At 74.7% G+C, this 56,133-nt stretch carries 57 protein-coding genes and 1 tRNA gene (1 of these 58 only partly in view); 40 read left to right on the top strand and 18 right to left on the bottom strand.

What is annotated here, in order from left to right; all coding sequences use genetic code 11:
- Positions 1–90: 90 nt before the first annotated feature.
- Positions 91–930 (bottom strand): pentapeptide repeat-containing protein, encoded by an 840-nt coding sequence (locus tag E9529_RS03905; RefSeq protein WP_236829792.1) that lies wholly within the window; start codon positions 928–930, stop codon positions 91–93.
- A gap of 82 nt (positions 931–1,012) precedes the next feature.
- Positions 1,013–1,924, bottom strand: coding sequence for an NADPH:quinone oxidoreductase family protein (locus E9529_RS03910; protein ID WP_236829793.1), 912 nt, complete (start codon positions 1,922–1,924; stop codon positions 1,013–1,015).
- A gap of 165 nt (positions 1,925–2,089) precedes the next feature.
- Between E9529_RS03910 and E9529_RS03915 the strand changes: the two genes are divergently transcribed.
- Positions 2,090–2,662: a class I SAM-dependent methyltransferase gene (locus E9529_RS03915; RefSeq protein ID WP_236829794.1), complete on the top strand. Its 573-nt coding sequence runs from the start codon at positions 2,090–2,092 to the stop codon at positions 2,660–2,662.
- On the opposite strand, the gene E9529_RS03920 is transcribed toward E9529_RS03915, so the two are convergent.
- The 3 genes from E9529_RS03920 to E9529_RS03930 are packed head-to-tail and all read right to left on the bottom strand — an operon-like array spanning position 2,663 to position 5,295.
- A complete protein-coding gene (locus tag E9529_RS03920) occupies positions 2,663–3,109 on the bottom strand; it encodes an SRPBCC domain-containing protein (RefSeq protein ID WP_236829795.1) in 447 nt (148 codons plus the stop codon).
- A 38-nt stretch (positions 3,110–3,147) separates the two neighbouring features.
- Positions 3,148–3,957 (bottom strand): SDR family oxidoreductase, encoded by an 810-nt coding sequence (locus tag E9529_RS03925; RefSeq protein WP_236829796.1) that lies wholly within the window; start codon positions 3,955–3,957, stop codon positions 3,148–3,150.
- 12 nt (positions 3,958–3,969) lie between these two features.
- Entirely contained in the window at positions 3,970–5,295 is a 1,326-nt protein-coding gene (locus E9529_RS03930; RefSeq protein ID WP_236829797.1) for a M20/M25/M40 family metallo-hydrolase, read from the bottom strand.
- 87 nt (positions 5,296–5,382) lie between these two features.
- Between E9529_RS03930 and E9529_RS03935 the strand changes: the two genes are divergently transcribed.
- The 3 genes from E9529_RS03935 (at position 5,383) to E9529_RS03945 (ending at position 7,672) form a co-directional block, all read left to right on the top strand.
- The gene (locus E9529_RS03935; protein WP_236829798.1) at positions 5,383–6,471 is read left to right on the top strand and encodes a GGDEF domain-containing protein; all 1,089 of its coding nucleotides are present in this window, start codon (positions 5,383–5,385) and stop codon (positions 6,469–6,471) included.
- A gap of 16 nt (positions 6,472–6,487) precedes the next feature.
- Positions 6,488–6,572, top strand: a tRNA-Leu gene (locus tag E9529_RS03940).
- A gap of 416 nt (positions 6,573–6,988) precedes the next feature.
- Positions 6,989–7,672 carry a hypothetical protein gene (locus E9529_RS03945; RefSeq protein WP_236829799.1) on the top strand — a complete coding sequence of 228 codons (684 nt, stop codon included), beginning with the start codon at positions 6,989–6,991 and terminating at the stop codon, positions 7,670–7,672.
- Between the two features lie 415 nt (positions 7,673–8,087).
- On the opposite strand, the gene E9529_RS03950 is transcribed toward E9529_RS03945, so the two are convergent.
- The 3 genes from E9529_RS03950 to E9529_RS03960 are packed head-to-tail and all read right to left on the bottom strand — an operon-like array spanning position 8,088 to position 10,707.
- Positions 8,088–8,888 carry an ABC transporter ATP-binding protein gene (locus tag E9529_RS03950; protein ID WP_236829800.1) on the bottom strand — a complete coding sequence of 267 codons (801 nt, stop codon included), beginning with the start codon at positions 8,886–8,888 and terminating at the stop codon, positions 8,088–8,090.
- Positions 8,885–9,715: an ABC transporter permease gene (locus tag E9529_RS03955; RefSeq protein ID WP_236829801.1), complete on the bottom strand. Its 831-nt coding sequence runs from the start codon at positions 9,713–9,715 to the stop codon at positions 8,885–8,887. Before E9529_RS03955 ends, E9529_RS03950 begins: the two co-directional genes overlap by 4 nt.
- On the bottom strand, positions 9,712–10,707 hold the full coding sequence (locus E9529_RS03960) for an ABC transporter substrate-binding protein (protein ID WP_236829802.1): 996 nt from the start codon (positions 10,705–10,707) through the stop codon (positions 9,712–9,714). The genes E9529_RS03955 and E9529_RS03960 overlap by 4 nt, the downstream gene beginning before the upstream one ends.
- 194 nt (positions 10,708–10,901) lie before the next feature.
- Between E9529_RS03960 and E9529_RS03965 the strand changes: the two genes are divergently transcribed.
- The 26 genes from E9529_RS03965 (at position 10,902) to E9529_RS04090 (ending at position 38,855) form a co-directional block, all read left to right on the top strand.
- Positions 10,902–11,972 carry an acetamidase/formamidase family protein gene (locus tag E9529_RS03965; RefSeq protein WP_236829803.1) on the top strand — a complete coding sequence of 357 codons (1,071 nt, stop codon included), beginning with the start codon at positions 10,902–10,904 and terminating at the stop codon, positions 11,970–11,972.
- Positions 11,969–13,489 (top strand): AtzH-like domain-containing protein, encoded by a 1,521-nt coding sequence (locus E9529_RS03970; RefSeq protein ID WP_236829804.1) that lies wholly within the window; start codon positions 11,969–11,971, stop codon positions 13,487–13,489. The genes E9529_RS03965 and E9529_RS03970 overlap by 4 nt, the downstream gene beginning before the upstream one ends.
- 45 nt (positions 13,490–13,534) lie before the next feature.
- Positions 13,535–14,032, top strand: a complete 498-nt coding sequence (gene uraD, locus E9529_RS03975) for a 2-oxo-4-hydroxy-4-carboxy-5-ureidoimidazoline decarboxylase (protein ID WP_236829805.1) — start codon at positions 13,535–13,537, stop codon at positions 14,030–14,032.
- Positions 14,029–14,343 carry a hydroxyisourate hydrolase gene (uraH, locus tag E9529_RS03980; protein WP_236829806.1) on the top strand — a complete coding sequence of 105 codons (315 nt, stop codon included), beginning with the start codon at positions 14,029–14,031 and terminating at the stop codon, positions 14,341–14,343. Before uraD ends, uraH begins: the two co-directional genes overlap by 4 nt.
- On the top strand, positions 14,343–15,239 hold the full coding sequence (pucL, locus tag E9529_RS03985) for a factor-independent urate hydroxylase (RefSeq protein ID WP_236829807.1): 897 nt from the start codon (positions 14,343–14,345) through the stop codon (positions 15,237–15,239). Before uraH ends, pucL begins: the two co-directional genes overlap by 1 nt.
- Complete coding sequence (gene allB / locus E9529_RS03990) at positions 15,236–16,576, top strand: allantoinase AllB (protein ID WP_236829808.1); 1,341 nt, start codon at positions 15,236–15,238, stop codon at positions 16,574–16,576. The genes pucL and allB overlap by 4 nt, the downstream gene beginning before the upstream one ends.
- On the top strand, positions 16,576–17,796 hold the full coding sequence (locus E9529_RS03995) for an alanine--glyoxylate aminotransferase family protein (protein ID WP_236829809.1): 1,221 nt from the start codon (positions 16,576–16,578) through the stop codon (positions 17,794–17,796). Before allB ends, E9529_RS03995 begins: the two co-directional genes overlap by 1 nt.
- On the top strand, positions 17,793–19,034 hold the full coding sequence (locus E9529_RS04000; protein WP_236829810.1) for an allantoate amidohydrolase: 1,242 nt from the start codon (positions 17,793–17,795) through the stop codon (positions 19,032–19,034). The genes E9529_RS03995 and E9529_RS04000 overlap by 4 nt, the downstream gene beginning before the upstream one ends.
- Positions 19,031–19,855 (top strand): MurR/RpiR family transcriptional regulator, encoded by an 825-nt coding sequence (locus tag E9529_RS04005; protein WP_236829811.1) that lies wholly within the window; start codon positions 19,031–19,033, stop codon positions 19,853–19,855. The genes E9529_RS04000 and E9529_RS04005 overlap by 4 nt, the downstream gene beginning before the upstream one ends.
- Positions 19,846–20,655, top strand: a complete 810-nt coding sequence (locus E9529_RS04010) for an FAD binding domain-containing protein (protein ID WP_236829812.1) — start codon at positions 19,846–19,848, stop codon at positions 20,653–20,655. Before E9529_RS04005 ends, E9529_RS04010 begins: the two co-directional genes overlap by 10 nt.
- Positions 20,652–23,294: a molybdopterin-dependent oxidoreductase gene (locus tag E9529_RS04015; protein ID WP_236829813.1), complete on the top strand. Its 2,643-nt coding sequence runs from the start codon at positions 20,652–20,654 to the stop codon at positions 23,292–23,294. The genes E9529_RS04010 and E9529_RS04015 overlap by 4 nt, the downstream gene beginning before the upstream one ends.
- Positions 23,291–23,767, top strand: coding sequence for a nucleoside deaminase (locus E9529_RS04020; RefSeq protein WP_236829814.1), 477 nt, complete (start codon positions 23,291–23,293; stop codon positions 23,765–23,767). Before E9529_RS04015 ends, E9529_RS04020 begins: the two co-directional genes overlap by 4 nt.
- Positions 23,768–23,938: 171 nt before the next feature.
- Positions 23,939–25,003, top strand: a complete 1,065-nt coding sequence (locus tag E9529_RS04025) for an ABC transporter substrate-binding protein (RefSeq protein WP_236829815.1) — start codon at positions 23,939–23,941, stop codon at positions 25,001–25,003.
- A gap of 29 nt (positions 25,004–25,032) precedes the next feature.
- Positions 25,033–25,860 (top strand): ABC transporter ATP-binding protein, encoded by an 828-nt coding sequence (locus E9529_RS04030; protein ID WP_236829816.1) that lies wholly within the window; start codon positions 25,033–25,035, stop codon positions 25,858–25,860.
- Positions 25,861–25,865: 5 nt separating this feature from the next.
- The gene (locus E9529_RS04035; protein WP_236829817.1) at positions 25,866–26,648 is read left to right on the top strand and encodes an ABC transporter permease; all 783 of its coding nucleotides are present in this window, start codon (positions 25,866–25,868) and stop codon (positions 26,646–26,648) included.
- The gene (locus E9529_RS04040; protein WP_236829818.1) at positions 26,645–27,490 is read left to right on the top strand and encodes an ABC transporter permease; all 846 of its coding nucleotides are present in this window, start codon (positions 26,645–26,647) and stop codon (positions 27,488–27,490) included. Before E9529_RS04035 ends, E9529_RS04040 begins: the two co-directional genes overlap by 4 nt.
- Entirely contained in the window at positions 27,487–28,608 is a 1,122-nt protein-coding gene (gene add / locus E9529_RS04045) for an adenosine deaminase (protein ID WP_236829819.1), read from the top strand. The genes E9529_RS04040 and add overlap by 4 nt, the downstream gene beginning before the upstream one ends.
- Positions 28,605–29,654, top strand: coding sequence for an isopenicillin N synthase family oxygenase (locus tag E9529_RS04050; protein ID WP_236829820.1), 1,050 nt, complete (start codon positions 28,605–28,607; stop codon positions 29,652–29,654). Before add ends, E9529_RS04050 begins: the two co-directional genes overlap by 4 nt.
- Positions 29,655–30,099: 445 nt before the next feature.
- Positions 30,100–31,383, top strand: coding sequence for a glutaminase (locus E9529_RS04055; RefSeq protein WP_236829821.1), 1,284 nt, complete (start codon positions 30,100–30,102; stop codon positions 31,381–31,383).
- Positions 31,384–31,527: 144 nt separating this feature from the next.
- Positions 31,528–32,124, top strand: coding sequence for a hypothetical protein (locus tag E9529_RS04060; protein WP_236829822.1), 597 nt, complete (start codon positions 31,528–31,530; stop codon positions 32,122–32,124).
- Between the two features lie 153 nt (positions 32,125–32,277).
- Positions 32,278–32,529 carry a hypothetical protein gene (locus E9529_RS04065; protein WP_236829823.1) on the top strand — a complete coding sequence of 84 codons (252 nt, stop codon included), beginning with the start codon at positions 32,278–32,280 and terminating at the stop codon, positions 32,527–32,529.
- 53 nt (positions 32,530–32,582) lie between these two features.
- Positions 32,583–33,356, top strand: coding sequence for a hypothetical protein (locus tag E9529_RS04070; protein ID WP_236829824.1), 774 nt, complete (start codon positions 32,583–32,585; stop codon positions 33,354–33,356).
- Positions 33,356–35,176, top strand: coding sequence for a fumarate reductase/succinate dehydrogenase flavoprotein subunit (locus E9529_RS04075; protein WP_236829825.1), 1,821 nt, complete (start codon positions 33,356–33,358; stop codon positions 35,174–35,176). The genes E9529_RS04070 and E9529_RS04075 overlap by 1 nt, the downstream gene beginning before the upstream one ends.
- A 34-nt stretch (positions 35,177–35,210) precedes the next feature.
- Positions 35,211–35,966 (top strand): succinate dehydrogenase/fumarate reductase iron-sulfur subunit, encoded by a 756-nt coding sequence (locus tag E9529_RS04080; protein ID WP_236829826.1) that lies wholly within the window; start codon positions 35,211–35,213, stop codon positions 35,964–35,966.
- A gap of 68 nt (positions 35,967–36,034) precedes the next feature.
- Positions 36,035–37,486: an NAD-dependent succinate-semialdehyde dehydrogenase gene (locus tag E9529_RS04085; RefSeq protein ID WP_236829827.1), complete on the top strand. Its 1,452-nt coding sequence runs from the start codon at positions 36,035–36,037 to the stop codon at positions 37,484–37,486.
- Positions 37,487–37,559: 73 nt separating this feature from the next.
- Positions 37,560–38,855 carry an acyl-CoA dehydrogenase family protein gene (locus tag E9529_RS04090; protein ID WP_236829828.1) on the top strand — a complete coding sequence of 432 codons (1,296 nt, stop codon included), beginning with the start codon at positions 37,560–37,562 and terminating at the stop codon, positions 38,853–38,855.
- Between the two features lie 44 nt (positions 38,856–38,899).
- Here E9529_RS04090 and E9529_RS04095 read toward each other — a convergent pair whose 3' ends face one another.
- On the bottom strand, positions 38,900–39,295 hold the full coding sequence (locus tag E9529_RS04095; RefSeq protein ID WP_236829829.1) for a VOC family protein: 396 nt from the start codon (positions 39,293–39,295) through the stop codon (positions 38,900–38,902).
- A 156-nt stretch (positions 39,296–39,451) separates the two neighbouring features.
- Here E9529_RS04095 and E9529_RS04100 point away from each other — a divergent pair, with 156 nt between their 5' ends.
- Entirely contained in the window at positions 39,452–40,483 is a 1,032-nt protein-coding gene (locus E9529_RS04100) for an NAD(P)H-dependent flavin oxidoreductase (RefSeq protein WP_374201308.1), read from the top strand.
- Positions 40,484–40,514: 31 nt separating this feature from the next.
- On the opposite strand, the gene E9529_RS04105 is transcribed toward E9529_RS04100, so the two are convergent.
- A complete protein-coding gene (locus tag E9529_RS04105) occupies positions 40,515–41,258 on the bottom strand; it encodes an alpha/beta fold hydrolase (RefSeq protein WP_236829831.1) in 744 nt (247 codons plus the stop codon).
- Between the two features lie 173 nt (positions 41,259–41,431).
- Between E9529_RS04105 and E9529_RS04110 the strand changes: the two genes are divergently transcribed.
- The gene (locus E9529_RS04110) at positions 41,432–42,079 is read left to right on the top strand and encodes a GntR family transcriptional regulator (RefSeq protein ID WP_236829832.1); all 648 of its coding nucleotides are present in this window, start codon (positions 41,432–41,434) and stop codon (positions 42,077–42,079) included.
- Positions 42,080–42,090: 11 nt separating this feature from the next.
- On the opposite strand, the gene E9529_RS04115 is transcribed toward E9529_RS04110, so the two are convergent.
- Positions 42,091–42,444 (bottom strand): nuclear transport factor 2 family protein, encoded by a 354-nt coding sequence (locus E9529_RS04115; RefSeq protein ID WP_236829833.1) that lies wholly within the window; start codon positions 42,442–42,444, stop codon positions 42,091–42,093.
- A gap of 78 nt (positions 42,445–42,522) precedes the next feature.
- On the opposite strand from E9529_RS04115, the gene E9529_RS04120 reads away from it, so the two are divergent.
- A complete protein-coding gene (locus tag E9529_RS04120) occupies positions 42,523–43,320 on the top strand; it encodes a MerR family transcriptional regulator (protein ID WP_236829834.1) in 798 nt (265 codons plus the stop codon).
- 35 nt (positions 43,321–43,355) lie between these two features.
- Here the strand turns inward: E9529_RS04120 and E9529_RS04125 are convergent, their stop codons facing one another.
- On the bottom strand, positions 43,356–43,616 hold the full coding sequence (locus E9529_RS04125) for a hypothetical protein (protein ID WP_236829835.1): 261 nt from the start codon (positions 43,614–43,616) through the stop codon (positions 43,356–43,358).
- A gap of 39 nt (positions 43,617–43,655) precedes the next feature.
- Positions 43,656–44,372 carry a CPBP family intramembrane glutamic endopeptidase gene (locus E9529_RS04130; protein ID WP_236829836.1) on the bottom strand — a complete coding sequence of 239 codons (717 nt, stop codon included), beginning with the start codon at positions 44,370–44,372 and terminating at the stop codon, positions 43,656–43,658.
- Positions 44,373–44,497: 125 nt separating this feature from the next.
- Between E9529_RS04130 and E9529_RS04135 the strand changes: the two genes are divergently transcribed.
- The gene (locus tag E9529_RS04135; protein ID WP_236829837.1) at positions 44,498–44,860 is read left to right on the top strand and encodes a DUF6578 domain-containing protein; all 363 of its coding nucleotides are present in this window, start codon (positions 44,498–44,500) and stop codon (positions 44,858–44,860) included.
- A 139-nt stretch (positions 44,861–44,999) separates the two neighbouring features.
- On the opposite strand, the gene E9529_RS22370 is transcribed toward E9529_RS04135, so the two are convergent.
- Positions 45,000–45,782, bottom strand: coding sequence for a type II CAAX endopeptidase family protein (locus E9529_RS22370; RefSeq protein ID WP_308195250.1), 783 nt, complete (start codon positions 45,780–45,782; stop codon positions 45,000–45,002).
- On the bottom strand, positions 45,779–46,720 hold the full coding sequence (locus E9529_RS04145) for an NAD(P)H-binding protein (RefSeq protein ID WP_236829838.1): 942 nt from the start codon (positions 46,718–46,720) through the stop codon (positions 45,779–45,781). The genes E9529_RS22370 and E9529_RS04145 overlap by 4 nt, the downstream gene beginning before the upstream one ends.
- A 278-nt stretch (positions 46,721–46,998) precedes the next feature.
- Here E9529_RS04145 and E9529_RS04150 point away from each other — a divergent pair, with 278 nt between their 5' ends.
- Positions 46,999–47,352 (top strand): hypothetical protein, encoded by a 354-nt coding sequence (locus E9529_RS04150; protein WP_236829839.1) that lies wholly within the window; start codon positions 46,999–47,001, stop codon positions 47,350–47,352.
- Positions 47,256–47,690, top strand: coding sequence for a hypothetical protein (locus E9529_RS04155; protein WP_236829840.1), 435 nt, complete (start codon positions 47,256–47,258; stop codon positions 47,688–47,690). Before E9529_RS04150 ends, E9529_RS04155 begins: the two co-directional genes overlap by 97 nt.
- Before the next feature lie 42 nt (positions 47,691–47,732).
- On the opposite strand, the gene E9529_RS04160 is transcribed toward E9529_RS04155, so the two are convergent.
- Entirely contained in the window at positions 47,733–49,265 is a 1,533-nt protein-coding gene (locus E9529_RS04160) for a cryptochrome/photolyase family protein (RefSeq protein WP_236829841.1), read from the bottom strand.
- Between the two features lie 101 nt (positions 49,266–49,366).
- Positions 49,367–50,014 carry a class I SAM-dependent methyltransferase gene (locus E9529_RS04165; RefSeq protein ID WP_236829842.1) on the bottom strand — a complete coding sequence of 216 codons (648 nt, stop codon included), beginning with the start codon at positions 50,012–50,014 and terminating at the stop codon, positions 49,367–49,369.
- A gap of 188 nt (positions 50,015–50,202) precedes the next feature.
- Here E9529_RS04165 and E9529_RS04170 point away from each other — a divergent pair, with 188 nt between their 5' ends.
- From E9529_RS04170 to glsA, 4 genes are read left to right on the top strand one after another with little or no spacing between them, the layout of a single operon-like run.
- Complete coding sequence (locus tag E9529_RS04170) at positions 50,203–51,228, top strand: 3-oxoacyl-ACP synthase III (RefSeq protein ID WP_236829843.1); 1,026 nt, start codon at positions 50,203–50,205, stop codon at positions 51,226–51,228.
- The gene (locus E9529_RS04175) at positions 51,225–53,819 is read left to right on the top strand and encodes an alpha/beta fold hydrolase (protein ID WP_236829844.1); all 2,595 of its coding nucleotides are present in this window, start codon (positions 51,225–51,227) and stop codon (positions 53,817–53,819) included. The genes E9529_RS04170 and E9529_RS04175 overlap by 4 nt, the downstream gene beginning before the upstream one ends.
- Positions 53,816–54,787: an NAD(P)-dependent oxidoreductase gene (locus E9529_RS04180; RefSeq protein WP_236829845.1), complete on the top strand. Its 972-nt coding sequence runs from the start codon at positions 53,816–53,818 to the stop codon at positions 54,785–54,787. Before E9529_RS04175 ends, E9529_RS04180 begins: the two co-directional genes overlap by 4 nt.
- A gap of 59 nt (positions 54,788–54,846) precedes the next feature.
- On the top strand, positions 54,847–55,794 hold the full coding sequence (gene glsA / locus E9529_RS04185) for a glutaminase A (protein WP_236829846.1): 948 nt from the start codon (positions 54,847–54,849) through the stop codon (positions 55,792–55,794).
- A gap of 10 nt (positions 55,795–55,804) precedes the next feature.
- On the opposite strand, the gene E9529_RS04190 is transcribed toward glsA, so the two are convergent.
- Positions 55,805–56,133: the final stretch of an NAD(P)-dependent oxidoreductase gene (locus E9529_RS04190; RefSeq protein WP_236829847.1), read on the bottom strand. It continues 580 nt past the right edge of the window; only the last 329 of its 909 coding nucleotides appear in the window; its start codon lies beyond the right edge, outside the window; it ends in the stop codon at positions 55,805–55,807.

Genomic DNA, 56,133 nt, shown 5'->3' on the forward strand with positions numbered 1-56,133 from the left:
AAGCACACCTCATGCGTTCCCGCGGGAATGCGGTCAAGGTCACCGGCTTGACGACGTTCCCGCGGGAACGTCACCAGCCCTTGGAATCGGTCATCTAGGCGGGACGCGTCCCGTCCAGTGCGCCGGGCGCCGCACGGCCGCGGGCAGCCGCGTACGGGCGTCGCCCCGCGCCGCGGAGACCTGCGGCTGGGTGAGGAACAGGCACCGGCTCAGGTCCGCGCCGCGCACGTCGGTGCCGCGCAGATCGGCGCCGAGCAGGTCCGCCGCCCCGAGGTCGACGCCGCGCAGGTCCGCCCCGATCAGGTAGGCGCCGCGCAGCCCGGCGCCGCGGAGATCGGTGCGCCGCAGGTCGCGGCCGACCAGGTCGGCCCCGCGGCGGTCCCGGGCGCGGCTGCCGGCGCGTGCCAGCTCGCTCACCCGGCCGAGCAGCTCCCCGACCCGCCCGCGCAGGGCGCCGAGGTCGAGGGCGGCGAGCTCAGCGGCGTCCCCCGTCGCGGCGCGCTCGACCTCCGCGCGCAGCCGGTCCGCCTCGGCGCTCAGCGGTGCCGCGGCCGGCAGCTCCCCGGCCTCGGTGAGGTGCCAGAGCATCTCGTGCAGCTGCCGCACCACGGGAAGGACGGCGAACTGGGCGCGGCCCAGCTCCGGCGCCTCGCGCCAGCTGCGCCCGCCGAAGGTCTCCTGGGTGATCCGCTGCCCGGCGCCGAAGCAGTCGAAGACGGTGCACCCGGGAAAGCCGTGCTCGCGCAGCCGGTCGTGGATGCCGCAGCGGAAGTCCCCGGCCAGGTGGACGCACGGCGTGCCGGCCGGCTTGTCGATCGCGAAGTCCGCGGAGGCCGCGAAGGCAGGGGCGACGCAGCACAGCCCTGCGCAGCGAGAGCAGTCCGCCCGCAGGTGCGCGCGGTCGTCGGCGAGCGGGAGGGGACTCGGCATGGCGCCGACGAGCGTAGAGCGTGTGCGCCCACGTGGGGTCCTCCCGACGAGAACCGGGCGTGGGCGCACACGCAGGGACCGCCTACGGGACGAGCACGACCTTGCCGACGGTGTCGCGGGAGGCGAGCTTCAGCAGCGCCTGCGGGGCCTGGTCCAGCGGGAGCACCTCGCCGACCAGCGGGTCGACCGCGCCCTCCTGCACCAGCCGGACGAGCTGCTCGTGGGTGTCGGTGAACACCGACGGGTCGTGCTTGCGGTACAGCCCCCAGTGCAGCCCGACGACGCTGTAGTTCTTGACCAGCAGGTGGTTGGCCGGGGCCTCGGGGATGCGGCCGCTGGTGAACCCGACGACGACGATGCGCCCCTCGAAGGCGATGCACTTGCGCGACTTGTCGAACACGTCGCCGCCGACCGGGTCGTAGACGACGTCGGCCCCCCGACCGCCGGTGACCTCCTTGACGATCGGGACGAAGTCCTCGGTCGTGTAGTCGATGACGTGGTCGGCGCCGAGCTGCTTGCAGACCTCGGTCTTGCGGGCCCCGCCGGCGGTGGCGATGACGGTGGCCCCGGCGGCCTTGCCGAGCTGGATCGCCGCGGTGCCCACACCACCCGCGCCGGCGTGGACCAGCAGCGTCTCCCCCGCCTGCAGGTGCGCCCGGCGGTGCAGCCCGACGTAGCCGGTCTGGTAGGTGAGGTAGAGCGAGGCGGCCTTCTCGTCGGTCATCCCGTCGGGCACCGGGAAGGCGGCCGCGGCGTCCATGAGCGCGTACTCGGCGAAGGCGCCCGGGCCCCCGGCGGGCGAGCCGATGACCCGCTGGCCGGTCTCCACGATCTCGCCGCACAGCTCGACGCCGGGCGTGTAGGGCAGCGGCGGCTTCTCCTGGTACATGCCCATGGCCATGAGGACGTCGGGGAAGTTGAGGGCCGCGGCCCGCACCTTGACCAGCACCTGGCCCTCGCCCGGTGTCGGCCGGTCCACCTCGTCGAGGCTCATGACCTTGGAGGGATCGCCGAGTTCGTGTACCCGCCATGCACGCATGGCCCGACCTTGCCAGATGCCCGGTGACCGCCGTCACGGGGGCGGCTTGGCCCGGGACGGTCCGCCGTGCCAGGGTGCGCAGCGGCGGCCGCCCTCCCGGTGGCCCAGGAGGGGGAACCGATGATCGAGCGCGTGACCGACCGGCTGCGCTTCCTGGGTGCGTTCCTGGCCCACCCGCGGCAGGTGGGCGCGGTCTTGCCGACCTCGCGCACGGCCGTCCGCGACATGCTGGACATGGCCGACGTGCCCGGCGCCGACCTGGTCGTCGAGCTGGGCGCCGGCACCGGGGCGCAGACGCAGGAGATCCTGGCCCGCCTGCGCCCGGGCGCCCGGCTGATCACGCTGGAGATCGACCCGCGGCTGGCGAAGCTGCTCGACGAGCGGTTCGACGATCCGCGGGTCCAGGTGGTCTGCGACTCGGCGGAGAACCTCGCCGACCACCTGGGGGACGCGCGGGCCGACGTCGTCGTCTCCGCGCTGCCCTACACCTCGCTGGAGCCGGGGCTGCGGCGGCGGATCCTCGACGTGCTGCCCGGGGCGGTGGCCCCCGGCGGGACCACCGTCGTCATCCAGTACTCGCCGCTGCTGCTGCCCGAGCTGCGGAAGCGGTTCGGCGCGGTGCGGTGGCGGGTCACCCCGTGGAACGTCCCGCCGGCGTTCCTGTTCGCCTGCGCCGACCCGGTCGAGGGCTGATCAGGGAGCCGGCTCGGTCGCTTCCGACCGGCGGGTCAGGGCGGCGTCCATCTCCCTGAAACCGGCGAGCGTGGCGCCGTCGAGGAAGCCCTTCAGCGGCCGCACCAGCAGGCCGCTGAAGGACTCGCTCTGCACCAGCCGGGTGCCCGAGGGCACGGCGGTCAGCTCGAAGCGGTGCCGCCCGTCGAACAGCCCGGGCACGCCCAGGTGCCCCAGCCACTCGAGCACCTCGCCCGGGACCACCTCGGTGACCTCCGGCCTGATCGGCAGGGCGCGGCCGCCGGGCGGCTGCAGCCGCAGCGACAGCCGCGCCCCCACCTCGGCGGTGCCGGCGGCGCTCGGGATGAACGGGTTCCACTCGGCGTAGGACGCCAGATCGGTCAGGTGCGCCCAGACCGTCCCGGGCGGCGCCGCGATGTCGATGCCGGTCTCGATCCGGTGCTGCATCGGATGCCTCCGGGATGTCGGTGGGTGCCCCCGACGTCCTACCGCATCGACGGCGGGCGCAGCGCCTCCGGGACGACGGCGGTCTCGCCGCTCGCCGTCTTCGCGCTGGGGACGCCCTTGAACTTGTAGGGCACCGTGCCCACCCCGGGCTGGATGACGTAGGCCGCGCCAGGCTCGGCCTGGCCCCACGCCATGACCATCGCGTCGGCGACCTCCTCGGCCGTGAGCACGGGGAAGCCGGCGGCGGTGAACTGGTCGCGGATGCGGTCGATGATCGCGGTGTCGGCGAAGCCGGGGCAGATCGCGGAGATCGTCGTCCCCTCCGCGGCCAGGCGCGGGGCCATGGAGCGGACGAAGGCGATCGCCCCGCCCTTGGCGACGCTGTAGCCCGGGTCGCCGGCCATCGGCGAGAGCCCGGCCAGCGAGGCGGTGACGACGATCGCCCCTCCCCCGGCGCGCTTGATCGCCGGGCGGGCCGCGGCGACGCCGTAGACGACGCCGAAGAGGTCGATGTCGACCACCCGCATGAACTCGTCGAGGTCGAGGACGTCGTCGCTCTTGGCCGCGGAGATGCCGGCGTTGAGGTACGCGGCGTCGAGGCGGCCGTGGTCGCCCTCGATCCGGGCGACCAGCGCCTCGTTGGCCGCGCGGTCGGTGACGTCGAGGACGGCGAACTCGCAGCCGAGGTCCGCGGCGACCTGCCGGTTGCGCTCGCTGTCGAGGTCGGCGAGGACGACGGTGACCTCGCGCTCGCGGAGCTTGGTGGCGAGGGCGCGGCCGAAGCCACCGGTCCCTCCGGTGATCAGGGCGACGGAACCGGGACGGGGGGCGGGAGTGGTGGAGGTCACCCCCGCATCACATCACGCGTTGCGGAGGAACCGGTCGAGCACCCGGACGCCGAAGCGCAGCGACTCCACCGGCACCCGCTCGTCGATGCCGTGAAACAGCGAGGCGAAGTCCAGGTCCGGGGGCAGCCGCAGCGGCGAGAAGCCGAAGCAGCGCATGCCCAGCCGCTGGAAGCTCTTGGCGTCGGTGCCGCCGCTCATGGTGAACGGGACCGGGCGGGCGCCGTCGTCCTCGGCCTTGAGCGCGGCGACCATCTGGTCGACCAGCGGGCCGTCGAACGTCGTCTCCACCGCCTGGTCGTGCACCAGCCACTCGCGCTGCACGCCCTCGCCGACCAGGGCGGCGAGCTGGCGCTCGAACTCCTCCTCCTGGCCGTAGAGGAAGCGCCCGTCGACGGTGGCGCCCGCGGTGCCGGGGATGACGTTGGCCTTGTAGCCGGCGTCGAGCATCGTGGGGTTGGCGGTGTTGCGCAGCGCCGCCCCGATCATCCGGCTGATGCTGCCCAGCCGGGCCAGCGCGAGTTCGGGCTCGGCGAGGTCGACCTCGATGCCGTAGGCGTCCTCGACCGCGGCGATGAACTGGCGCATCGGCGGGGTGAGGGTGAGCGGGAAGCGGTGCCCGCCGATGCGGGCGACGGCCTCGCAGAGCCGGGTGACGGCGTTGTCCTCGTGCAGCATCGAGCCGTGCCCGGGCTTCCCGCCCGCGGTGAGCCGCATCCAGGCCAGGCCCTTCTCGGCGGTCTGGACGAGGTAGAGCCGCAGGTCGTCGCGGACGGTGATGCTGAAGCCGCCGACCTCGCTGATCGCCTCGGTGCAGCCCTCGAGGAGGTCGGGGTGCTCGTCGACCAGGAAGTGCGCGCCGAGCTTGCCGCCGGCCTCCTCGTCGGCGACGAAGGCCAGCACGATGTCGCGGGGCGGCTGGACGCCAGTGCGGGCCCAGTCGCGCACGAGCGCCAGCACCATGGCGTCCATGTCCTTCATGTCGACGGCGCCGCGGCCCCAGATGTAGCCGTCGCGCTCCTCGCCGGAGAACGGGTGCACGCTCCACTCGGCGGGGTCGGCGGGGACGACGTCGAGGTGGCCGTGCACCAGCAGCGCGGGGCGGCTGCGGTCGGCGCCCGGGATGCGGGCGACCAGGCTGGCGCGGCCGGGCTCGGACTCGTGGATGACGCTGCCGATGCCGACCTCGTCGAGCTTGCCGGCGACCCACTCGGCGGCCTTGCGCTCCCCCGCGCTGGTCGCCGTGCTGCCGGTGTTGGTCGTGTCGATCCGGATCAGCTCGGAGAGCAGCTCCGCGACCTCGTCCTGGGCTCCGGCGAGCGGGGCGGGGGTGTCGGCCATGGTCGCGATGGTGCCATCTCCGCCGGCTCACCCGGGTGGGTGATTGGGTACTCGGGCGTCCGAAACCTCTGGCCGATCACCCTGTGCGTGAGGTCGTTGCGCGCCTTCGGCGCCCGTGAGCCCCGTGCCGCTGCCCGGCACGCCACCGCCCTGCTCGGCGTCAGCGCGGTGATCCTGCTGGTCCTGCCCGTCTTCTACGAGTCCGACGGCGGGACCGCGGCGTCGCTCGCGCACTGGGTCGGGATCGCCGCCCTCGTCGGCGCCTCGGCGGTGTGCCGGCTGGTGGACCCCGTCGTGCTGGACCGGTGGCACATGGGTCTGGTGCTCGGCCTGGGCGCCGTGGTGCTCACCGGGACGCTGAACCTGCTGACCTCGGACGTCTCGGCCGGAGCCCAGGCGTTCTACGCGTTCCCCGTGCTCTGGAGCGCCGTGCACCTGCGGACGCCCGCGGTGGTGCTCGTGACGGCGAGCGCGCTGGCCGCGGACCTGGTCACCCTGCTGGTGCTGCTGCCCGCGCCGCTGGCGCTGGCGGACTTCCTCTTCTTCGGCTCCCTGCTCGCGGTGATCGCCGCGCTGCTGGTGCGCGCCGGCCGCACCCAGGAGCGGCTGGTGGCGGCGCTGCAGCGGCAGCTCACCGTGGACTCGCTCACCGGGCTGGCCACGCGGCGGGCGTTCGACGAGGCGCTGGAGCGGGCGCTGGACCGCCCGGTGCCCGGCGGCACGGCGCTGGTGCTCATCGACGTCGACTCGTTCAAGACGATCAACGACACCTACGGGCACCCGGTCGGCGACGACGTGCTGGTGCACCTGGCCGGGGTGCTGCGCGGCCGCATCCGCAGCGCGGACGCGGTGCTCTCGCGGCTGGGCGGCGACGAACTCGCCGTGCTGCTGCCCGGGTGCGCCCGGGAGGTCGCCGCCCGGCGTGCCGCGGAGCTGCTGGATGCGGTGCGCGCGGAGCCCTTCGCGCTGCCCGACGGCTCGTTGCTCTCGCTGTCGATCAGCCTGGGCGTGGCCCACCTCCCGCGGCCTCGCGCGACCGGCGGGGGCTGTACACGTCGGCCGACGCCGCCCTCTACGACGCCAAGCGGGACGGCCGCGGCCGGGTGGCGCTGGCCGCCGGCTGACCCGCCACGACGCCGCCGGGGGGTGCGTGATCGGCGCCCGGCGGTCAGGTAGTCTTCTCCACGCACTCGTCCGGGTGGCGGAATGGCAGACGCGCTAGCTTGAGGTGCTAGTGCCCTTTATCGGGCGTGGGGGTTCAAGTCCCCCCTCGGACACAGATCAGAAGCCTCACGGTGCCCCCGTGGGGCTTCTGGCGTTGTTGGTGTCGGCCGGGGACCGGAGGACTACTTCGCCCCGCCAGACCTACCCCGCGAACAGACATCGGCCACCCACTACAGGCCGAGTCGCCGTTGGTCGTGCCCGATGGTCCGCATGTCGGCACGGTCGACACGGGTCAGCGACGAGCGGTCCGAGATGAATGCTCGACGGCTGGCCGGTCGCGAGGCGACAGATTCCTCCGACGCTTCGCTCCGGTCGTCACCCCCCATCCGGATGCGCTCGCTGATACTGGAACCGTTCGGTGCAGCGGGATGCTCACTGAGGCTCACCGGGAGAGGACTGGCGACTTACCCCGCCTGCTCCGCCGCTCCCGGTGCGGCAGCCCCAGGAGCTGGCCGATGGGGGGGCCTTCATGACCAAGCGCAGGTCGACTACGCCCGAGTGGACCGATCGCGACAGCGCCCTCTGGCACACCTGCGAGATCGCGGTCGATCTCGCACACGGAACGGTCCCGGCACCGCGCCTGCAGGTCGTCTCCATCTTCCCGCCGATGCTCGCGAGCGATGAGCAGTACTGGGCCGCTGGGCCCTACGTGCTGCACGAGGAGCGCGCCCGTGGTGACGGCAGCTATGTGCGCGACAGCGGGTTCTTCTTCGCAACAGGACGCGGCGGTCTGACGGCTACCGCCGCAGTTGCAGCGCTGAGGGCCAGGGGCAACTCCAACCGCCGCAAACAGGCCCAGATGGATGCAATCCCTCGGTGGACGCCCATCGACGCTGGAACCCTGTACCTGAGCAGATACGGCTTCCACCTGCACAGCAGCGGCGGGGTCTGGCCGTGGGACTGGCCGTCGGTCACCGCTGCGCAGATGGTCGGCCCAGCCGCCGTCCACATCTTCGGTGCCAGCACCCGCGGGCCCGTGTCGTGGATCGTGCAGTCCGACTGGGCAGAACTGCTCTTCGTCGCCTGGGCCATCGCCCGCCATCCGCGCCATCCTCAACTGCTCACGGGTGGGTGGCTGCCACCCGGATGGCTGGCACGGTGCGCCGGACACGTGCACCCCACCCGCCTGACCACGCCGGCGCTGCAACTGTGACGTCGTATCGGGGACGCCGTGCACCGCGGCGACGGACGTCGATGGTCAGCGCCTCGGAGGCCGCCGGACGCGCCCTCGACCACAGCGGCTCCGCCTCGGGCGACGCGGCCGACGACTGCGACATCCCGGGCGCATGTGAGTCGTCAGGAGAGGCGTCTGCAGCGACCTGCAGGGCGCTGACCGGCCGGCACGCTGACAACCGGTACCCGACACGTGCGGGCGCCGGCTCTGCGCGCCTTCCCGCGAATCGGTCCCGAAGGCGTACGCGACCCGTGCCGAGACGTCCGGCCGTCCGATGCATCGATCGGACCGCGCGCGATGTCCCGCGACACCTGCATCGGTGTCGCGGGACATCCGCTCACGGGCTCGGCGGTGGTCGATCCGGGCGAGGTCCGGGCGAGGGTGCTCGGGCCGGTCAGCCGGCGTGGACCCGTTCGGAGATGGCGCGTTCGAGGGCGTTGAAGTCCGCCGCGTTCACGTCCCGGTCATCGCCCAGCAGGACCGGGAACACCTCGGTGATGTGCCCGGGCACCCCCTTGGCGGCGCCGCCGGTCATCACCACCACCCGGTCGGCGAGGTACACCGCCTCCTCGATGGAGTGGGTCACGAAGACGACGGTGGTCCCGGCCTCGCGGTACAGCCGGCGCAGCTCGTGCTGCATCTGCGTCCGCGTGAGGGCGTCGAGGGCACCGAACGGCTCGTCCATCAGCAGCACGGCCGGGTCGTTGGCGAGCACCCGCGCGATGGCCACGCGCTGCTGCATGCCGCCCGAGAGCTCGCCCGGGAAGCGGTCGGCGAAGCGGGTCAGGCCGACCACCTCGATGAACGCGTCGGCGATCTGGCCCGCCCGGCGGCGAGGCGTCCCCCGCTGCCGCAGCCCGAAGCGGACGTTCTCCGCCACGGTCAGCCAGGGGAACAGCCCGTAGTCCTGGAACACCACCCCCCGGTCCGGGCCGGGGCGCGTGACCGGGCGGCCGCCCACCTCGACCGTCCCGCTGGTGGGCGCCTCGAAACCGGCGAGGATGCGCAGCAGGGTGCTCTTCCCGCAGCCGCTCGCGCCGACGACGGCGACGAACTCCCCCGGCGCGATGTCGAGGGAGACCCCGGCGACGGCGTCCACGCCCGCGGCCCCGCCGTAGCGCTTCCCGAGGTCGTCGACGAGCACCCGGCCCCCGTCGGTGTGCCGGGTGAGACAGGACAGGTCGGACACGCTCATGTGGCCCTCACCAGGGGACGTCGGCGGAAGATCCCGCGCAGGCCGTGCAGCAGGATGCGGTCGGACAGGAAGCCGGCGAGCCCGATGACGATCATCCCGACGACGACGCGGTCGGTGCGGACCTGTTCGCGGGCCAGGGTGATCATGCTGCCCAGGCCCCACTCGATGCCGTTGCTCTCGCCGAGCACGAGGATGACCCAGGCGAGGCCCAACCCGATCCGCAGCCCGCTGACGATGCCCGGGGTCGACGCCGGAACGACCACCTTCAACAGCACGTTGGCGCGCGAGGTGCCCAGCATCTGCGCCGCCTCGACCAGCCGGGGCGGCACCTCCCGGACCGCGGCCACGGTGTTGAGCAGGATCGGGAAGAAGGCCGACAGGGTGATCAGGAAGATCGTCGCCTGGCTCCCGAACCCGATGATCAGCAGGATCAGCGGCACCCAGGCGGTCGCCGGGATGGGCCGGAACAGGTTCACCGCCGGGTCGAACGCCGCGTGCACCAGCCGGTAGCGCCCCATCAGCACGCCGAGCGGGATCGCCAGCGCCGCAGCCAGGCCGAAGCCGGCGAGGACCCGGCCGGTGCTGGCCCACAGGTGCTGCCACAGCGTGCCGCTGAAGGCGTCGTCGAAGACCCCGCCGAACGCGAAGTCCCACAGCAGGCGGGCGACCTGGGCCGGCTCGGGCAGGAACGCCATCTTGATGTCGAAGACGAGGACCCACTGCCCGCGGACACCGAGGTGCCACAGACCGACGATGCCGGCGAGGACGCCGAACCCGAGTGCCGCCCGGCCCGCCGCGGCCGACCGTCCGGTCGTCGGGGAGCTCACGACCCTGCCGGCTCGTCGCGCGACGCGAAGGACGCGTCCACGACGTCCTCGAGCGCCGGGGCCTCCTGGATCATCCCGAGGCGGGCCATCTGGGCGGCGAGGTTGCCGACCTGCTCCTCGTAGGTCGGCGAGAGGTCGGCGCGGAGCCAGAAGTTCTCCAGCGCGCTCTCGAGAACCGCCTGGTCGCCGCCGTACTCCTCGATCATCTCCGGGAGCCACTCGTCCTGGTTCTCCGCCATGTAGGCGGTGGTCGCGGCGTGGGTGTCCACCACGGCCTGCACGAGATCCGGGTCCTCCTCGATCAGCCCACCGGTGGTGAGCAGCGCGATGTTGAGCCGGCCGATCTCGGTCGAGTAGGGGTCGGCGATCTCCTGGCCGCCGGCACCGAGCGCCAGGGACACGCCGATCTCGGGTGCGGCGAAGGCATCGATCTGGCCGGTGTCGAACGCGTTGAAGAACTCGGGGGCGCTGAGCGACACCAGCTCCACGTCCTCGACGTCCACGCCCTCGCGCTCGAGGATGAGCCGCAGGGCGACCAGCTGGGAGCTGGACTCGAGGTAGCCCAGCCGCTTGCCGACCAGGTCGCCCACGGACTGGATCTCCGGGGTGGCGACGATGCCGCTGCCGCCGTCGGCAGCAGCGGCGACGATCCGCACGTCGCGGCCGGCCGCGGCGCCGGCGATCGTCGCCGTGATGCTGCCGACGGCGAAGTCCACGGACCCGCTGGCGAGCGCGTCGTTGAGTGCCGGCGCGGTCTCGAGCGCCACGACCTCGAACTCGACGTCGCCCTCGGCGTGCTCGGCGTAGAGGTACGGCGCGTAGAAGTGCGGTTGACCCCGCAGGGTCCCCACCTGGACGACCTGTGTCTCCCCGCCCTCCTCCGTGCTGGCGCCCGTCGACGTGCAGCCGGCCATCGCCGTCACCAGGGCGAGCGGCGCGAGGGCGCCGACGGGTCGGCGCAGGAAGGAGGAGGACAGGGGCGCGATTGGCATGGGCCGATGCTCGTGGGCATGTGTTGCGGGGTCGTAGCGCGGACATTTCCCGCCGGGATCGCGCGCCCGGCCGGGTGTGCTCCTCGTCGCATGCCGGCGTCGGGCAGCCCTGCACCGGGACGGGCGCGCGGGGAGCACCGGTGGGCCGCGCGGGCGGAACACGGCTGAAACGTCGGTTCCGTAGCTTCCCGCCGGTGATCACACCAGTGCTCCAGCCGGGGAGCGGCCCGATCGCCGCCGGCACGTACCTCCCCGCCACCCCGGAGGCCGTCCTGTGGGGCCGGCTGCCGTGCGCGGCGGACCCCCCGGTGCTCACCGTCACCGCGGGCACCGAGATCACCGTGGACACCGTGAGCCACGAGGGGATCCTGGAGGACCAGGGTCGCGATCCCGTGACCTACTTCGGCCGGCACGGCGTCGCCGAGGTGCTCGAGGACGCCGTCGCCCTGGCGAAGAGCGACGACCCGCACCGGTTCGGGGTCGACGGGCCGCACGTGGTCAGCCGGCCGATCGCCGTCGAGGGCGCCCGCGTCGGCGACCTGCTGGCGATCACCCTGCTGGACGCCGCGCCGCGGGTCCCCTACGGCGTCATCTCCAACCGGCACGGTCGGGGAGCCCTGCCCGGCGAGTACCCCGGCGAGGACCTGCCCGTCTTCAGCGCCTTCGCCGGAGTGGACGCCGACGGGGCGCACGCCTCGCTGCCGCTGAACCCGGGCGGTGAGCGCAGGGCGCGGTTCCCGCTGCACCCCTTCCTCGGCATCATGGGCGTCGCGGTACCCGGCGGCGAGCGACCGCACTCGGTGCCGCCCGGCCGCCACGGCGGCAACATCGACATCGCCCTGCTGACGGCCGGCAGCACCCTCTACCTGCCGGTCCAGGTCGACGGCGCGCTCGCCTACGTCGGGGACCCGCACTTCGCGCAGGGCGACGGGGAGGTGAGCCTGACCGCCCTGGAGGGCAGTCTGCGCGCGACGCTGCGGCTCGACGTCCTCGCCCGGGAGGAGGCGGTGCGGCGGTTCGGGGAGCTGGCCGGCCCGCTCGCCGAGACCTCGGACCACCTGGTGCCCACCGGGCTGGACGAGGACCTGGACACCGCCGTGCAGAACTGCGTGCGTGCCGCGATCGCGCTCCTGCAGGCCCGGTTCGGGATGGACCCGCGCCTGGCCTACGCGTACCTCTCCGCCGCGACCGACTTCCGGATCAGCCAGGTGGTCGACGTCGTCAAGGGCGTGCACGCCACGATCCGGAAGGCCGACTTCGCATGACCGACGCCGGGACGCCACCCGGGCTGCTCGAGGCGGTCGCCGCCTACGAGGCCGCTCTCATGGCCGACGACGTCGCCGTCCTGGACCGGCTGTTCGCCCCCGGGCCGCAGACGCTGCGGGCCGACGCCGACGGCGTGCTGGTCGGGCACGAGCGGATCGCCGCCTTCCGGGCGCGCCGCGGCGGCGCGCCCCGGCGCACGCTGGCGGGGACGCACGTGCAGGTGATCGACGCGGACTCCGCCCTGGTCGTGGCGGTGACCGAGCTCGCCCGCGGCGGGCGCGGACTGCAGACGCAGCTGTGGCGCAGGACCCCCGGGGTACCGGAGCACGGTGGCTGGCGGGTCACCGCCGCCCACGTCTCGGTGGCGCCACCCGCCCTGGACACCCGGGTCTGGCGCGTCGTCGGCGACCCGCTCGTCCGGCCGACGGGCTCGGGCCCCCTGACCGGGCAGACCGTCGCGGTCAAGGACCTGTACGCGGTGGCCGGTCACCCCGTCGGCGCGGGCAACCCGGCGTGGCTGGCGGGCGCCCGACCGGAACCCCGGCACGCCGCGGCCGTCGACGCCCTGCTGGCCGCCGGCGCGGCCGTGCGCGGGATCGCCCGCACCGACGAGCTCGCCTACTCCCTGGCCGGCACGAACGCCCACTACGGCGCACCACCGAACCCGCGGGCCCCGCACCGCATCCCGGGTGGCTCCTCCAGCGGCAGCGCCAGCGCGGTCGCCCTGGGCCACGCCACCGTCGGCCTGGGCACCGACACCGGCGGGTCGATCCGCGTGCCGGCCGCGTACCAGGGGTTGTTCGGCATCCGGACGACCCACGGAGCCGTCGACCGGACCGGCCTGGTCCCGCTGGCGCCGGAGTTCGACGCGGTCGGCTGGCTGACCCGGTCGCCGGAGCTGCTGCGCACCGTCGGCGACGTGCTGCTGCCGCCCGGGTCCCCGGGGGGCAGCACCGGGCTCGTCGTCGTCGACCAGCTCGTCGGCTGCGCGCAGCCCGACGTCGCCGCGGCCGTGCGGGCCTGGACGGCCACGGCCGGCGGGAAGGCCCTCGACGTGCGACTCGACGAGCTCGACGAGTGGCGCACCGCGTTCCAGACCTGGCAGGCGTTCCAGGCATGGCGCGCGCACGGTGCGTGGCTCGACGGGAACCTCGACGTGCTGGGCGACGACGTGCGCTCCCGCTTCGAGGCGGCTTCGCGCGTCGACGACGCCGCTGCCGAGCGGGCGCGCGCGGTGGTGGACGGCGCCCGCGCCCGGGTGCGGGAGCTCGTCGGCGACCGCGTGCTGGCGCTGCCGAGCGCGCCCTCGGTGGCCCCGCCGGTCTCGGCCGGCGCCACCCTCGAGGGCCGCGACGCCACCATGCGGCTCACCTGCCTGGCCGGGATCGCCGGGCTGCCCGCCGTCAGCATCCCCGTCCGCACCGCCGACGGGCTCCCCGCCGGGGTCTGCCTGGTGGCCGGAGCCGGGCGCGACCGCGACCTGCTCGACCTCGTCGTCGAGTACACACAACGCTGAAACGGACGCAACGCGGCTGAAACGGCGGTTTCCTACGGTCGCCCGGTGCGCATCGCCGAGTTCGACGCCCTCGCAGCCGGGGAGGCCGCGGCGCTGCTGCGGCGCTGCGCCGACATCCCCTCGTTCGCGGCGGCCGTCGCCGCCGGACGTCCCTACGGCTCGGTGGACGCCCTCCTCGCCGCCGCCCGGGAGGGAACCGGGTCCTGGACCGACGCCGAGGTCGATGCCGCCCTGGCCGACCACCCCCGCATCGGTGAGCGACCGGCCGGCAGCGGCCCGTCCGCCGCGCTGGCCGGCCGGGAGCAGGCCGGCGTGGACCCGGCGGACGAGCTGCTGCGGCGGCGGCTGGCGGAGGGCAACCGGCGGTACGAGGAGCGCTTCGGGCGGATCTACCTCGTCCGCGCCGCAGGGCGCACCGGACCGGAGCTGCTGGACCTGCTCGAGCAGCGCCTGGCCAACGACCCCGCGACGGAGCTCTCGGTGACCCGGTCGCAGCTGGCGGAGATCGCCCTGCTCCGGCTGGAGGGGCTGGTGAGCCCGTGAGCTCGCTCAGCACCCACGTCCTCGACGCCGCGCTCGGCCGCCCGGCCGCCGGGATGGACCTGCTCCTCACGCTGGAGGACGGCAGCACCCGGCCGGGCCGGACCAACGACGACGGGCGCGCCCGGGTGGACGCCGACCTGCCGGCGGGCGTGCACACCGTGCGGTTCGAGACGGGCGCCTGGTTCGCCGGCCGGCGACGCGCCACCTTCTACCCCGCCGTGACGGTGACCTTCGCCATGGTCGAGGGCGAGCACCACCACGTCGCGCTGCTCCTGAGCCCGTTCTCCTACACCACCTACCGGGGGTCCTGATGGGCAGCTCGTACGTGCTCGGCCCGCACCAGTACGGCAAGGCCGAGGTCCGGCTGGTCCGCCTCCAGCGGGGGGCGCCGCAGCACGGCATCGCCGACCTCACCGTCACCACCCAGCTGCGCGGCGACTTCGGCGCGGCCTACACCGACGGCGACAACGCGCACGTGCACGCCACGGACACGCAGAAGAACACCGTCTACGCGCTCGCCAAGGAGCACGGCGTGGCCTCGCCCGAGGCGTTTCTCCTCCTGCTGGCCGGCCACTGGCGGGCCCAGCCGTGGGTGGCCGGCACGCAGATGACCGCCGGGCAGCACGCCTGGGACCGCATCGGTGCCGGCACGCCGGGGGCGGGCCACTCCTTCGCGCGCAACGGCGGCGAGGTGCGCACCGCGGTGGTGCAGACCGACGGCGAGGAGACGTTCGTGCTCGGCGGGCTCACCGGGCTGACCCTGCTCAAGAGCACCGGCAGCGAGTTCTCGGGGTTCCCGCGCGACCGGTTCACCACGCTCGCCGAGACCGCCGACCGGATCCTCGCCACCAGCGTCACCGCCTGGTGGCGGTACGCGGAGCCCCCACCGGACTGGGACGCCGCCCACGCCACCGTCCGCGCCGCGCTCGTGGAGGCGTTCGCCGCGACCCACAGCCTGGCGCTGCAGCAGACCATCCACGCCATGGGCTCCGCCGCGATGGACGCCGTCCCGGAGGTCGCCGAGATCCGGATCAGCTGCCCGAACAAGCACCACGTCGAGGTCGACCTCGACCCCTTCGGGCTGACCAACGGCGGTGAGGTGTTCGTCGCGGCCGACCGGCCCTACGGGCTGATCCAGGCCACCCTCCAGCGCGCCGGCGTCCCCGCCGAGCCCCGCGCCTGGACCGCTGTGCCGGCCTTCGCGTGAACGCCGCCCCGACGGCCGGCTCGACGCTGCGCGCGCGGCGGGTGCTGATCGGCGACGAGGTCCGGCCCGCCACCGTGCGCATCGCCGGCGGCCGGATCGCCGCGATCGAGCCCTACGACACCGACCTCCCCCCGGACGTGCCGGACACCGCCTACCTGCTTCCTGGCGCGGTGGACACGCACGTGCACGTCAACGAGCCGGGCCGGACCCACTGGGAGGGGTTCGCCACCGCCACGCTGGCCGCCGCTCTCGGCGGCGTCACCACGCTGGTCGACATGCCGCTGAACTCCATCCCGCCGACGACCACGGTCGAGCACCTCCGGCGCAAGCAGGGCGCGGCGCGCAGCCGGCTCGCGGTCGACGTGGCGTTCTGGGGTGGCGCGGTGCCGGGCAACGAGCGCGACCTCGAGCCGCTCTGGGACGCGGGCGTGGTCGGCTTCAAGTGCTTCCTCTCCCCCAGCGGCGTCGACGAGTTCCCGCCGCTGGACCCTGCCGGCTTCCGCCGAGCACTTCGGACCGTCGCCGGGTTCGGCGGGCTGGTCGTGGTGCACGCCGAGGACCCCGCCGTCCTGGACGCCGCACCCGCCCGCCCGAGCCGGGCGTACGCCGACTTCCTGCTCAGCCGGCCCGACGAGGCCGAGACCGCGGCGATCCGGCAGGTGCTCGACGGCGCCCGGGAGACCGGCGCCCGGGTGCACGTGCTGCACCTCTCCAGCGCCCGGGCGCTCCCCCTGCTCCGCGACGCCCGCGACGAGGGTCTGGCGGTCACCGTCGAGACCTGCCCGCACTACCTCGTCCTGAGCGCCGATCAGATCCCGGACGCTGCGCCCGAGTTCAAGTGCTGCCCGCCGATCCGGGACGCCGGCAACCGCGACGAGCTGTGGTCGGCGCTGGCCGAGGGGGTCCTCGACTGCGTCGTCAGCGACCACTCCCCCGCGACGGCCGAGGAGAAGACCCGGGGCGACGGCGACCTCCAGCAGGCCTGGGGCGGCGTCTCGGGGCTGCAGGTCGGGTTCACCGCCGTCGCCGCCGAGGCCGCCCGGCGCGGCATCGACGTGGCGACGGTCAGCCGCTGGATGTCCCGGAACACCGCCGACCTCGTCGGGTTCGGCGCCAAGGGCCGGATCGCGGTCGGCGCCGATGCCGACCTGGTGGTCTACGACACCGCCCAGGAGACCGCCGTCGCCGCCGCGCGGCTGGCGCACCGCAACCCCATCTCGGCCTACGACGGGCGCACCTTCCCCGGCCGCGTCACCCGCACCCTCGTGCGCGGTTCCGTGATCGACCCCGACCTGCCCGACCACGGGTGGGGCCAGCAGCTCAGGAGGACCGCCTGATGGTCGCCACCGCCGGTCTCGACGTCCCCCCACGGCTGCTCATGGGCCCCGGGCCGATCACCGTCGACCCCCGGGTCCTGCGCGCGATGTCCGCCCAGCTGGTCGGGCAGTTCGACCCGTTCATGACCGCGACCATGAACGAGACGATGGCCCTCTACCGCGAGGTCTTCCGCACCGCCAACGAGCAGACCCTCCTCGTCGACGGCACCTCCCGCGCCGGCATCGAGGCGGCGCTGGTCTCGCTGCTGGAGCCCGGGGACCGGGTGCTCGTACCGGTCTTCGGGCGGTTCGGCGCCCTGCTGCGCGAGATCGCCGAGCGCTGCGGTGCGGCGGTGCACACCGTCGAGGTGCCCTGGGGCGAGGTGGTGCCGCCGGAGGTGGTGGAGGAGGCGGTGCTGCGGGTCCGGCCGAAGCTCGTCGCCGTCGTCCACGGCGACACCTCGACCACGATGTGCCAGCCGCTCGCCGACATCGGGGAGATCTGCCGCCGGCACGGCGTCCTCCTCTACTGCGACGCCACCGCCTCTCTCGGCGGCAACCCCTTCGAGGCCGACGCCTGGGGGGTCGACGTCGCCACCGCCGGCCTGCAGAAGTGCCTCGGCGGCCCGCCGGGCAGCGCGCCGATCACCCTCTCCCCGCGCGCCGGGGAGCTGATCGAGGCCCGCACGCACGTGGAGGCCGGCATCCGCGACGACGGTGACACCGACCGGGGCACCCGCATCGCCAGCAACTACCTCGACCTGGCCCAGGTGATGGCTTACTGGGGCCCGCGCCGGCTCAACCACCACACCGAGGCCAGCTCGATGCTCTACGCCGCGCGGGAGTGCGCCCGGCTGCTGGTCGAGGAGGGGCTCGACGCCGCGGTCGCCCGGCACGAACTGCACGGGCGGGCGATGCTCGCGGGCGTCCGCGGCCTGGGCCTGGCGGTCTTCGGCGACCCGGCGCACAGGATGAGCAACGTCGTCGCGGTGCACGTCCCCGACGGCGTCGCCGCGGACGCCGTGCGCGCCGCCCTGCTCGAGGACTTCGGCATCGAGATCGGCACCTCGTTCGGCCCCCTGCACGGGCGGGTCTGGCGGATCGGCACGATGGGCTACAACGCCCGCCGCGATGCCGTCCTCACCACGCTGGCCGCGCTCGAGCAGGTGCTGCGCGGCTGCGGGGCGGCGGTGCCCGCCGGCGGCGGCGTGGGTGCCGCCCGCGAGGTGTACGCAGGATGACGACCGCCGCCGCCGTCCTGGCCCGCTGCGCGGAGCTGGACCGCCTCTCCGCCTCCCCCGACCGGCTCGAGCGCGTCCACCTCACGCCGGAGCATGCAGCGGCCAACCTGCTGACCGCGTCGTGGATGGCGGCCGCGGGGCTGACCCCGTGGCAGGACCCGGCGGGCAACCAGTGGGGCCGCCGCGAGGGACGGGCCCCGGGGCTGCCGGCCCTGGTGCTCGGATCGCACCTGGACACCGTGCCCGACGCCGGCAGCTACGACGGGATGCTCGGCGTGGTCATGGCCGTGGCGGTGGCCGAGCGGCTCCGCGACGCCGACCTCCCGTTCGCCCTGGAGGTGGTGGGCTTCGGGGACGAGGAGGGTGCCCGCTTCGGCACCGCGCTGCTCGGCAGCCGGGCCGTGGCCGGCACCTGGGACCCGGCGTGGTGGGAGCTGCGCGACGCCGGGGGCGTGCCGCTGCACCGGGCGTTCGTCGACTTCGGGCTCGACCCGGCGCGGATCGGCGAGGCCGCCCGGACGCCGGAGGAGCTCGTCGGCTACCTGGAGGCTCACATCGAGCAGGGCCCCTGCCTGGAGGCGGCCGACCGGTCGCTGGGCTACGTCACCACGATCGCCGGCGCGCGGCGGTTCCGGCTCTCGGTGCTGGGCGAGGCGCGGCACGCCGGGGGGACCCCGTACGAGCGCCGCCGCGACGCGCTGGTCGGCGCGGGCGAGGCGGTGGTCGCCGTCGAGCGGCTGGCGCGGGCCTCCGGCTGCATCGCCACCGTCGGCCGGCTGGAGGTGCAGCCGGGCGCGGTCAACGTCGTCCCCGGCCGCGCCGACCTCACCCTCGACCTGCGTGCCGCCACCGACGCCGAGCGCGACGGCATGTGGGACTTGCTGCGCGCCGAGATCGAGGGCATCTGCGCGCGCCGGGGCCTCCGGTTGGAGGTGGTGGAGAACCACCGCGCCCCCGCCGTGCCCTGCGCCCCCTGGCTGCAGCAGGCGGTGGTCGAGGGCATCGGCGCGACCGACGACCGCGGTGCGGGCCAGCCGATGGGGCTGTGGAGCCGGGCGGGGCACGACGCGATGGCGATGGCGGCGGTCACCGAGGTCGGCATGCTCTTCCTCCGGTGCGCGGACGGGATCAGCCACTCTCCTGACGAGGACGTCCGCGAGATCGACGTCGCGCGCGGGCTGGACGCGCTCGAGGCGGCGGTGCTCAGGGTGGCCGCCGCGGTCGAGGGGCGGACGTGAACGGGCTCCGGATCGACGAGCGGATCGCTCGCTGCCACCCGGCGCTGACCGCGCAGGAGCGGAGGGCCGCCGAGACCCTGCTGGAGCACCTGGACGACCTGGCCACCTACCGCGCCGCCGAGCTCGCCGCCCTGGCCGGGGTCTCCAAGGCGACGATGAGCCGGCTGTTCCGCTCGCTGGGCTTCAGCGACTTCGACGAGGTCCGCGACCACCTCCGGTCGCTGCGCACCGCGGGCGAACCGCGGCGGGTGGGCGGGCCCCCCGACCTGGCCGCGCACGTCTCCGGCGAGGCCACCGCCGTCGCCACCGCGGTGCTGGAGCCGGCGGTGGCCGAGGCCGTGGCGGTGCTCGGCGACGCCCGCCAGGTGCTGGTCGTCGGCTGGCGCAACAGCCACCCGGTCGCCCTGCACCTGCGCGAGCAGCTGGTCCAGGCCCGGCCCCGGGTGCACCTGGCGCCCGTGCCGGGGCAGGTGCTCGGTGAGGAGCTCGCCGACCTCGGCCGTGGCGACGCCGTGCTGGCCGTCGGCTTCCGCCGCCGGCCGGCCGGGTTCGCCGGCTTCCTCGCCACCGCCGCGGCGACCGGCGCCGACGTCGTCCTCCTGGGCGACCCGACCGCCGCCGGGCACTCGGGTGCCGCGCGGGTGTGGCTGCCCTGCCCGGTGCAGGGAACGCTCGCCTACGACTCCTACGCCGCCGCGATGAGCGTGGTCGCGGTGCTCGCCGACGGCGTCCTCGCCCGCGTGGGCCGCGCCGGTCGCGACCGGATCTCGGCGATCAGCGACACGTACTCACGGCTGGGCGAGGTGGAGGAATGGACCTGACCCACGTGGAGACCTACCGCGGCGCGCACGACCGGGAGGGCCTGCGGCTGCGCCCGGGCGAGCGGCTGCTCGCCGGCGGGACGTGGCTGTTCTCCGAACCGCAGCCGCAGGTCACCGGCCTGGTCGACCTCACGGCGATGCACTGGGAGCCCTGGGAGCCGTTGCCGGGCGGCGGCCTGCGGCTGGCCGCCACCTGCACGGTGCAGCAGGCCCGCGCGGCGCCGTGGCCCTCCCCCACCCTGGCGGAGCGGTGCGCCGACGCCCTGCTGATGTCGTTCAAGGTGCAGTCGGCCGCGACCGTGGGGGGCAACCTGTGCCTCGGCCTGCCGGCCGGCGCCATGATCGCGCTGACCGCCGCGCTGGACGGCGAGGTCGTCGTGTGGACGCCCGACGGCGCCGAGCGGCGTGCACCGGTGGCGGACTTCGTGCTCGACGCCGGCGTCGTCGACCTGCGGCCCGGCGAGGTGCTCCGCTCCGTGGAGCTGCCCGGGCCCGCGCTGCGGCAGGCCAGCGCCCTGCGCAGGGCGGCCCTGACCACGCACGGCCGTTCCGCCGCCCTGGTCATCGGGCGGCGGAGCGCCGACGCGGTCGTGCTCACCGTGACCGCCTCGGTGCCCCGGCCGGTGGTGCTGGCGCTGCCGCCCACCGAGACCGCGGCGGCGGTGCGCGACGCGGTCGCCGCCGCCTGCGGCGCCACGGGGTGGTTCGCCGATCCGCACGGTGCCGCCGACTGGCGGGCCGCCCAGACGGTGGGGCTCGCGGCCGAGGTGCACGCCGAGCTGGTGGAGGGAGCCGCATGATCCTCGACGGGGACGAGGTGCCCGGCGCGCCGGCGCCCGGGCAGTGCCTGCGCACCTGGATCCGCGCCTGCGGGGGGACGGCGGTGAAGAAGGGCTGCGACTCCGGGGACTGCGGCGCGTGCACCGTCCTGCTGGACGGCGTGCCCGTGCACTCCTGCATCACCCCGGCGGCCCGCGCCGCCGGCCGGGCGGTGACCACGGCGGCGGGGCTCGGGACGCCCGAGGAGCTCTCACCGGTGCAGCGCCGCTTCGTCGAGGCCGGCGCGTTCCAGTGCGGGTTCTGCACGCCGGGGTGGGTGGTGACCGCCACCGCGCTCGCCGACGCCGACGGCACCGTGCGGGTGGCCGATCCCGAGCGGGTCTTCAAGGGGAACCTGTGCCGCTGCACCGGCTACCGCTCGATCCGGGACGCCCTCGCGGGGACGGTCAACGTGACGGCCGGGGGCGGCGTCGGCTGCTCGGTCGCCGCGCCGGCCGGGCCGCGGGTGGTGACCGGCCGCGAGGCCTTCACCCTCGACCTGCCGGACACCGGGGTGCTGCACGTGGCCCTGGTCCGCTCGCCGCACGCGCACGCCCGCGTCGTCGCGGTCGACCGCGGCGCCGCGGAGGAGGTGCCCGGCGTCGTGCTGGTGCTGACGCCGGCCGACTCCCCGGACGTCCTGTACTCGACCGCCCGGCACGAGAACCGGCTGGACGACCCCGACGACACCCGCCTGCTGGACGAGGTCGTGCGGTTCCGGGGGCAACGGGTCGTGGCGGTCGTGGCCGAGTCCGCCGCCGCCGCGCAACGCGCCGCCGCCCTGGTCGACGTGCGGTACGAAGTCCTGCCGGCCGTCTTCGACCCCGAGGCGTCGCGCGCCCCCGGTGCTCCGCTGCTGCACGGCGAGAAGGACGCCGCCGCTTCCCGGATCGCCGACCCGGCACGCAACGTCGTGGCCGCCACGCACGGCGAGGTCGGCGACGTCGCGACCGGGCTCCGCACCGCCGCGCACACCGTGCGGGGCACGTGGACCAGCGGCCGGGTCGCCCACGCCGCCCTGGAGACGCACGGCGCCCGGGCCTGGGTCGACGACGACGGCACCCTCGTCGTCCGCACCAGCACCCAGGTGCCGTTCCTCGTCCGCGACGAGCTGGCCCGGGTGCTCGGCCGCGCACCGGACCGGGTGCGGGTGGTCGCGGCCCGGGTGGGGGGCGGCTTCGGCGGCAAGCAGGAACTCCTGGTCGAGGACGTCGTGGCGCTGGCGGCGCTGCGGCTCGCCGAGCGCGGTGACCGGCGGCCGGTGCAGCTGGAGATGACCCGCGAGGAGCAGTTCACCGCGATCCCGCTGCGCCACCCGATGCGGGTGACCGTGGAGCTCGGGGCCGACGCGGAGGGACGTCTCACCGCGATGCGGGTCGAGGTGCTCAGCGACACCGGGGCGTACGGCAACCACGGGCCCGGGGTCATGTTCCACGGCGTCCACGAATCGGTGGCCGTCTACCGCTGCCCGGCCAAGCGGGTCGACGCCGAGGCCGTCTACACGAACAACCCGCCCAGCGGTGCCTTCCGCGGCTACGGGCTGGGCCAGGTGGTCTTCGCGATCGAGTCGGCGCTGGACGAGCTGGCCCGCGAGGTCGGGATCACCCCGTTCGACCTGCGGCGCCGCAACGTGGTGGTGCCCGGCGACCCGCTGGTCGTCAACGGCCCGCCCACGACCGACCTGGAGTTCGGCAGCTACGGCCTGGACCAGTGCCTGGACCTCGCCGAGGCGGCGCTGGCCGGCACCCGCCCGGCCGTCCCGCCCGCCGAGGGCTGGGCGATCGGCGAGGGCATGGCGCTGGCCATGATCGCCACCATCCCGCCGCGCGGGCACCACTCGCACGCGCGGATCGCCCTCTCGCCCGACGGCACCGCGACGGTCGCGGTCGGCACGGCCGAGTTCGGCAACGGAACGGCGACCGTGCACACCCAGCTCGTCGCCCAGGCCCTGGGGCTGGACCCCGACCGCGTCCGGCTGATCGCCTCCGACACCGCCACCTCCGGCTACGACTCCGGCGCCTTCGGGTCCACCGGGTCGGTGGTCGCGGGACTGGCCGTGCAGCGCGCCGCGGCCGAGGTGCGCCGCCGGCTGGACGCCCTCGGCGGGCTCCCCGCCCTGCGCCGGACGGAGGGCCCCGTCGTGGGCACCGGCACCTGCGACGGCGGCCGGCGCTCGGTGGCGTTCAACGTCCACGCCGTCCGGGTCGCGGTGCACCCGGCCAGCGGCGAGGTGCGCGTCCTGGACTCGGTGCAGGCCGTGGACGCCGGGGTGGTGCTCAACCCCGAGCAGCTGCGCGGCCAGGTGGAGGGCGGGGTGGCGCAGGCGGTCGGTTCCGCGTTGCAGGAGGAGGTCGTCGTCGTGGACGGCCAGGTGCGCACGCGCGGCTTCCGCACCTACCGCACCCCGCAGCTGGGCGACGTGCCGACGACGCGGGTCCTGGTCGCGGACACCGTCGACGCCCTGGGCCCGCACGGCGCCAAGTCGATGAGCGAGGCCCCGTACAACCCGGTCGCACCCGCGATCGCCAACGCCGTGCGCGACGCCGTCGGCGTCCGCCCCCACGACCTGCCGATGAGCAGGGACCGGATCTGGCGCCTGACCCGAGGAGGCACCCCATGACGTCCCCTGCCGACGAGACGTGGCTGCAGCAGGCCGTCGATCTCGCCACCGCCAACGTGGCCGCCGGCGGTGGGCCCTTCGGGGCGGTCGTCGTCCGTGGCGACGAGGTCGTCGCGACCGGCGTCAACCGGGTGACCCGCGACCTGGACCCCACCGCCCACGCCGAGGTGAGCGCGATCCGCGCGGCCTGCCGGGAGCTCGGCGTCTTCTCCCTCGCCGGGTGCACGCTGTACACCTCGTGCGAGCCGTGCCCGATGTGCGCCACCTCCGCGCTGTGGGCGCGGCTGGACCGCGTGGTGTTCGCGGCGAACCGCCACGACGCGGCCGACGGCGGCTTCGACGACCGGGCCTTCTACGACCTGCTCACCGCGGCCCCGCTCTCCTGGCCGACCGCCGTGCACGAGCTGCGGCTGGGCACCGCGGCCACGCCGTTCGCGGCCTGGCGGGACAACCCGGTGCGCGTCGACTACTGACCCGGTGGAACGACCGTTCCAGGCCGGGATGGGAGTTTCTTTTACGCCGCCGAAACGCTGCTCCACCTGGGCCGAAACCCGCCGCTCCTAGCGTCCCGCACGGACGACGACGGGGCCGGGAACCGCTCCGCCGTCGAGGAGAACCCGCCCCTTCCGACCCAGGAGAAGCCCATGAACAAGCGCGTCCTGCGCACCGCCAGCGCGCTCACCGGGGCCGTCCTCGCCCTCACGGCGTGCGGCGGCTCGGCCGAGACCGACACCGCCGCCGCCGAGGGGCAGGGCGGGGACCTCGGCCCGCTGACGCTGCAGCTGTCCTGGATCAAGAACGCCGAGTTCGCCGGCGAGTACTTCGCCGACAGCAACGGCCACTACACCGCGGTCGGCTTCTCCGACGTGACGATGGACCCCGGCCCGGGGCCGATCGAGACGCTCGTGGCCAGCGGGGAGGCCGACTTCGGCCTGAGCAACGCCGTGGCCACCGCCCAGGTGATCGCCGAGGAGGACGCGCCGCTCAAGATCGTCGGCACCAAGTTCCAGAAGAACCCGTTCACCATCCTCTCCCTGGCCGACGGCGGGAACATCGCCACCCCGCAGGACCTGGTGGGCAAGAGGATCGGCGTCCAGGCCGGCGGCAACGAGACGCTGTTCGACGCGCTGCTCGAGGTCAACGGCATCGACCCCGCCTCCGTGGAGAAGGTGCCGGTCGAGTACGACCCGGCGCCGCTGATCGACGGCGAGGTCGACGGCTTCCTGGCCTACCTGACCAACGAGTCGATCACCGTCCAGGCCGCCGGCTACGAGGTGACCAACCTGCCTTTCGCCGACAACGGCCTGCCCTTCGTCGCCGAGAGCATCATCACGACCGACGAGATGATCGCCGAGAACCCCGAAGCGGTGAAGGCGTTCCTCGAGGCCGAGATCCTCGGCTGGCAGGACTACCTGCGCGACCCGGAGGAAGGCGCCCGCCTCGCGGTCGAGGAGTACGGGGCGGACCTGGACCTGGACATGGCCAAGGAGGTCGAGCAGGCGGAGGTGCAGAGCACCCTGATCGTCACGCCCGACGTCGAGTCCAACGGGCTGCTGACCATCTCCGACGAGCTGATCGACCAGAACCTGGCCACCCTGGCCGCCGCCGGCATCGACATCTCCGACGCCGAGGACCTCTTCGACCTCTCCCTCCTCGAGGAGCTGCTCGAGGAGAAGCCGGAGCTCGTCGAGGTGCCCAGCGCGGCCTGACCGCCCCGATCCGGACAGGAATCCCCATCGTGACCTCGCTCTCCGAGGCCGAGGTCCTCCGGTCGGCCGCACCGCGGCCGGCCGGGGGCACCGGCATCCACCTCCAGGGCCTGACCAAGACCTTCGGCTCCGGCCGCAAGCAGGTGCAGGCCCTCACCGACGCCACCCTGCACACCGCGCAGGGCAGCTTCTCCTCGCTGCTTGGCCCCTCGGGCTGCGGGAAGTCCACGATCCTGCGGATCCTCGCCGGCCTCGAGCAGCCGACCGGCGGCACCGCGCTCGTCGACGGCACCACCCCGGCCGAGCTGCGGCGGGCGCACGCGCTGGGCATCGCCTTCCAGGACTCCGCGCTGCTGCCGTGGCGCTCGGTGGAGGCCAACATCCGGCTGCCCTTCGAGGTCGCCGGCATCCGGCCCGACGCCGGGCTGGTGACCGAGCTGATCGAGCTGGTGGGGCTGTCCGGGTTCGAGAAGGCCAAGCCCGCGCAGCTGTCCGGAGGCATGCGCCAACGGGTCAGCATCGCCCGGGCGCTGGTGGTGAAGCCGTCGGTGCTCCTGCTCGACGAGCCGTTCGGTGCCCTCGACGACATGACCCGGCAGCGGCTGAACGTGGAGCTGCTGCGGATCTGGACCGAGAAGCCGGCGACCACGCTGATGGTCACCCACGGGATCTCGGAAGCGGTCTTCCTGTCCGACCAGGTCGCGGTGATGAGCGCGCGGCCGGGCCGGATCGTGGAGGTCATCGACGTCGACCTGCCGCGCCCCCGGCACCCGGAGATCATGCGCACGCCGGAGTTCCACGCCCTGCACGACCACGCCTCCGAGCTGCTGTTCGGCAGCGGGACGGCGGCGGGGTGAACCGCGTGCTGTCCCGCGAGCCGGTGCGCACGGCCGCCTTCGGGGCGCTGGGCCTGCTGGGCGTGGTGGCCGTGTGGTGGCTGCTGGTGCTCACCCTGCTCGCCGACGCCCGCATCCCCTCCCCGGCCGGGGTCGTGGCCGCGGCCGCCGACCGCGGCTGGACCTTCTACGCCACCCACTTCGGGATGACGCTCCAGGAGGCCGCGGTCGGCTTCGGCTACGGCACCGTCGCAGCCGTCGCGCTGGCCGCCGTCACGCTGCTGGTGCCGGCGCTGGAGCCGCTGGTCATGCAGCTGGCGGTGATCACCTACTGCGTGCCGCTGGTCGCGATCGCCCCGGTGCTGTTCATCGTCATCGGCAACCCCGACGAGGGGCAGCGGGCGGGCACCGCGACCGCACTCGCGGCGCTGTCGGTCTTCTTCACCACCGTCGTCGGCACCGTGCTGGGCCTGCGGTCGGCGGATCCGGCCAGCCTGGAGGTCGTCCGGGTCTTCGGCGGCGGACCGCTGCGGCAGCTGACCAAGGTCCGGCTGGTGGCCGCGCTCCCCTCCGTGCTGGCCGCGCTCCGCGTGGCCGCGCCGCTCGCCTTCCTCGGGGCCATCCTGGGCGAGTACGTCGGCGGCGTGCAACGCGGCGTGGCCGTCACGCTCAAGATCGCGCAGCAGAACGTCGACGTCGACGGCGCCTGGGCCATCGGCCTGGGCTGCGCGCTGGTCGCGGGCACCTTCTACGGGATGTTCGCCCTGCTCGGACGGGTCGTCACCCCGTGGTCCCGAGGTGTGGCGTGAGCGCCGGCCTGCTGGCTCCCCGCCCGGTCGGGGGCCCGGGCCGGGGTCGGCACCCGCTGCTGAGGGCGACGCTGCGGGCCGTCGGCACGATGGCGCTGGTCCTGGCGGTCGTCGTGGCCCTGTGGGTGGGGGGTCTGTGGGCCTTCGACGTCTCGAGCTACGTCGGCAAGGGCCCGCTGGACGTCGTCGACATCCTGTTCGCCGACGAGGACGCCCCCGCGCTGCGGGCCGAGATCGCCGGGCTGCTCGGCCGGACCCTGCTGGACGCGGGCATCGGCTTCACCGCCGGCATGCTCGTCGCGGTGGCGCTGGCCGCCGTCGTCGTGCGGTTCCGCGCCGCGGAGAGCACCGTCATGCCGGTCGCGCTCGTCCTGCAGACCGTTCCGCTGATCGCGCTGGCGCCGATGCTCATCCTGCTCGTGGGCCGCGGCTACGTGATCGTCGCCGTCATGAGCGCGGTGGTGGTGCTCTTCCCGGCGCTGGTCAACATCGTCGCCGGGCTGCGGTCGGTCGGCCCGCAGATGCGCGATCTGGTGCTGGTCTACGGCGGCAGCCCGATGACGGTGCTCAGGAAGGTGGCCTTCCCCTCGGCGCTGCCGGCGTTCTTCGCCTCGGTCCGCATCGCGGTGCCGGGGTCGATGACCGGCGCGCTGCTGGCCGAGTGGCTGGCCACCGGCCAGGGCGTGGGCTACGCGGTGGTCTCGGCGGCGGCCCGGTCGCAGATCGGCAAGGTGTGGGCGCTCGTCGTCGTCATCACCCTGGTGTCGCTGCTGCTCTACCTCCTCGCCCAGCTGGTCGAGGCGGCGGTGCTCAGCCGCTTCGGGCAGGCGGACCGCGCATGAGCGCGACCGCGCGCCGCCCGCCCGGCCACCCACCGCACTCCCGGCCCGTGCCCACCGACCCGGCCGTGGACGCCATGGTGGCGGCCCTGCCCAAGGTGAGCCTGCACTGCCACCTGATCGGCACGGTGGCGCCCGGGACCGTCGCCGAGCTCGCCGCCAAGCACGGGGTACCGCTCGGGCGCGGCGTCGAGGACCTCTACGACCACGACAGCTACCAGGACCTCGGCGAGTTCCTCAGGGTGCTCGACGTCGTGGGCTCGGTCATCCGCGACGTCGACGACTTCCACCGGGTCACCTACGAGTCGCTGACCGCGGGCGGCGCGGACCACAACGTCCTCTACCGCGAGATCCAGCTCAGCCCGCCGGGGCACCCCGGCGTCCCCTACCCGCGGATCCTCGAGGGCGTCGTCGCAGGCCTGCGCGACGCCCGCAGCGACACCGGCATCGACGCCCGCCTGGTGGTCGGCATCAACCGCGAGCGCAGCGGCGCCGAGGCGGTCGAGCTGGTCCAGCAGGTGATCGAGCACCGCGTCGACGAGGTGGTCGGCATCGGGCTGGACTACGCCGAGGTCAACGGCCCACCCGGGCGGTTCGTCGAGGCCTACCGGCTCGCCGGCCGCGCGGGTCTCGACCGGACGGCCCACTCCGAGTCCGGTCCGCCCGGTCACGTGCTGACCCTGCTGGACGAGCTCGGCTGCAGCCGGATCGACCACGGCTACCACGTCGTCGACGACCCGGAGATCACGTCCCGGTGCGTGGCCGAGCGGATCCCGTTCACCTGCACGCCGGTCAGCTCGGACATCGGCCGCTACTCGGGCAGCGGGGACGGCACGCACACCCGGATCCGGCAGATGGTCGACGCCGGGCTGTGCGTGACGATCGACTCCGACGACCCGCCGATGTTCGGCACCGATCCCACGCACGACTTCCGGGTGCTCGCGCACGCCCTCGGCTACCGCCGCGAGCAGCTGGCCGCCTTCACCGCCAACGCCATCGACGCCTGCTGGCTCGACGGGACCGGCAAGGCCGACCTGCGCCGCCGGGCCGCGGCGATGGTGGCCGCCACCCCCGACGCCCCTCCCCCGGACCACTCGCACCTTCTCGAGGAGACCCCGTGAACGAGTTCACCGTGCCCGTCGTCGACATCTCCGCCTACGTCGACCCGGCGGGCACCGCCGAGGCCCGGGCCGCCGCAGCGCGGTCGTTCGACGCCGCCGCCCGCACCGTCGGCTTCGTCCAGGTGCTCGGCCACGGCATCCCGACCGCGGTCACCGATGCCTTCGGGGCCGCTCTCGACTCCTTCTTCGGCCTGCCCCTGGAGGCCAAGAAGAGCTATCGGACGCCGCCGGAGATCAACCGCGGGTACAGCCCGCCGAAGACCGAGTCGCTCAGCCTCAGCCTCGGGCTGGCGCCCTCCAACCGGATGCACGACTTCTTCGAGGCCTTCAACGTCGGCGCTGCCCGCAGCGACTACCCGGGTGTCGACCTGCCCGTCGTCGACTACGCCGAGAACGTCTGGCCCGAGGAGGCCGACGGCTTCCGCGAGGCGGTGGCCGCCTACTTCGACGAGGCAGGCCGGGTGGCACGGACCCTGACGACCATGTTCGCCGATGCGCTCGGCCTCCCGCCCGGCTTCTTCGAGCGGTACACCGACCACAGCCTCGACGTGCTGCGGATGAACAACTACGCCCTGCCGCCGGGCGAGGTGACGCTCGACGGCGACCTCACCGGGATGGGCGAGCACACCGACTACGGCATCGTCACCGTGCTGTGGGCCGACCAGGTCAGGGGCCTGCAGGTCCTCGGCCGCGACGGCGCCTGGCACGACGTCATGCCCGCCGACGGCGCGTTGCTGATCAACCTCGGTGACCTCATGGCGCGGTGGACCAACGAGCGGTGGATGTCGACCCTGCACCGGGTGAAGCCGCCGATCGTCGAGGGGTGCATCGAGCGCCGGCGCTCCGCGGCGTTCTTCCACGACGGCAACATCGACGCCGTCATCGAGACGCTGCCGACCTGCCTGGACGCCGACGGGACGTCGGCGTACCCGCCGGTCACCGTGGGTGAGCACATCCGGGCGAAGCTGGCCGGCTCGCGGGCCGGTGTGGCCAACACCGAGGCGGAGCGGGAGGCAGCACGGGTCCTGGCGGCGCGGCCGGCATGAGGTCTCCCGGTGGACGTCCCGCGCGTGTGCGGAGCCACGTCCCAGCCTGGCACCGGCCGCCCGATGCGTAGCGTGGGCACCCGCCACTCATCCAGCCCCCGAAGCGCGGGGCTGTTCCCCGGTCCCGCTCACCCGCTCCGCTCACCACCCTCGCCGCCACCCCGCCCGCGGCGGGTCGCACAGGAAGGTGGGTGCGCAGTGACGACTCCCCCGGTCAGCCTCGGAGCCGTCACCATGGCGGCACAGGACCCGGCGACGCTCGCCAGGTTCTGGGCGTCCGTCACCGGCTCCACGCCTTCACCGGGCGACGGCACGGTCTCCGTACGACTTCTGCCTCCCCGCCGGTCACGCACGCACATGCAGCCGACGTGCAACACCACCCACGCGTCTGCGGAGCGTCGCGTGGGATGGTCCTCGTTCGCGCTGACGAGGAGAGGCGGACCCCGTGCGGTCACCGGTGCCCGACTACCTGGCGGAGATCCTGGACGCCTGCGGCGACGACGCGGGGACTCTGGCGGGCTACATCCCCCAGCTGGCATCGGCCGACCCGGACCGGCTCGCCGTGTGCCTGTCGACGATCGACGGGACGCTCTACCGCGCCGGCGACACCGACACCGGGTTCTCCATCCAGTCGATCTCGAAACCGTTCGTCTACGCCCTGGCCCTGGCCGAGCACGGGCTGGACGACGTCCTGGGGTGGATCGGCGTGGAACCCAGCGGCGAGGCGTTCAACGAGCTCTCCCTGGAACGGGAGTCGAGGCGGCCCCGGAACCCCATGATCAACGCCGGGGCGCTCACGGCGCACGCCTTGGTCGGCGAGCTCCGGGACGACGTCGACACCCGGGTGGAGCGGGTCCGGCGGCTGATGTCGGACTTCGCCGGCCGTGAGCTGCACGTGGACCGGACCATCTACGAGTCGGAGATGTCCCAGGCCTACCGCAACCTGGCCATCGCCAACATGCTCCGCACCTACGGCGTGATCCGCCAGGAGCCGCTGGACGTCGTCCGCGGGTACACCCAGCAGTGCGCGATCTCGGTGACCACGACCGATCTGGCGACCATGGCGGCCACGCTCGCTGCGGGTGGCGTGCAGCCGGTCACCGGCGAGCAGGTCGTGCCGGCCGAGGTGGCCCGGCAGGTGCTGAGCGTGATGATGAGCTGCGGCATGTACGACGCCGCCGGGGACTGGATGACCACGGTCGGGTTCCCGGCGAAGAGCGGCGTCTCCGGCGGCATCCTCGGCGTGATGCCCGGGCAGCTGGGGATGGCCACCTCCTCGCCGAGGCTGGACGACCACGGCAACAGCACGCGGGGGGTCCGGCTGTGCACCCGCATGTCCGCCGACATGGGGCTGCACATCATGCAGGCCCCGGAGCCGGCGCGGTCGACCGTCCGCCGGGACCGGACGCTCCGCGGGCCGGACGGCTCCCTCGCCCGCGTGTGCAGCCTGCAGGGCTCGCTGCTGTTCGGCAGCGTGGAACGCGTGCTCCGCACGGTGGCCGACGACGAGCCCGTCGCCGTCTTCGTCCTGGACCTCCGGCGCGTGTCGTCGGTCAACGACGTGGCTCGACGGATGCTCGCCGAGATGCTCCGCCGCCTGCAGCTGGACGGCGCAGAGGTGGCGCTGCTCGACCCGGACCACGTGCTGCACCTGTCCGAGCGGGCGGTCGTCCGGCTCCCGGAGCGGTGGAGCTCGCTCGCGCCGCTGGAGGGCTACGAACGGGTCTGACCCGCCGCTCCGGGGCATGTCCTGGCCGGCCGGATCACCGCGGTATCTCCGCCTCAGCGGCGTCGTGGTCGTGCTCGTGCTCGTGGTCGCGGGCGGGGTGAGGCAGGATCCGGGCGACCACGCACCGTCCGAGGAGAGCGACCTGTGCCCTGGAGACGGTCGGCCGGACCGGCCGCGGCGATGCTCGGCGGCGCGACCTGGAGCCTCCACGCCGTGTGGCTGAGCACCCGTCCGGGGGGCTGCGTCGGAGCCGACTGCCGGGTGCCGGGTGCCTCGAACCGCCCGAGCGAGGACCTCGCCTGGCTCCTCCTCCTGTCCGTCGTGGCGCTCGGGGTGGCGGTGAGCTGCCTGGCCAGCGGGACCTCGGCGGCGGGACGGCGGCCGTCCCGCGCCGGCGCGGTCCTGCTGTGGGCCGGCGCGGTGCTGCTCGCGGCGGGGCTCGCCGTGAACGCCGTGCTCGTCGGTGACTCGCCGCTGTGGTGGCTGCACGACACCGACTCGCTCGGCCGGCTGGTCCCGGTCGCCGGCGCCCTGCTGACGGGGGTCGGCGGACTGCGGGCCGGCGGCCCGTCGCGCTGGCCGGGCGCAGCCTTGGTCGTCGCCGCCCTCGTGGCGCTCCCGTTCAACGCGCAGGACGACCGGGTGCTCCTGTCGGTCCCGCTGGGGCTGGCCTGGCTGGCCCTGGGGGTCTCATGGGCCGTGCGGGAGGACGTCCCCCAGGCGGACCTGAGCCGTCACTAGCTCGCTGCGCCCGGGCCGCGGGGTGAGCGAGCGACGACGGCAGGACGGGCGAGCCGGAAGTACCGCAGCGGAGCCCCTTTCCTCCGATCCGCGTCCGTGGTCGACTGCCGTCCCACCGCCCTTCCGGCGGCGTCAGCACCTCTGGAGGCAGCGATGTCTTTGGACCAGGACGTAGCGGCGGCTCGCCAGGCGGTGGAAGGCCTGGAGAAGGCGTGCCTGATGGTCACGAGGCACTTCGGGGACACCGTGGACACGCGCCGGTTGCGGGTCGACGTCGCCCGGCTGCGTGACGACCTCAACCTGCTGTGCGGCGCGCAGGCCCGCACCACGCACGAACCCTTCGCAGCCGTCTACGGCGACGGGGACGACGACGGCATGGGCGGGTCGGGCCGCATCCGGCGGTGACCGCCACAGCCCCCCGCAGGTCCGGGGCGGTGTCCCCGGGTCACGGGAACGGGATGCCGGCACCGCGTCGTGCCGCGATCGCCGAGCGGACGCTGCGCACCGACCGGTGGTGGGTGCAGCCGCTGGTCACCGTCGTCGTGCTCGTGCTGTTCATCGCCTACTCGACGTTCCGCGCCTTCCAGAACGCCTACTACTACGCCGAGCCCTACATCTCGCCGTTCTACTCGCCGTGCATCACCACCCGGTGCGAGGGCGACAGCTTCCCGGAGTTCTTCACCGGCCCGGTCTGGATCTCCCCGGCCATCTACATCCTCGTGCTGCCCCTGGGCATCCGGCTGACCTGCTACTACTACCGGAAGGCCTACTACCGGTCGTTCTGGCTGTCCCCGCCCGCCTGCGCCGTCGCCGAGCCGCACCGCCGGTACACCGGCGAGACGCGGTTCCCGCTGATCGGCCAGAACGTGCACCGGTACTTCCTCTACGCGGCCCTGCTGTTCAACCTCATCCTGTTCTACGAGGCCTTCCGCGGGTTCCGGGACGAGACCGGCGAGTGGGGCCACATGGGTTTGGGCACGCTGATCCTGCTGGTCAACGCGGTGATGCTGTTCCTCTACTCGGTCTCGTGCCACTCCTGCCGGCACATCGTCGGCGGGCGGCTGAACAACTTCTCGAGGCACCCGCTGCGGTACCGGGCGTGGGGCCTGGTGTCCAAGCTCAACGCCCGCCACATGCAGTACGCCTGGGTCTCGCTGCTCACCGTCGCCCTCGCCGACTTCTACGTCTTCCTGCTGGCCACCGGCACGATCACCGACCTGAGGTTCTTCTGATGGAGCTCGAGCGGCACGAGTACGACGTCGTCGTCGTCGGCGCGGGGGGTGCGGGCCTGCGGGCCGCCATCGAGGCCCACGAGGCCGGCGCGCGGACCGCCGTCGTCTGCAAGTCCCTGCTGGGCAAGGCGCACACGGTCATGGCCGAGGGCGGGATCGCCGCGGCCATGGCCAACCTCTACCCGGAGGACAACTGGCGGGTGCACTTCCGCGACACCATGCGCGGCGGGAAGATGCTCAACCACTGGCGGATGGCCCAGCTGCACGCGCAGGAGGCACCGGACCGGGTCCGGGAGCTCGAGGACTGGGGCGCCCTGTTCGACCGCACACCGGACGGCCTGATCAGCCAGCGGGACTTCGGCGGTCACCGCTACGCCCGGCTCGCCCACGTCGGCGACCGCACCGGGCTCGAGCTGATCCGCACCCTCCAGCAGCGCACCGTCGCGCTCGGCATCGACGTCTACATGGAGTGCACGGTCACCCGGCTGCTCACCGGACCGGCCGGGGATGGTGGGGCGGGCGAAGAACACGGCGTCACCGGCGCGTTCGGCTACTGGCGGGAGTCCGGCCGGTTCGTGGCCTGGCAGGCCCCGTCGGTGGTGCTGGCCACCGGCGGCATCGGCAAGTCCTACAAGGTCACCTCGAACTCGTGGGAGTACACCGGCGACGGCCACTCGCTGGCGCTGCAGGCCGGGGCCACGCTCGTCAACATGGAGTTCGTCCAGTTCCACCCGACGGGGATGGTCTGGCCGCCGTCGGTGCGCGGCATCCTCGTGACCGAGAGCGTGCGGGGCGACGGCGGCGTCCTCAAGAACTCGGCCGGCAACCGCTTCATGTTCGACTACATCCCGGACTTCTTCCGCAAGGAGACGGCGGAGACCGAGGAGGAGGCCGACCGCTGGTACGAGGACAAGAAGAACAACCGGCGCCCGCCCGAGCTGCTCCCCCGCGACGAGGTGGCCCGGGCGATCAACAGCGAGGTCAAGGCCGGCCGCGGCACCCCGCACGGCGGCGTCTTCCTCGACATCGCCTCGCGCCGGCCGGCCGAGTACATCCGCAAGCGGCTGCCCTCGATGTACCACCAGTTCAAGGAGCTCGCCGAGGTGGACATCACCGCCGAGGCGATGGAGGTGGGGCCGACCTGCCACTACGTCATGGGCGGTGTGGAGGTCGAGCCCGACACCGAAGCCGCGCGCGTGCCGGGGCTCTTCGCCGCCGGTGAGGTCGCCGGCGGCATGCACGGGTCGAACCGGCTCGGCGGCAACTCCCTGTCCGACCTGCTCGTCTTCGGCCGCCGGGCCGGCCTGGCCGCGGCCGAGCACGCCGCCGAGCGCGAGCACACCCGCGGAGTGCTCGCCGAGGACGCGCTCGCCGACGCGGCCCGGGCGGCGCTGGCCCCGTTCGAGCGGGAGGGCGGCGAGAACCCCTACACCGTGCAGCACGACCTGCAGCAGACGATGCACGACCTGGTCGGGATCATCCGCACGGCGCCGGAGATGGAGCAGGCGCTGGAGCGGATCGCCGCGCTCAAGGAGCGGGTGGCCGCCCTGTCCGTCGAGGGGCACCGGCAGTACAACCCCGGCTGGCACCTCGCACTCGACCTGCCGCACATGCTGCTCGTGAGCGAGTGCATCGCCCGGGCGGCGCTGGCGCGGGAGGAGAGCCGGGGCGGGCACACCCGCGACGACTTCCCCGCCACCGACGAGGAGTGGGCCCGCACGAACCTCGTCTGCGCGCTCGCGCCGGACGGAGACGTCGCGCTGACCCGGCAGCCGCTCCCGCAGATGCCGCCCGAGCTCACCGAGATCTTCGAGTCGTGAGCGACCTCGCGAGCTCAGGAGGGAGCACAGCGGCATGACGTACGACGCGACGTTCCGGGTGTGGCGGGGCGACGCCGCGGGCGGTGACCTCCAGACGTTCACGGTGGCGGTGAACGAGGGCGAGGTGGTCCTCGACGTCATCCACCGGCTGCAGGCCACCCAGGCCGGTGACCTCGCCGTCCGGTGGAACTGCAAGGCCGGCAAGTGCGGGTCGTGCAGCGCCGAGGTGAACGGCCGCCCGCGGCTGATGTGCATGACGCGGATGAGCACGTTCGCCGAGACCGAGACGGTGACCGTCACCCCGCTGCGGACGTTCCCCGTCATCCGCGACCTGGTCACCGACGTCTCCTACAACTACGAGAAGGCCGCCCAGATCCCGGCGTTCGCGCCCCGGCCGCGCGAGGCCGACGGCAGCCACCGGATGCAGCAGGTCGACGTCGAGCGCTCGCAGGAGTTCCGCAAGTGCATCGAGTGCTGGCTCTGCCAGGACACCTGCCACGTCATCCGCGACCACGAGGAGAACAAGCGGAGCTTCGCCGGGCCCCGCTTCCTCATCCGGCTCGCCGAGCTGGACATGCACCCGCTCGACGAGCGGGACCGTCGCGACGCCGCCCAGGACGAGTTCGGGCTCGGCTACTGCAACATCACCAAGTGCTGCAGCGAGGTCTGCCCGGAGGGCATCCACCTGACGGACAACGGCATCATCCCGCTGAAGGAGCGGGTGGTGGACCGGCGGTTCGACCCGCTCACCTGGCTGGGGTCGAAGATCGGACGCCGCCCGTCGCGATGAGTTCCCGCCCGCCCCCGGATGACACGATGCCCCGGGGCCGGCACCGGCCGGTCAGCGAGGGAGTCGCCATGACGCAGGACGCGGGACGCACGATCCACATCGACGGGCAGTGGCGCCCGGCCGACGGGGGCGCCACCTTCGACGTCACGGACCCGGCCACGGGCGAGGTCATCGGGCAGGCCGCGGACGGCGGCCGGGCCGACACCGAGGCCGCGATCGCGGCCGCCGAGCGTGCGCTGGCGGGCTGGTCGGGCGCGACGGCCTACGAGCGCGCCGCCGTCCTCGCCAAGGCGGACGCCCTGATGCGGGAGCGCCGCAAGGACCTGGCCGCGCTGATGACGCGGGAGCAGGGCAAGCCCCTCAAGGCCTCGATGAACGAGGTCGCGTACGCCGCGGACTTCCTCGCCTGGTTCGCCGAGGAGGCCAAGCGCATCGGCGGTGTCACGATCCCCTCGGCGCGGGCCGACCAGCGGTTCGTCACGATGCGCCAGCCGGTCGGCGTGGTCGCCGCCATCACCCCGTGGAACTACCCGATCTCCATGCTGACCCGCAAGCTCGCCCCGGCCATCGCGTCCGGGTGCACGTCGGTGCTCAAGCCCGCCGAGCAGACCCCGCTGTGCGCGGTCGCCACGGTGCAGCTGCTGGCCGACGCCGGCCTCCCCGCCGGGGTGGTCAACCTGGTCACCACCACCCGCGCGGCCGAGGTCGGTGACGCGCTGCTGGAGTCGCCGGTGGTGCGGAAGCTGACGTTCACCGGCTCGACCGCCGTCGGGAAGATGCTGGTGCAGAAGGCCGGCGCCACCTTGAAGCGGGTGTCGGTCGAGCTGGGGGGCCACGCACCGTTCATCGTCTTCGCCGACGCCGATCCCGTGCGTGCGGCGAAGGGCGCCGCGCTGGTGAAGTTCCTCAACACCGGGCAGGCGTGCATCAGCCCGAACCGCATCTACGTCCACCGGTCGATCTACGACACGTTCGTGGCGACCCTCGACCAGCGCATCGCGGCCCTGCGCGTGGGCAAGGGGGACTCCGACGGCGTCTCCATCGGCCCGCTGATCGACGACCGCGCCGTGGCCAAGATGGAGGCCCAGGTGCTCGACGCCCGCACCAAGGGCGCCCGGGTGGTGGCCGGTGGCGAGCGGGTGCAGGTCGACGGACTCGACGGCACGACCTTCTTCGCCCCGACGCTGCTGGCCGACGTGACGCCGGACATGCTCATCTCGTGCGAGGAGACCTTCGGGCCCATCGCCGCGGTCACGCCGTTCGACGACGAGGACGAGGTCATCGCCCGGGCGAACGACACCGAGTACGGTCTCGCCGCCTACGTCTACACCAACGACCTGTCGACGGCGATCCGCGTGACCGAGAAGCTGCGCTTCGGGATGATCGGCGTCAACGACATCAACCCGACCTCCGCGGCCGCCCCGTTCGGCGGGGTGAAGGCCAGCGGCCTGGGGCGCGAGGGCGGGTACGAGGGCATCGACGAGTACCTCGACACCAAGCTCGTCGGCATCTCCGTCTGAACCGGTGCGAACGGCCGACGGCCGCTGTGCCACGCTCCGGGTGGCCGCACGGACCAGCTGAGAGGGACCCCTGATGCAGAACGCCGAACCGACGGAGCTGTTCGACCTGCGCATGAGCGAGGAGGCCCGGCCGCTCTTCGACAGGGTCGTCCAGTTCCTCGAGGACGTGGTCGCCCCGATGCAGGAGGAGTTCTTCCGCCTCGGGGAGGGCCGCCCCGACCCGTGGTCGTACGCACCGGGTCAGCTCGAGGCGCTCGAGGCGGCCAAGGACAAGGCCAAGGCGGCCGGGCTGTGGAACTTCTTCCTGCCCAACTCCGAGGTCGGCGGCCTGACCAACCTCGACTACGCCTACATCGCCGTGGAGCTCGGCAAGTACCCGCTGGGCTCCGAGGCGCTCAACTGCTCGGCCCCCGACACCGGCAACATGGAGGTGCTCGAGCGCGTCGGCACCCCCGAGCAGAAGGCCCGGTGGCTCGAGCCGCTCCTCAACGGCGAGATCCGCTCGGCCTACGCCATGACCGAGCCCGACGTCGGCAGCTCCGACGCCAAGAACATCCGGCTGCGGGCGGTGCGCGACGGCGACGAGTACGTCTTAAACGGCGAGAAGTTCTACATCTCCGGCGCCGGGGACCCGCGCTGCAAGATCATGATCGTCATGTGCCAGACCAACCCGGACGCGCCGGCGCACATGCAGCAGTCCCAGATCCTGGTGCCGATGGACACGCCCGGCGTCGAGGTGCTCGGCCCGATGCGCGTGTTCGGCCGTGACGACGCCCCGCACGGCCACATGCACATCCGGTTCACCGACGTGCGGGTGCCCGCGTCCAACATGCTGCTCGGCGAGGGCCGCGGCTTCGAGATCAGCCAGGTCCGCCTCGGGCCCGGGCGCATCCACCACTGCATGCGGGCCATCGGCCAGGGTGAGAAGGCGCTCGAGCTCATGGTCCGCCGGGGCAAGTTCCGCGAGGCGTTCGGCAAGCCGATCCTGCACCTCGGCAAGAACATGGAGACGGTGTCGCGGGCGCGCATCGAGCTCGACGCCTGCCGGCTGATGGTGCTGAAGGCGGCCAAGGCGATGGACGTGCTGGGCAACTCCCAGGCCCGCGTCTACGTCTCGGCGGTCAAGGCGATGGTGCCGGAGAAGGTCTGCCAGATCATCGACCAGGCCATCCAGATCCACGGCGCGGCCGGGGTGTCGCAGTGGACGCCGCTGGCCGACATGTACACCAGCCAGCGCACCCTCCGCCTCGCCGACGGGCCCGACGAGGTGCACCACTTCGTCGTCGCGCGCCGCGAGGCCGGCCGCTACGACGAGCCCGCCCCGGGGCGCTCCGAGGCCCGCGGCGAGGGCGTCTTCGCCGGGCCCTGAGCGCGGAGGCGAGGCGGTCCGGCCCGGTCACCGAGGTGACCGGGTCAGACCGTTCCCTCCTCCTGGTCGAGGCAGAGGATGTTGCCCTCGCTGTCCTTGAACCAGGCGGCCCGACCCAGGCCCTCCGCGGACGCGATCTCGCCGTCCCAGCGGACGCCGGGCATGCCGTCGTAGACCTCGAAGGTCACCCCCCTGCTCTTGAGGTCGCGCACCTCGGCCTCGAGGTCGTCGACGTGCCACTGGGCGATGGTGTGCCCGGCCCGGCCGGCGAACTCGGTCTCGTAGACGTGGAAGCTCGTCCCGCCGTCGGTGCGGTAGGTGAGCGCGACGCCGTCGATCTCCCTCGTCGGCGTCAGCCCCAGCACGTCCGCGTAGAAGTCCCGCGCCCGCTTCAGATCGGCGGCGGGGATGTTGGCCTCGACCCTGCTGCTGCTCAGCATCGTCGTCTCCCGGGTTCTCGTGGCCCCCGCTCGGTCGGAAACCGTAGTAGCGGGGGCACGCCGCGGGGAGGGTCCTCGGGCTCTGCTCGACGTTCCCCCGGCTCACGGCCCCCGGACCGCTGCCCGGGGGTGGCGGTCGTCGGGAGCACTTGACCCGTGCGCGCGCTGGCGCGACGCTCGTCAGTCGCCACCGCGCTCGGGGAGGCAGACGTGCAGACACGGTTCACGGCGCTCGTCGGCTGCTCGGTTCCCCTCCAGCAGGCCCCCATGGGCGCGGTGTCGTCGCCGGACCTGGCGGTCGCCGTCGCGGACGCCGGAGGTGTCGGCACGATCACCTGCCTAGGAGTGCCCACCGCGGTCTTCGTGCGCCGATTGGACGACATGCGTCGGCGCACGCCGGGCGTGCTGTCGGCCAACGTGCTCCTCGAGGACACCGACGAGGATGCCGTCGTCGCCGCCGCGGAGCGGGTGCGGGTGGTGGACTTCTTCTGGTTCGATCCCTCGCCACGGCTCGTGGACCTCGTGCACCGGGCGGGGGCGCTGGTCGGCTGGCAGGTCGGGTCGGTCGAGGAGGCGCGCGTCGCAGCGGATGCCGGCTGCGACCTCGTCACCGCGCAGGGCCGCGAGGCCGGCGGCCACGTCCGCGGTGACCGCCCGCTGCTGCCCCTGCTCGCCGAGGTCCTCGACGCGGTCCCGATCCCGGTCCTCGCCGCCGGCGGCATCGCCGACGCGCACGCCTTCGCCGCGGTGCTGTCCGCCGGGGCGGACGGAGCACGGATCGGCACTGCGTTCGTGGCGACCACGGAGTCCGCCGCCCACCCGGTCTACAAGCAGGCGCTCGTCGACGCTGCCGGCGACGGCACCGTCCTCAGCAGCGCGTTCGCCCGCGGCTGCCCCCTCTGCACGATCCGCCCGCGGCACCGGGTCCTCCGCAGCGCCGTCGAACGGGCCGCGGCGTCGGACGAGGAGGTCATCGGGACGGTGACGGCGGGCGGCGGGCGGGTCGCGCTGCCCCGCGGCGCCGGGCTGCCCCCGCACACCGCCGTGGACGGCGACGTGGCCGCCATGGCGCTGTACGCGGGTGCCGGGGTGGGCGCCGTCACCGCCGTCCGGACGGCGGCGGAGGTGGTCGCCGACCTGACGAGCGCCCTGACCTCGCACGACGGTCCAGCCGCTCCGCCGTCCTGACCGGCGGCGGCGGAGCGGCCGACCGGGTGCCTCAGACGCTCGTCGCGCGGGCGGCCTCGTCGATCAGCCGCGCGACGACGTCGGGCCGGGAGACCGTGACGGCGTGCGAGGCATCCACCTCCACGACCGACGACGACGCGCGCTCCGCCATGAAGCGCTGCGCCTGCGCCGGGACGGCCAGGTCCTGGAGCGTGACCAGGGTCCAGGACGGGACGGTCTTCCACGCTGCCTTCGTCGCCTTGTCCGCCAGGGCGTCGGCGATGATCGGCCGCTGGGTGACCGCCATCAGCTCGGCGGCGTCCGCCGGCACGTCGGCGGCGAAGATCGCGTGGAACTTCTCCTGCTCGATGTACAGGTCGTCGGCGGTCTGCCCGTCGGGCCCCCGCACGGCCACCGGGCGCAGCGCCGAGCCGAGCTCGTTGCCCGGGTACTTCCCGGCCAGCTCGCCGGTGCTCTCGCCCTCGTCGAGCAGGAAGCTGGCGACGAACACCAGCGCCCGCACCCGCGGGTGCCCCTCGGCGGCCTCGCTCATCACGCTGCCCCCGTACGAGTGGCCGGCCACCACGACCGGGCCCTCGATGCTGTCCAGCACGTCGCGCACCAGCGCGGCGTCGCCGTCCAGCGAGCGGAGCGGGTTGGCCACCGCGATCACCGGATAGCCCTGCCCCCGCAGCCGCGCGACGACGCCGTTCCAGCTCGACGAGTCGGCGAAGGCTCCGTGGACGAGCACCACCGTGGGCGTGGTGGTGCGGATCTCGGACGTGCTGCTGGTCATCGGTCTCTCCCCTTCGGTCGGCGGACGACGCCTCGTCGCCCGTGCGGTCGCGCCCTCGTGCGCTCCCCCGCTCGCGCCGCCGGTGTGCGATATATTGCATATCAGCGACCGTGCCCGTAAGACCTTCTCGCGCACGTTCCCGTTCCGCCGGATCCCCGCAGGAGGGCCAGCCCGTGCCGATCCCCCCGACCGGTCCCGGCGGCGACCGCGGCCTGCTGCGCGACGACGTGTACCGCCGGCTGCGCGACGCGATCGTCGACGGCACCTTCACCCCGGGTGAGCAGCTGCGGGACCTCGAGCTCGCGGCCTGGCTGGGCGTCAGCCGGACCCCGGTGCGCGAGGCGCTGCTCCGGCTCGCGCACTCCGGCCTCGTGCACTCCCGGCCCGGGCGCTCCACCGTGGTGAGCGCCCTCGACGCGCGGGACGTCCGCGATGCCCGCGACGTCGTCGCCGCGATGCACGAGCTCGCTGCCCGCGAGGCGGTCCCCGCGCTCGTGCAGGGGGACGTGGACGCCATGCGGGAGGCCAACCACCGGTTCGCCGCCGCCGTCGACTCCGGGGACGTCGAGCAGGCGCTGCTCGCGGACGACGAACTGCACGGCGTCCTCGTGCGCATCGCGGGCAACCGCGCCCTCGCGACGGTGCTCGAGCAGTTCACGCCGACGGTGCGCCGCGCGGAGCGGTTGCGGTTCGGCTCCCTGCGCGGCCGCGCCTCCGTCGCCCGCCACGAGGAGCTGATCCGCCTCTGCGCCGCCGGCGACGTCGAGGGCGCGGCCTCCGTCGCCTACGACACCTGGCACAGCCTGCCGAGCGACGGGTGAGCGCGGCGCCGTCACGGGGCGATGACGAGCTCGGCGATGAGGTCGCCGTCCATCACGAACCGGTACCGCAGGTCGGCGACGCCGCCGGGGAAGTCGCCCTCGAGGTGGTTGACCGCGACCCAGCGCGCGTCATCGGTCCGTTCGGCGGCGACCAGCTCGGTGGTGTAGCGGAACGCGGCCCCGGCGCGGGTGAGGAAGCCGCGGATCTCCTCGGTCCCCCGGTAGGTCCTCCCCTCGTCGACGACGACGGCGCCGGGCGCGAAGGCCCGCAGCGCGGTCTCCGCGTCGCGGGCCCCGTGCGCCGCTAGGTAGGCCCGGATCGGAGCCGGGAGCTGGTCGGGTCGGATGCTGGTCGGAGTGCTCATGGCCCGACCGTGCGCCGTCCCGGCGCGGGAGGGTCAAGTGCTGGACCCTCCCCCGGGGGGAGGGTGCACAGTGCCCCCGTGCTGGCGATCGGCGAGTTCTCCCGGCTGACCCACCTGGGCGTGCGCACGCTGCGCCGCTACCACGACGCGGGGCTGCTCGGGCCGGCGTGCGTCGACCACGCCACCGGCTACCGCTACTACACCGCCGAGCAGATCCCGGCCGCCCAGGTCATCCACCGGCTGCGCGAGCTCGACGTGCCCCTGCCCGAGGTCCAGCGCATCCTCCGCTCCCCCGACCCCGCCTCGCGCGCCGCGCTGGTGGCCGACCACCCGCAGCGGCTGGAGTCGGAACTCGAGCGCACCCGGGCCGCCGTCGCCTCGCTGCGCCGGCTGCTGCAGCCCGAGCCGCCGCCCCTGGATGTCGAACTGCGCGCCGTCCCGGCGGCGACGGTCGCCGCCGTGGAGGACGACGTGGCGCACGACGAGCTCCTCGCCTGGTACGCCGGGGCCATGGCCGAGCTGGACGCGGCGGTCGAGGAGCCGGTCGGTGCCCCGGGCACGCTGTGCGACAACGCCCTGTTCGAGCACGGGCGGGGCCACGTGCTCGTCTACCGGCCGACCGCCCGTCCCCCGCGCCGCGGCCGGGTGCACCCGGTCACCCTGCCGGCCGTGGAGCTGGCCGTGACCACCCACGCCGGCCCGCACGACGACATCGACGTCACCTACGGCGAGCTGGGAGCCTGGGTGGTGGCCAACGCGCTCGCGGTGGCCGGGCCGGTGCGGGAGCGCTACCCGGTGGGCCCCCGCGACACGGACGACGCGTCGGCGTGGCGGACCGAGATCGGCTGGCCGGTCTTCCACGTCGGACCGGGCTGATCCCGCCCGGTTCCCGACCTGCCCGCCAGCGGCCGTCAGCGGGAGATCGACAGGTCGGCCGCGTACCCCAGGCGTCGCAGCCCGGCCACCAGCCGCCGGCCGGCGGCGACCCGGTCCGGGCCGCTGAGCTGGAACAGCAGCCGCACGGGGCCGCTGCGCGGGACGTACAGCCCCGGGTTCCCCGGCTGCCCTTCGGCCGCGAGGGCGGCAGCGACGTCGTCCGGGACGTCGACCGAGCGGCGGTCGGGGTCGACCGGCTCGGCGGGGGTCACGCTCAGCACGACCGACGTGGACACCGGCCGACCGTAGCGGCGCCCCCGACCTCCGATCAGGCCTCAGCCGAGCCGGTGGGCCGCGGCCGCGGCCAGCGCGCCCAGGCTGTTGGTCGCCAGGTGGAGCAGGAGGGGGGCCAGCAGGCTGCCGCTGCGGAGCCGCAGCCACGCGAAGAAGATCCCAGCCGCGGCCGTGGCGGCGCAGCCAAGGAGGACGACGGCGAACAGCCCCACCGGCCCGTCGGCCACCGTGTTGGCCGTCGCGGCGCTCAGGGTGGGCCGGATGTGCCAGATGCCGAAGACGCCCGCCGACACCGCGACCGCCGCACGCGGCGGGAGCAGCCGCAGCAGCGCCGCCAGCAGGACGCCGCGGAAGGCGACCTCCTCCCACACCACGGTGCCGAGCGGGATCCGGACCAGCGCCTGGTGGGCGACCTCGCCGGCACCGGCACCGGCGAGCCGCGCATCCGCCAGCAGCGGGCGCACCGCCGGAACGGCGAGGGCGACGGCGTAGCCGGCGGCGACCACGGCGGCGCATCCCCCGCCCCACCGCAGCCCGGCCCGGGCGCGACGCGGGTCCAGCCCCAGCTCCCGCCGGCTGATGCCGGTGGACCGCGCACCCGCGACGAGCAGCCCCGTCGCGGCCAGGTTCACCGCGACGTAGGACCCCGGGTAGCCCGGCACCCGGGTGATGACGACGTTGTTCCAGGCGCCGAGGAGCACCGCGACGGAGGCGGCGAAGACCAGACCGTCCCGGCGGCCTGCTGCGCGAGCGTGCACGCGAGCGTTCTTCCCCCGTCGCGCGCCGGCTCACCTCCGGTGCCGTGGCACAGCCCTCCGCCGCCCTCGTGGCGGTGTGCGGCGAGCTCTCGGTCGGCGCGCTCCCCGAGGCATAGGTTGCCGCCGTGGACGTCGTCGTGGAGGTGGGTGGCTGGGAGCACGAGTGCTGCGGGGAGGCCGTCGAGCGGAACCAGCTGGTGGACTTCAGCTGCATCCGCTACCAGGGGCCAGACGGCCGGGAGCGGCTCGCGGAGAGCCACCACGGCGGGCTCGACGTCCGGGCCGACGAGCGCGTCCGGGGGCGGGTGACCGACATCCAGGTCGTCCGGGACGGAGGAGTCGCGCAGGCCGTCCTCCGCCTCCCGAGCGGGCAGGCGCTGCGCGGCTTCGACGACGGGGACGACGGCCACCTGGAGGACCCGTGGACCGGTGACCTGCTGCCCTCGGGCAGTACCGAGTTCCTCGTGACCGTGCGGACGTCGCGCTGACGGCGGACGGGGCCAGCCATCCACGTCGGCACGGACGCCGGCGGAACCCGACGCACGAGGAGACCCCGCCTCGGCCGCCGACGGCGTCGTCGCGGACCGGCCCTCGCCCGCCGTCGCAGGTGCCCCGTCCGCCGAGGCCTCAGCGGTTGCCGTCGTCCTCCCTGGCCGACGGCGACCGCTCCTCGGCGAGCCGGTCGGCGAACAGCGGCGGCAGGTAGCGCAGCATCAGCGCCGACCACACCACGTGGGTGAGCACCGGCGCCTGGATCCCCCCGGTGATGCGGCGCTGCTGGGCGAAGATCAGCCCCATCGGCACGCTCGCCAGCACCAGCGCCGGGTTCCGCGTGGCGGTGGTGGCCAGCCCGTAGACCGCGGTCGAGACGAGCACCGGCCGCCGGGTGCCCGCCGCCGCGTAGAGCGCGCCGCGGAAGAAGACCTCCTCCGCGACGCCGTTGGCCAGGGTGGTGGCCGCGACGAGCGGGGCCGAGCCCTGGTCGGCGTACCGGAGCACCGACCCGATCGCCCGGGCCAGGACCGGGATCCGGCGGGCGACCAGCGCCGCGCCGTAGAAGATTCCGAAGGCCCCGACCCCGGAGGCGATCGGCGTGAGCACCGGCCGCTTGAGCAGGTCCCCCGGCCCGAACATCCGCCCCAGGTGCAGCGGCCCGGACGCCAGCCCGCCCACCACCCACGTGCCTGCGACGCCGAGGGTGAGCCCGTAGAACCGCGGCGACCCCGGCGGCGTCGACAGCGAGACGCCCAGCAGCGAGGCGCCGGCGACCGCGACCGCGCCGGTGACCCGCCGCCGCCGCCGGAAGGCCTCGTCGCTCTCCCAGTGGTCGCGCGGCACGCGGCGCAGCAGGGGCAGCACGGCCCGGTGCGCCCGCGCCCGGAGCGCCCGGGACACCCGCCCGCGGCTCACCGCCGCGCTCCCCGGCTGAGCCACCCGCCGCGCCGCTCCCCCACCTGCTGCCGGCGGTCCCGCGCCCGCTCGACGAGCGCGGTCATGACCATCTCGTCGTAGTCCATCGGCTCGAACGGGACGACCGAGCGGATCGCGTCGTCGGTGACGACCACCTCGATGGTCATCGAGTCGATGAGCGACCGGCCGGTGGCGACGTCGACGTCGGTGACCAGGGCCAGCCACCGCGAGGACAACTGCGGGCTGAGCAGCGGCACGGGGACGACGAACAGGTGCCGGTTCTGGATGTCGGCGACCCGGGTCAGCATCTGCAGGTAGGTGAGCACCTCCGGGCCCCCCACCTCGAACACCCGCCCCTCGGCCTCCGGGGCGTCGAGCACCCCGACCAGGTACCGGACGACGTCGGCGACGGCGATCGGCTGCGTCCGGGTGCTGACCCAGCGGGGGGTGACCATGGCCGGCAGGTGGGCGACGAGCTGCCGGGTCATCTCCCAGGACACGCCGCCGTGGCCGACCACGATCCCGGCGCGCAGCACCGTCACCGGGACGCCGGTGCCACCGAGGAGCTGCTCGACCTCGCGGCGGCTGCGCAGGTGACGGGACAGCTGCTCGCCGTCCTTGCCGAGACCCCCGAGGTAGACGATCCGGCCGACGCCCGCTGCGGCGGCGGCCCTGGCGAAGGCGCGCGCCGCGTCGGCGTCCTTGCGCTCGAAGTCGGGGTCGCCGAGCGAGTGGACGAGGTAGTAGGCGGCCTCGCAGCCCTCGAGCGCCGCCCGCAACGACGCCTCGTCACCGACGTCACCGGCGACCGGGGTGCCGGCGCCGGTGTAGCGCTCCGGCCGGCGGGTCATCCCGCGGACGTCGTGGCCGGCCTCCTCCAGCGCGGTGGCCAACCGGCTGCCCACGAAGCCCGACGCGCCGGTGACCAGGATCCTCACCGGGCCAGCCTGCCCCGGGCCGACAGGGGGCGCGACCCGGCCGCGCGGCCGCCCGTCGTCGCCGGCTCCGCCCGAGCCGCGGCGGCCCCCCGGGCCCTTGGCGGACGGGCCGGCGGACCCATCGACGCAGCAGGTGCCTCGTGGCCGGGAGCAGCATCAGGACGGTCCTCCACGGGTGGGGTCCCGACGTCGTCCGCGAGGTCCGCAGCGGGTCGGGCACGACGCGCCGTTCCCGGTGCTCGCCGTGCGCCCCGCTCGGACTCGCTAGCCTCCCGCGGGTGACGGGCAGACCGCAGCGGGACCGGCTCGGGCACCGGGGGGCAGACGACGACCGGGTGCCGGGTGGTGCGGGCGCCCGGCAGCGGGGGTGGCTGGTCGGCGCCATGGCGTCAGGGCTCGTGCTGGCCGGGCTCGCGCCGCTCGCCGTGCTGGTCTCGGGTGGCTCGGTCGCCGCCATGGACCTCATGAGCGATCCGGTGGAGGTGACCGGGATCCCGTGGTTCGTGGGCGGCGTCGCCTCCCTCAACCAGTTCGTGTGGGCGGCCGGCGCGGCGGTGTTCCTCCTCGCCGCTGTCGGGCGCGGCACGTCGATGCCCGGCTGTCGGCGGCGCTGGCCGGGTGGGGCCTGCTGACCGCGGTCCTCACGCTGGACGACCGGTTCCTCCTGCACGAGGTCGTCCTCCCCTACCTGGGGGTCCCCGAGGTGCTGGTGTACCTGGTCTACGTGGTCGTCGTCCTCGCCCTGCTCGTGGGCTTCCGGTCGGAGCTCACCGGGCAGCCGGAGGTGGTCCTCCTGCTCCTCGGGCTGGGCGCCTTCGCGATCTCCGTCGGCCTGGACCTGACCGGGTGGGACTCGACGGTCCGGCGGGTGGCGGAGGAGACCGCGAAGATGATCGGCGCGACCGCCCTGCTGTGCTTCCCGTCGGCGATCCTGGTCCTGCACCTCCGCCGCCTGCCGGGCCGGTCCTGAACCCGTGGCCGGCCCCGCCGCCGGTGGCGGGGCGTCACCTGGTCAGGGCGGGGTCGTGCCGCGGTCGCGCTCCTGCTCCACCACCGCCTCGAGGTCCTTCAGCCGGTCCAGGCCCTGCAGCGGCCGGCGCATGCGGTGGTTGCCCGCCAGCCGGTCCCGGGTGCGCTCCAGGAAGGCCCAGTACCCGGCGGTGTAGGGGCAGGCGTCCTCGCCGAGCCGCTTCCGCGGGTCGTACCGGCAGCCGCCGCAGTAGTCGCTCATCCGGTCGATGTAGGCGCCGCCCGAGGCGTAGGGCTTGGTGGCGAGCACCCCGCCGTCGGCGTGCTGGCTCATGCCGACGACGTTGGCGACCATCACCCACTCGTAGCCGTCGACGAAGGTCTCGTGGAACCAGTCGGTCATCGCCGAGGGGTCGATGCCGCGCTGCAGCGCGTAGTTGCCCAGCACCATCAGCCGCGGGATGTGGTGCACCCAGCCGTCCCGCCGCAGGTCGCCCAGCACGCCGGAGAGGCAGGCGGCGTCCACCGCGGAGTCGTCGAGGCCGGCCAGCCAGGCCGGCACCCCGGCCCGCGCCCCGAGGAAGTTCCGGTGCCGGAAGTCGCGGCCGAGGTGCCAGTACATGTGCCAGATGTAGTCGCGCCAGCCCATGACCTGCCGCACGAAACCCTCGACGCTGTTGAGCGGCAGCGGCGCCCCGTCGGCGACCGGGTCCCGGTACCGCTGCTCGGCCTGCGCGACGACGTCGAGGGGGTCGAGCAGCCCGAGGTTGAGCGCCGGGGACAGCAGCGAGTGCGCCAGCCACCGCTCGCCGGCCAGCATCGCTTCCTCGTGCGGGCCGAAGGCGCCGAGGCGGTGGTCCAGGAAGTCGTCCAGCCGGCGCAGCGCCTCCCGCCGGGTGACCGGGAACAGCCGCGGGCCGTCGTCCCCCACGAAGGAGACCTCCCCGGCCGCCTCCCACCGGTCGAGGTCGGCGCGCACCTCCTCGTCGATCCCGTCCTCCTGCGGCCACCACGGCTCGGGCGCCGGGGAGCGGCCGTCGGCGGGCGGTGGCTGCCGGTTCTCCTCGTCGAGGTTCCACCGGCCGCCGACCGGGCCCGCGCCGTCCATGAGGACGTCGTGCCGCCGCCGGGCGTCGCGGTAGAAGTCCTCCATCAGCAGCCGCTGCCGGCCCCGCCCGGCGGCCCAGGCCGCGAACTCCGCCTGGGTGCTCACGAAACCGCGGGCGGCCAGCACCTCCAGCCCGGGACGGCGGAGCACGAAGTCACGGCTCCCCCACGACGTCGGGGCGCAGACGCTCAGCGGCTCGGCCACCCGGTCCAGCGCCTCCGCGTAGGTGCCGACCTGGTGGAACTCGGCCTGGTCGCCGAGCTCGGCCGCGCGGTGCCGCAGCGCGGAGAGCACCAGGTGCGCCTTCTGCCGGTGGAAGCGCCGCCGGCCGAGCACCGCGCGTGACTCGACCAGCAGCACCGGCTGGTCGGGCTCGTCGAGGAAGTGCGGGCCGAGCTGGTCGGCGAAGCACCACCGCCGCGTCGCCGGGGCGCTGTCCGGGAAGTCGGCGAGGGCGGGGTCACCCACCCCTCCCCCACGACCGCGCGTGCTCGCCGCCACCGGCCCCACCTCCCGGCGGACATCGTGCGGCGCCCGCCGCTCCGGGCGCGACCGGAACGGCGGGCCGGTCAGCCCCGCCGGGCGGTGCCGAGGACGTGCGGGGCCATCGGGAGGGGGACGCGGGTGTCGGGCATGCGGCACCGCTCCACCGTCTCCAGGGTGAAGCCGCCCGCGGCGATCCCGGCAGCCGTGTCCCGCCCGAGGTGGCACCCCCCTCCGACCAGCGGCCACACGGTCCGGTCGAGCACGTCCTGCACGGTCGTCAGCGGCGGCTGCTCGGCCCGCACGTGCTCCCAGAAGACCAGCCGCCCACCGGGTCGCAGCACGCGGTGCAGCTCCCCCAGCGCCCGCGGCTGGTCGGCCACGCTGCAGAGCACGAGCGTGACGACGGCGGTGTCGAACGTCCCGTCGGCGACCGGCAGGGCTTCCGCCACGCCGCCGACGACGCGCACCGGCACGGGGGCGTGGGCGGCGGCCCGCTCGGCCAGCCGGCGGAGGTGCGGCTCCGGCTCGACGGCGACCACGGAGGCGACCGCGGGCGGGTAGTGCGCGAAATTCGTGCCCGAGCCCGCGCCCACCTCCAGCACCCGCCCGTTCGTGCCGGCGAGCAGCCCCGCCCGGACCTCGGCCCACCCGTGCCGCTCCGCCGCGGCGGCCAACCGGCCGTAGACGCGGGCGAACACGGGGTGGCGGGTGGCGGCGGTCCCCGGTGGCACGGCTCCAGCATGCACCCGGACGCCCGGCGTCGGCCGCCGGGAGCTGCGCCGACGACCCTCGGCCCCCAGCTCGGGCGCCGTCCGGCAGAGTGGTGCGGTGTGCGCGCTGCCCCCGGGGGTAAGCGCGCCGGGACGAGGGCGGCGCAGGGAGGACGGCGGCCGCCCGCCACACCTCACGAGCGGACCTGATGACCGGCAACGCCACACACCGATTCAGCAACACCGCGATCCTCGCGGTGCAGACCGCGGACGCGCCGCAGGTCGTCACGTCGGCTGACTTCGACGAGCAGCTGGGGAAGACCTACCAGCGCGTCGGGCTGCGGCCCGGGCTGCTGGAGCGGCTCGCCGGGATCACGGAGCGGCGCTGGTGGGCCGACGGCGCCTCGTTCGTCGACGGCGCCGCCACCGCGGGCGCCAAGGCGATCAGCGAGAGCGGCGTCGACCCGGCGCACATCGGGCTGATGGTCAACACCTCGGTCAGCCGCAAGCACCTGGAGCCCTCCACGGCCGTCGCCGTCCATGACGCCCTCGGGCTGCCGAGCTCGTGCCAGAACTTCGACGTGACCAACGCCTGCCTGGGCTTCATCAACGGCATGGAGCTGGCCGCGGCGATGATCGACGTCGGGATGGTCCAGTACGCCCTGGTGGTCAACGGCGAGGACTCCCGGCCCGTGCAGGAGCGCACCATCGACCTGCTCAACCGGCCGGACACCGTCGCCAAGGACGTGATGGGCCACTTCGCCACGCTCACCCTCGGCTCCGGGGCCGTGGCGATGGTCCTCGGCCGGGCCGACGAGCACCCCGAGGGCCACCGGCTGGTCGGCTCCGTCAGCCGGGCCGCGACCCAGCACCACGGGCTGTGCACCGGCGACAACGACGGGATGCACACCGACCTCAAGGGCCTGCTCGACGCCGGCCTCGCCCTGTCCGGCGAGCTCTGGGCGGACGCCGCCGCCGAGTACGACTGGGCGCAGGGCATGGACCGCTACGTCATCCACCAGGTGTCCAAGGTCCACACCGGGGCGCTGTGCGACCGGTTCGGCATCGACCGGTCGCTCGTGCCCACGACCTTCCCGACCCGCGGCAACCTGGGCCCCGCGTCGGTGCCCTTCACGCTGGCCGGGGAGGCCGGCACGCTCGCCGGCGGCGACCGCGTGCTGCTGATGGGGATCGGCTCCGGTCTCAACGCCTGCTGCCTCGAGATCGCCTGGTGACGGCGGCTCCGCAGGCCGAGCTGCCGGGGCTGGACCCCGCCTGGTCGCGGTGGGTCACCGTGCCGGGGCGGGACGGCGAGAAGCACCGCTGGCACGTCCTGGACAACGGCGTCCACGACCCGGTCGGGACCCTGCTCTGCGTCCACGGCAACCCGACGTGGTCCTACCTGTGGCGCCGCCTGGTCGCCGCGGCACCGCCGGGGTGGCGCGTCGTCGCACCCGACCAACTGGGCATGGGGTGGTCGGACCGTCCTCCGGCACCGCGGACCCTCGACCGGCGGGTGGCCGACCTGGGAGAACTCACCGCCGCGCTGGGCATCAGCGGCCCGGTCGTGACGGTGGCCCACGACTGGGGCGGCATCATCTCGCTGGGCTGGGCCCTCGAGCACCGGCAGGACGTGCGGGGCGTCGTCCTCACCAACACCGCCGTCGCCATGCCGGAGGGCGACCTCGGGCCGGCGCTGATCCGGCTGGCGCACGCCCCCGTCCTGCGCTCCGCCGTGACCCAGGCCAGCTCCGTGTTCGTCCGCGGGGCGACGGCGCTGTCGCGGCCCGCGCTGCCCCGGGAGGTCCGCCGCGCCTACGCGCAGCCCTACCGGTCGGCCGAGCAGCGGCGGGCGGTGGGCGAGTTCGTCGCCGACATCCCCTTCCGGCCGGGCCACCCCTCGCGCGCGGCGCAGGAGGCGATCGCCGAGGGCATCCGTACGCTGGACGTCCCGGCGCTGCTGCTGTGGGGGCCCCGGGACCCGGTCTTCGGCGAGAAGTACCTCGCCGACCTGCGGGAGCGGCTGCCCCGCGCGGACGTGCACCGCTACGAGGGCGCTTCCCACCTGCTCCCGGAGGACGCGCCGGGGTACGCCGAGGCGGTCGCGGCGTGGGTGACCGGCACGGTCGCAGCGGCGCCGGCCGCCCCGGCGGCCGGCGCGGCGGCGGAACCGGCGGCCGGCGCGGCGGCGGAGCCGGCGCGGCCCTGGGCCTCGCTGGCCGCGCGCGCGCACGACGACTCCCCGGCCGTCGTGGCGGCCGCCGGGTCCTCGGTCACCTGGGCGCAGCTGGCCCGCCGGGTGGACGACCTCGCCGCCGGGCTCGCGGCAGCGGGCGTCCGCCCGGGCGACCGGGTGGCGATGCTGCTGGAGCCCTCCGCCGACCTGACGGCAGCGGTGTACGCCACCTGGCGCGCCGGGGCCGTCATCGTCGTCGCCGACAAGGGGCTCGGCCTCCGCGGCATGCGGCGCGCGCTGCGCGGCGCGGCCCCCGACCACGTGCTCGGCAGCACCGCCGGGCTGGCCGCCGCTCGGGCGATGGGCCTGCCCGGGACGCGCGTCCTGGCCGGCCCGGCGTCGGCACGGGTCCGCCGGGCCCTCGGCGCCGAGCACGACCTGGCCGCGCTGGAGGCGCTCGGCCGCACCTCGCCCGCGCCGGCGGAGGCGCCGCCGGACGCCGACTGCGCGGTCGTCTTCACCTCCGGGGCCACCGGCCCGGCCAAGGGCGTCGTCTACACCCAGCGCCAGGTCGGCGCGCAGCTGGAGCTGGTGCGGGCGGCGTACCGCCTGGCGCCGGGTGACGCGCTGGTCGCCGCCTTCGCCCCCTTCTCCATCCTCGGACCGGGCCTGGGGATCGCCTCGTCGGTGCCGGACATCGACGTCACCGCGCCCGCGACGCTCACCGCCGCGAAGCTGGCGGACGCCGCGGCCGCGGTGGACGCCACCGTGGTGTTCGCCGCGCCGGCCGCCCTCCGCCGGGTCGCCGCCACCGCCCCCGAGCTGACCGGCGAGCAGCGGTCGGCGCTGCGCCGGGTCCGGCTGCTCATGTCGGCCGGGGCGCCCGTGCCGGTGCCCCTCCTGCAGGAGCTCCGCGAGACCTTCCCGGTGGCCGAGCTGCACACGCCCTACGGCATGACCGAGGCGCTGCCCGTCACCGACGTCTCCCTCGGCGACGTCGAGGCCGCCGGGCCGGGGAACGGCGTCTGCGTCGGCCGGCCGGTGCCCGGCGTCGAGCTCCGCATCAGCCCGCTGTCCCCCACGGGCGCCGCCGACGGGCCGCTCACCGACGCCGCGGACGTGACCGGCGAGGTCGCCGTGCGCGCGCCGCACGTCAAGGACCGCTACGACGCCCTGTGGGTCACCGAGCGCGCCGCCGGCCGCGACCCGGGGTGGCACCGCACCGGGGACGTGGGGCACCTCGACGGCGCGGGCCGGCTCTGGGTCGAGGGCCGGCTGGCGCACGTGCTCACCACCGCGGACGGCCCGGTCACCCCGGTCGGCCCGGAGCTGCGCATCGAGTCGCTGGACGCCGTCGCCGCTGCGGCGGTCGTCGGCGTCGGCCCGGGAGGCGCCCAGGTCGCCGTCGCCGTCGTCGTGCCCGACGGCGGGCGGCGCCGGCGGGCCCGCTCCGGGCGGCTCGCCGTGGCGCCCGACGACCTCGCCGGTGCGGTGCGGGCAGCGGCCGGGGTCGACCTGGCCGCCGTGCTCGTCACCGGGGCGCTGCCGGTCGACATCCGGCACCAGTCGAAGGTCGACCGGGCGGTGCTGGCGCGCCGGGCGACCCGGGCCCTCTCCGGCACACCGGTCCGGTGGACGAGCGGCCGATGAGGGTCCTGGTCACGGGGGCGAGCGGCATGCTGGGGCGGGTCACCGTCCAGCGGCTGCTGGCCCGGGGCGACGAGGTGACGGTCCTGCAGCGCCGCCCCTCCGGCCTGCCCTGCGCCGAGGTGCTCGGGGACGTCGCGGAGCCCGCCGTGGTGGCACGCGCCGCCGCCGGTCAGGACGCCGTGGTGCACGCCGCGGCGAAGGTGGACGTCACCGGCCGGTGGGCCGAGTACGAAGACGCCAACGTCCAGGGGACGAGGAACGTCGTCGCCGCCTGCGCCGCCGCCGGGGTCGGTCGGCTCGTGCACGTGTCCTCCCCGTCCGTCTCGCACGCGGGCACCCCGCTGTTCGGGGCCGGGGCGGGGCCCGCCGACCCGGCGCGCGCCCGCGGCTCCTACTCCCGCTCGAAGGCGCTGGCCGAGCAGGTCGCGCTGGACGCGGACTCGGCCGGCCTCGCCGTGCTCGCCGTGCGCCCGCACCTGGTGTGGGGGCCCGGCGACGAGCAGCTCGTCGCGCGGATCGTGGCACGGGCCCGGGCGGGCCGTCTCCCGCTCATCGGCTCGGGCGCCGCGCTGATCGACACCACCTACGTCGACAACGCCGCGGCCGCCCTCGTGGCCGCGGTCGACGCCTGCGGGGCCGTGCACGGCGAGGCGCTGGTGGTCTCCAACGGCGAGCCCCGCCCGGTGGCCGAGGTGCTCCGGCGGCTCTGCGCGGCGGCCGGCGCGCCCCCGCCGCGGGGCCGGGTGCCGGCGCACGCGGCCTGGCTGGCCGGCGCCGTGGTGGACGGGGTGTGGTCGGTGACCGGACGGCGCTCGACGCCGCCGCTCACCCGGTTCCTCACCGAGCAGCTCACGACGGCGCACTGGTTCGACCAGCGGCGCACCCGGGCCGCGCTCGGCTGGCGCCCGGAGGTCGGGCTGGACGAGGGCTTCGCCCGGCTGGCCGCCTGGTACGGCGCGTCCGGGTAGCGCCGGCCCCGGCCGGCGTCCGGGCGTGTCCCCGACCGGACGGCGGGTAGCGGGGGTGGGTGGCTCCCTCTCCCGCGCCTGCCCCCGACCGGACCGCCGACCTCGAGGCGGTGCTCGCGGAGGTCGCCGAGCAGACGCGGCACCTCGCCGAGGAGGGCCGGGTGCAGGAGCAGCCCGAGGAGCTGCCCTCGGCCGAGCCCACCAGGTTCGGGCTGGCGCTGGCCGAGCTCGACGGCACGGAGCACGTGACCGGTGACGCCGACGTCGGCTTCGCGATCCAGAGCGTGGTGAAGGTGTTCGCGCTCACGGCCGCCCTCCGGCTGGTCGGCGAGGACCTGTTCGAGCGGGTCGGCCGCGAACCCTCCGGCGACCCGTTCAACTCCCTCATCCAGCTGGAGCACGAGAAGGGCGTCCCGCGGAACCCCTTCATCAACGCGGGCGCCCTCGTCGTCTGCGACGTCCTGCTGGAGGCGGCCGACGACCCCTACGGCGCCGTCGCGGGCCTCCTCGGCGACCTGGTCGGCGAGGAGGCGACCGTGGACCGGACCGCGCTGGAGGCGGAGCGGGAGGGCAGCTCCCTCAACCAGGCCATCGGCCACCTGATGAGCTCCTTCGGCAACGTGCACCACCCGGTGGAGGAGGTCGTCGAGCTCTACGTCCGCCTGTGCTCGATCACGGTGACCACCCGCACGCTGGCCCGCGCCGCCCGCTTCCTCGCCGACGACGGCGTCAACCCGCTGACCGGCGCGGCGGTGCTCTCCGAGCCCCTCGCCCGACGCGTCAACGCGCTGATGCTGACGTGCGGCACCTACGACGCGGCCGGCCAGTTCGCCTACGACCTGGGCTTCCCGTGCAAGAGCGGGGTCGCGGGCGCGGTCATGGGCGACGTGACCGGGCGCTTCGGCGTCTGCGCGTGGTCGCCGCCGCTGGACGAGAAGGGCAACTCACGCGCGGGGCGGGCGGCGCTGCACCTGCTGTCGGAGCGGCTCGACCTGTCCCTGCTGTGACCGGGCGCGATCACGACCGCGCCGTCAGGCCCCGCCGCAGCTCGTCCAGGGCCTGCGCGAGGTCCACCCGCGGCGTCCAGCCCCACCGGCGCGCGCGGTCGGCGCGCAACTGCCCGGTCCACACCGGCTCGTCGGTCCACACGGGCTCGACACCGAGAGCATCCGCCACCGTCCCGAGGTAGTCCCGCCACGTCGCGGGCTCCCCCGCCACGACGACCGGCGTCGTCCCCCCGGCGACGGGGCCCTCCTCCGGGTCGCCGGCGGTCGCGATGGCGCCGGTGGCGACGTCGGCGATCAGCGCCGCCAGGTCGTCGACGTGCACCCACGCCCAGGTCTGCG

This window comes from Blastococcus sp. KM273128 (assembly GCF_021698975.1).
In the GTDB taxonomy this organism is placed as follows: domain Bacteria; phylum Actinomycetota; class Actinomycetes; order Mycobacteriales; family Geodermatophilaceae; genus Blastococcus.

Coding starts and splice junctions, on each gene's coding strand:
- E9529_RS03905 (WP_236829792.1), bottom strand. CDS start 930: ATGCCGAGTCCCCTCCCGCTCGCCGACGACCGCGCGCACCTGCGGGCG.
- E9529_RS03910 (WP_236829793.1), bottom strand. CDS start 1,924: ATGAGCCTCGACGAGGTGGACCGGCCGACACCGGGCGAGGGCCAGGTG.
- E9529_RS03915 (WP_236829794.1), top strand. CDS start 2,090: ATGATCGAGCGCGTGACCGACCGGCTGCGCTTCCTGGGTGCGTTCCTG.
- E9529_RS03920 (WP_236829795.1), bottom strand. CDS start 3,109: ATGCAGCACCGGATCGAGACCGGCATCGACATCGCGGCGCCGCCCGGG.
- E9529_RS03930 (WP_236829797.1), bottom strand. CDS start 5,295: ATGGCCGACACCCCCGCCCCGCTCGCCGGAGCCCAGGACGAGGTCGCG.
- E9529_RS03945 (WP_236829799.1), top strand. CDS start 6,989: ATGACCAAGCGCAGGTCGACTACGCCCGAGTGGACCGATCGCGACAGC.
- E9529_RS03950 (WP_236829800.1), bottom strand. CDS start 8,888: ATGAGCGTGTCCGACCTGTCCTGTCTCACCCGGCACACCGACGGGGGC.
- E9529_RS03960 (WP_236829802.1), bottom strand. CDS start 10,707: ATGCCAATCGCGCCCCTGTCCTCCTCCTTCCTGCGCCGACCCGTCGGC.
- E9529_RS03970 (WP_236829804.1), top strand. CDS start 11,969: ATGACCGACGCCGGGACGCCACCCGGGCTGCTCGAGGCGGTCGCCGCC.
- pucL (WP_236829807.1), top strand. CDS start 14,343: ATGGGCAGCTCGTACGTGCTCGGCCCGCACCAGTACGGCAAGGCCGAG.
- E9529_RS03995 (WP_236829809.1), top strand. CDS start 16,576: ATGGTCGCCACCGCCGGTCTCGACGTCCCCCCACGGCTGCTCATGGGC.
- E9529_RS04000 (WP_236829810.1), top strand. CDS start 17,793: ATGACGACCGCCGCCGCCGTCCTGGCCCGCTGCGCGGAGCTGGACCGC.
- E9529_RS04010 (WP_236829812.1), top strand. CDS start 19,846: ATGGACCTGACCCACGTGGAGACCTACCGCGGCGCGCACGACCGGGAG.
- E9529_RS04015 (WP_236829813.1), top strand. CDS start 20,652: ATGATCCTCGACGGGGACGAGGTGCCCGGCGCGCCGGCGCCCGGGCAG.
- E9529_RS04020 (WP_236829814.1), top strand. CDS start 23,291: ATGACGTCCCCTGCCGACGAGACGTGGCTGCAGCAGGCCGTCGATCTC.
- E9529_RS04025 (WP_236829815.1), top strand. CDS start 23,939: ATGAACAAGCGCGTCCTGCGCACCGCCAGCGCGCTCACCGGGGCCGTC.
- add (WP_236829819.1), top strand. CDS start 27,487: ATGAGCGCGACCGCGCGCCGCCCGCCCGGCCACCCACCGCACTCCCGG.
- E9529_RS04065 (WP_236829823.1), top strand. CDS start 32,278: ATGTCTTTGGACCAGGACGTAGCGGCGGCTCGCCAGGCGGTGGAAGGC.
- E9529_RS04070 (WP_236829824.1), top strand. CDS start 32,583: ATGCCGGCACCGCGTCGTGCCGCGATCGCCGAGCGGACGCTGCGCACC.
- E9529_RS04075 (WP_236829825.1), top strand. CDS start 33,356: ATGGAGCTCGAGCGGCACGAGTACGACGTCGTCGTCGTCGGCGCGGGG.
- E9529_RS04080 (WP_236829826.1), top strand. CDS start 35,211: ATGACGTACGACGCGACGTTCCGGGTGTGGCGGGGCGACGCCGCGGGC.
- E9529_RS04085 (WP_236829827.1), top strand. CDS start 36,035: ATGACGCAGGACGCGGGACGCACGATCCACATCGACGGGCAGTGGCGC.
- E9529_RS04090 (WP_236829828.1), top strand. CDS start 37,560: ATGCAGAACGCCGAACCGACGGAGCTGTTCGACCTGCGCATGAGCGAG.
- E9529_RS04095 (WP_236829829.1), bottom strand. CDS start 39,295: ATGCTGAGCAGCAGCAGGGTCGAGGCCAACATCCCCGCCGCCGATCTG.
- E9529_RS04105 (WP_236829831.1), bottom strand. CDS start 41,258: ATGACCAGCAGCACGTCCGAGATCCGCACCACCACGCCCACGGTGGTG.
- E9529_RS04115 (WP_236829833.1), bottom strand. CDS start 42,444: ATGAGCACTCCGACCAGCATCCGACCCGACCAGCTCCCGGCTCCGATC.
- E9529_RS04170 (WP_236829843.1), top strand. CDS start 50,203: ATGACCGGCAACGCCACACACCGATTCAGCAACACCGCGATCCTCGCG.
- E9529_RS04180 (WP_236829845.1), top strand. CDS start 53,816: ATGAGGGTCCTGGTCACGGGGGCGAGCGGCATGCTGGGGCGGGTCACC.